45 protein-coding genes (1 of these 45 running past the window's edge) are annotated in these 55,799 nt (G+C 43.9%); 11 read left to right on the forward strand and 34 right to left on the reverse strand.

Going from position 1 to position 55,799, the window contains the following annotated elements; all coding sequences use genetic code 11:
- Positions 1–18, reverse strand: the start of a protein-coding gene (locus tag AC4PM4_RS06075) for an acetoacetate decarboxylase (RefSeq protein ID WP_079693823.1). It extends 726 nt beyond the left edge of the window; 18 of the gene's 744 nt are visible here — the first part of the coding sequence; the start codon lies at positions 16–18; its stop codon lies beyond the left edge, outside the window.
- 161 nt (positions 19–179) lie between these two features.
- Between AC4PM4_RS06075 and AC4PM4_RS06080 the strand changes: the two genes are divergently transcribed.
- Positions 180–1,064, forward strand: coding sequence for a LysR family transcriptional regulator (locus AC4PM4_RS06080; RefSeq protein WP_079693824.1), 885 nt, complete (start codon positions 180–182; stop codon positions 1,062–1,064).
- Positions 1,065–1,123: 59 nt separating this feature from the next.
- Here AC4PM4_RS06080 and AC4PM4_RS06085 read toward each other — a convergent pair whose 3' ends face one another.
- Entirely contained in the window at positions 1,124–1,639 is a 516-nt protein-coding gene (locus AC4PM4_RS06085) for an AAA family ATPase (protein WP_063562675.1), read from the reverse strand.
- Between the two features lie 81 nt (positions 1,640–1,720).
- Positions 1,721–2,632 (reverse strand): helix-turn-helix transcriptional regulator, encoded by a 912-nt coding sequence (locus tag AC4PM4_RS06090; RefSeq protein ID WP_072733185.1) that lies wholly within the window; start codon positions 2,630–2,632, stop codon positions 1,721–1,723.
- Positions 2,633–2,741: 109 nt separating this feature from the next.
- On the opposite strand from AC4PM4_RS06090, the gene AC4PM4_RS06095 reads away from it, so the two are divergent.
- Positions 2,742–3,206 (forward strand): VOC family protein, encoded by a 465-nt coding sequence (locus AC4PM4_RS06095; protein WP_063562677.1) that lies wholly within the window; start codon positions 2,742–2,744, stop codon positions 3,204–3,206.
- Positions 3,196–3,777: a YdeI/OmpD-associated family protein gene (locus tag AC4PM4_RS06100; protein ID WP_491613024.1), complete on the forward strand. Its 582-nt coding sequence runs from the start codon at positions 3,196–3,198 to the stop codon at positions 3,775–3,777. The genes AC4PM4_RS06095 and AC4PM4_RS06100 overlap by 11 nt, the downstream gene beginning before the upstream one ends.
- 26 nt (positions 3,778–3,803) lie before the next feature.
- Here the strand turns inward: AC4PM4_RS06100 and AC4PM4_RS06105 are convergent, their stop codons facing one another.
- Complete coding sequence (locus tag AC4PM4_RS06105; RefSeq protein WP_063562679.1) at positions 3,804–4,787, reverse strand: aldo/keto reductase; 984 nt, start codon at positions 4,785–4,787, stop codon at positions 3,804–3,806.
- Between the two features lie 186 nt (positions 4,788–4,973).
- Between AC4PM4_RS06105 and AC4PM4_RS06110 the strand changes: the two genes are divergently transcribed.
- Positions 4,974–5,855 carry a LysR family transcriptional regulator gene (locus tag AC4PM4_RS06110; RefSeq protein WP_491613025.1) on the forward strand — a complete coding sequence of 294 codons (882 nt, stop codon included), beginning with the start codon at positions 4,974–4,976 and terminating at the stop codon, positions 5,853–5,855.
- Between the two features lie 173 nt (positions 5,856–6,028).
- On the opposite strand, the gene AC4PM4_RS06115 is transcribed toward AC4PM4_RS06110, so the two are convergent.
- The 5 genes from AC4PM4_RS06115 to AC4PM4_RS06135 form a co-directional block, all read right to left on the reverse strand.
- Positions 6,029–6,997 carry a hypothetical protein gene (locus tag AC4PM4_RS06115; RefSeq protein WP_465116902.1) on the reverse strand — a complete coding sequence of 323 codons (969 nt, stop codon included), beginning with the start codon at positions 6,995–6,997 and terminating at the stop codon, positions 6,029–6,031.
- A 49-nt stretch (positions 6,998–7,046) separates the two neighbouring features.
- Complete coding sequence (locus AC4PM4_RS06120) at positions 7,047–7,508, reverse strand: RNA polymerase sigma factor (protein WP_491613027.1); 462 nt, start codon at positions 7,506–7,508, stop codon at positions 7,047–7,049.
- 328 nt (positions 7,509–7,836) lie between these two features.
- Positions 7,837–8,901: a Gfo/Idh/MocA family protein gene (locus tag AC4PM4_RS06125; RefSeq protein WP_064637404.1), complete on the reverse strand. Its 1,065-nt coding sequence runs from the start codon at positions 8,899–8,901 to the stop codon at positions 7,837–7,839.
- A gap of 157 nt (positions 8,902–9,058) precedes the next feature.
- On the reverse strand, positions 9,059–9,949 hold the full coding sequence (locus AC4PM4_RS06130; protein WP_063562684.1) for an AraC family transcriptional regulator: 891 nt from the start codon (positions 9,947–9,949) through the stop codon (positions 9,059–9,061).
- Positions 9,950–10,226: 277 nt separating this feature from the next.
- The gene (locus AC4PM4_RS06135; RefSeq protein ID WP_090806932.1) at positions 10,227–10,907 is read right to left on the reverse strand and encodes a TetR/AcrR family transcriptional regulator; all 681 of its coding nucleotides are present in this window, start codon (positions 10,905–10,907) and stop codon (positions 10,227–10,229) included.
- Positions 10,908–11,078: 171 nt separating this feature from the next.
- On the opposite strand from AC4PM4_RS06135, the gene AC4PM4_RS06140 reads away from it, so the two are divergent.
- Complete coding sequence (locus tag AC4PM4_RS06140) at positions 11,079–12,431, forward strand: MATE family efflux transporter (protein WP_072733192.1); 1,353 nt, start codon at positions 11,079–11,081, stop codon at positions 12,429–12,431.
- Positions 12,432–12,528: 97 nt separating this feature from the next.
- Here the strand turns inward: AC4PM4_RS06140 and AC4PM4_RS06145 are convergent, their stop codons facing one another.
- The 7 genes from AC4PM4_RS06145 to AC4PM4_RS06175 all read right to left on the reverse strand — a co-directional run bounded on the left by AC4PM4_RS06145 (position 12,529) and on the right by AC4PM4_RS06175 (position 20,849).
- Positions 12,529–13,167 (reverse strand): sugar O-acetyltransferase, encoded by a 639-nt coding sequence (locus AC4PM4_RS06145; RefSeq protein WP_063562689.1) that lies wholly within the window; start codon positions 13,165–13,167, stop codon positions 12,529–12,531.
- A gap of 195 nt (positions 13,168–13,362) precedes the next feature.
- The gene (locus AC4PM4_RS06150) at positions 13,363–13,584 is read right to left on the reverse strand and encodes a DUF896 domain-containing protein (protein WP_063562690.1); all 222 of its coding nucleotides are present in this window, start codon (positions 13,582–13,584) and stop codon (positions 13,363–13,365) included.
- Positions 13,585–13,650: 66 nt separating this feature from the next.
- Complete coding sequence (locus tag AC4PM4_RS06155) at positions 13,651–14,601, reverse strand: LLM class oxidoreductase (RefSeq protein ID WP_072733193.1); 951 nt, start codon at positions 14,599–14,601, stop codon at positions 13,651–13,653.
- Positions 14,602–14,771: 170 nt separating this feature from the next.
- Positions 14,772–16,406, reverse strand: coding sequence for a type 2 periplasmic-binding domain-containing protein (locus AC4PM4_RS06160; protein ID WP_072733194.1), 1,635 nt, complete (start codon positions 16,404–16,406; stop codon positions 14,772–14,774).
- Positions 16,407–16,482: 76 nt separating this feature from the next.
- On the reverse strand, positions 16,483–17,379 hold the full coding sequence (locus AC4PM4_RS06165) for a carbohydrate ABC transporter permease (RefSeq protein WP_063562693.1): 897 nt from the start codon (positions 17,377–17,379) through the stop codon (positions 16,483–16,485).
- A 1-nt stretch (position 17,380) separates the two neighbouring features.
- The gene (locus AC4PM4_RS06170; RefSeq protein WP_063562694.1) at positions 17,381–18,274 is read right to left on the reverse strand and encodes an ABC transporter permease; all 894 of its coding nucleotides are present in this window, start codon (positions 18,272–18,274) and stop codon (positions 17,381–17,383) included.
- Between the two features lie 109 nt (positions 18,275–18,383).
- Positions 18,384–20,849, reverse strand: coding sequence for a beta-mannosidase (locus AC4PM4_RS06175; protein ID WP_072733196.1), 2,466 nt, complete (start codon positions 20,847–20,849; stop codon positions 18,384–18,386).
- A 127-nt stretch (positions 20,850–20,976) separates the two neighbouring features.
- Here AC4PM4_RS06175 and AC4PM4_RS06180 point away from each other — a divergent pair, with 127 nt between their 5' ends.
- The gene (locus tag AC4PM4_RS06180) at positions 20,977–21,837 is read left to right on the forward strand and encodes an AraC family transcriptional regulator (protein WP_072733197.1); all 861 of its coding nucleotides are present in this window, start codon (positions 20,977–20,979) and stop codon (positions 21,835–21,837) included.
- 226 nt (positions 21,838–22,063) lie between these two features.
- Here AC4PM4_RS06180 and AC4PM4_RS06185 read toward each other — a convergent pair whose 3' ends face one another.
- Both AC4PM4_RS06185 and AC4PM4_RS06190 read right to left on the reverse strand, forming a co-directional pair.
- The gene (locus tag AC4PM4_RS06185; RefSeq protein ID WP_491613028.1) at positions 22,064–23,527 is read right to left on the reverse strand and encodes a sensor histidine kinase; all 1,464 of its coding nucleotides are present in this window, start codon (positions 23,525–23,527) and stop codon (positions 22,064–22,066) included.
- 1 nt (position 23,528) lies between these two features.
- Positions 23,529–24,245 (reverse strand): response regulator transcription factor, encoded by a 717-nt coding sequence (locus AC4PM4_RS06190; protein WP_491613029.1) that lies wholly within the window; start codon positions 24,243–24,245, stop codon positions 23,529–23,531.
- Positions 24,246–24,406: 161 nt separating this feature from the next.
- Here AC4PM4_RS06190 and AC4PM4_RS06195 point away from each other — a divergent pair, with 161 nt between their 5' ends.
- Positions 24,407–25,117, forward strand: a complete 711-nt coding sequence (locus AC4PM4_RS06195; RefSeq protein WP_491613030.1) for a hypothetical protein — start codon at positions 24,407–24,409, stop codon at positions 25,115–25,117.
- A gap of 202 nt (positions 25,118–25,319) precedes the next feature.
- Here the strand turns inward: AC4PM4_RS06195 and AC4PM4_RS06200 are convergent, their stop codons facing one another.
- From AC4PM4_RS06200 to AC4PM4_RS06245, 10 genes are all read right to left on the reverse strand, one after another.
- A complete protein-coding gene (locus tag AC4PM4_RS06200; RefSeq protein ID WP_491613031.1) occupies positions 25,320–27,836 on the reverse strand; it encodes a glycoside hydrolase family 38 N-terminal domain-containing protein in 2,517 nt (838 codons plus the stop codon).
- Between the two features lie 24 nt (positions 27,837–27,860).
- The gene (locus tag AC4PM4_RS06205; protein WP_090806948.1) at positions 27,861–28,829 is read right to left on the reverse strand and encodes an ROK family protein; all 969 of its coding nucleotides are present in this window, start codon (positions 28,827–28,829) and stop codon (positions 27,861–27,863) included.
- The gene (locus AC4PM4_RS06210; RefSeq protein WP_491613033.1) at positions 28,826–30,730 is read right to left on the reverse strand and encodes a class I mannose-6-phosphate isomerase; all 1,905 of its coding nucleotides are present in this window, start codon (positions 30,728–30,730) and stop codon (positions 28,826–28,828) included. Before AC4PM4_RS06210 ends, AC4PM4_RS06205 begins: the two co-directional genes overlap by 4 nt.
- A gap of 95 nt (positions 30,731–30,825) precedes the next feature.
- The gene (locus tag AC4PM4_RS06215; RefSeq protein WP_063562703.1) at positions 30,826–31,752 is read right to left on the reverse strand and encodes an AraC family transcriptional regulator; all 927 of its coding nucleotides are present in this window, start codon (positions 31,750–31,752) and stop codon (positions 30,826–30,828) included.
- A 98-nt stretch (positions 31,753–31,850) separates the two neighbouring features.
- Complete coding sequence (locus AC4PM4_RS06220) at positions 31,851–39,116, reverse strand: endo-alpha-N-acetylgalactosaminidase family protein (RefSeq protein WP_491613034.1); 7,266 nt, start codon at positions 39,114–39,116, stop codon at positions 31,851–31,853.
- A 34-nt stretch (positions 39,117–39,150) separates the two neighbouring features.
- A complete protein-coding gene (gnpA, locus tag AC4PM4_RS06225) occupies positions 39,151–41,325 on the reverse strand; it encodes a 1,3-beta-galactosyl-N-acetylhexosamine phosphorylase (protein ID WP_090806956.1) in 2,175 nt (724 codons plus the stop codon).
- 14 nt (positions 41,326–41,339) lie between these two features.
- Complete coding sequence (locus AC4PM4_RS06230) at positions 41,340–41,519, reverse strand: DUF6903 family protein (protein WP_064640798.1); 180 nt, start codon at positions 41,517–41,519, stop codon at positions 41,340–41,342.
- A 9-nt stretch (positions 41,520–41,528) separates the two neighbouring features.
- Positions 41,529–42,422, reverse strand: a complete 894-nt coding sequence (locus tag AC4PM4_RS06235; protein ID WP_491613035.1) for a carbohydrate ABC transporter permease — start codon at positions 42,420–42,422, stop codon at positions 41,529–41,531.
- Positions 42,423–42,433: 11 nt separating this feature from the next.
- Entirely contained in the window at positions 42,434–43,327 is an 894-nt protein-coding gene (locus tag AC4PM4_RS06240; protein ID WP_063562707.1) for a carbohydrate ABC transporter permease, read from the reverse strand.
- 93 nt (positions 43,328–43,420) lie between these two features.
- On the reverse strand, positions 43,421–44,779 hold the full coding sequence (locus AC4PM4_RS06245) for a carbohydrate ABC transporter substrate-binding protein (RefSeq protein ID WP_400345409.1): 1,359 nt from the start codon (positions 44,777–44,779) through the stop codon (positions 43,421–43,423).
- Positions 44,780–45,007: 228 nt separating this feature from the next.
- On the opposite strand from AC4PM4_RS06245, the gene AC4PM4_RS06250 reads away from it, so the two are divergent.
- Positions 45,008–45,841: an AraC family transcriptional regulator gene (locus tag AC4PM4_RS06250; RefSeq protein ID WP_465116922.1), complete on the forward strand. Its 834-nt coding sequence runs from the start codon at positions 45,008–45,010 to the stop codon at positions 45,839–45,841.
- A gap of 113 nt (positions 45,842–45,954) precedes the next feature.
- On the opposite strand, the gene AC4PM4_RS06255 is transcribed toward AC4PM4_RS06250, so the two are convergent.
- The 4 genes from AC4PM4_RS06255 to AC4PM4_RS06270 form a co-directional block, all read right to left on the reverse strand.
- Positions 45,955–46,902 (reverse strand): ABC transporter substrate-binding protein, encoded by a 948-nt coding sequence (locus tag AC4PM4_RS06255; protein ID WP_491613037.1) that lies wholly within the window; start codon positions 46,900–46,902, stop codon positions 45,955–45,957.
- 32 nt (positions 46,903–46,934) lie between these two features.
- Positions 46,935–48,242, reverse strand: coding sequence for an NtaA/DmoA family FMN-dependent monooxygenase (locus AC4PM4_RS06260; RefSeq protein WP_400346328.1), 1,308 nt, complete (start codon positions 48,240–48,242; stop codon positions 46,935–46,937).
- Between the two features lie 271 nt (positions 48,243–48,513).
- Entirely contained in the window at positions 48,514–49,485 is a 972-nt protein-coding gene (locus AC4PM4_RS06265) for an alpha/beta hydrolase (protein ID WP_063562712.1), read from the reverse strand.
- Positions 49,486–49,718: 233 nt separating this feature from the next.
- On the reverse strand, positions 49,719–49,988 hold the full coding sequence (locus AC4PM4_RS06270) for a CD3324 family protein (RefSeq protein WP_063562713.1): 270 nt from the start codon (positions 49,986–49,988) through the stop codon (positions 49,719–49,721).
- Positions 49,989–50,660: 672 nt separating this feature from the next.
- On the opposite strand from AC4PM4_RS06270, the gene AC4PM4_RS06275 reads away from it, so the two are divergent.
- Both AC4PM4_RS06275 and AC4PM4_RS06280 read left to right on the forward strand, forming a co-directional pair.
- Positions 50,661–51,773: a helix-turn-helix domain-containing protein gene (locus AC4PM4_RS06275; RefSeq protein ID WP_491613039.1), complete on the forward strand. Its 1,113-nt coding sequence runs from the start codon at positions 50,661–50,663 to the stop codon at positions 51,771–51,773.
- 15 nt (positions 51,774–51,788) lie between these two features.
- Complete coding sequence (locus AC4PM4_RS06280) at positions 51,789–52,712, forward strand: alpha/beta hydrolase family protein (RefSeq protein WP_491613040.1); 924 nt, start codon at positions 51,789–51,791, stop codon at positions 52,710–52,712.
- Positions 52,713–52,729: 17 nt separating this feature from the next.
- Here the strand turns inward: AC4PM4_RS06280 and AC4PM4_RS06285 are convergent, their stop codons facing one another.
- The gene (locus AC4PM4_RS06285; RefSeq protein ID WP_491613042.1) at positions 52,730–53,611 is read right to left on the reverse strand and encodes a phosphotransferase family protein; all 882 of its coding nucleotides are present in this window, start codon (positions 53,609–53,611) and stop codon (positions 52,730–52,732) included.
- Positions 53,612–53,768: 157 nt separating this feature from the next.
- Positions 53,769–54,641, reverse strand: coding sequence for a LysR family transcriptional regulator (locus tag AC4PM4_RS06290; protein ID WP_491613043.1), 873 nt, complete (start codon positions 54,639–54,641; stop codon positions 53,769–53,771).
- Between the two features lie 111 nt (positions 54,642–54,752).
- Here AC4PM4_RS06290 and dapA point away from each other — a divergent pair, with 111 nt between their 5' ends.
- Entirely contained in the window at positions 54,753–55,649 is an 897-nt protein-coding gene (gene dapA / locus AC4PM4_RS06295; protein WP_063562718.1) for a 4-hydroxy-tetrahydrodipicolinate synthase, read from the forward strand.
- The last annotated feature ends 150 nt before the right edge of the window (positions 55,650–55,799 follow it).

Genomic DNA, 55,799 nt, shown 5'->3' on the forward strand with positions numbered 1-55,799 from the left:
TACTTCTTCCTTTCTCATCTGAACGACACCTTCCGATCTCTAATTTCTTCATTCTGTTGTCTGATTTCTCTACCGAAATGATGATTACAAAACCCATTTTACATCTCAATTTACATTTAATCTAATACATGATAATATATAAACTCATTTATTATAATAAATATAAGAGGTGCACTATAGTGGAGCTGCTTCAGTTGAAATACTTTCAGACCGTCGCTTATATAGAACATATATCTAAGGCTGCCGAACAATTAAATATTGCTCAGCCTTCTTTAAGCCTGACGATAAAGAGACTTGAGGATGAATTGGGTACAACCTTATTTGACCGGAAAGGAAGAAATATTCAATTGAATGTATCCGGAAAAATCCTCTTGAAACATGTCAACAGGATTTTCACCGAAATTGAAAATGCAAGAATGGAAATACAAACGCAGGATAACGAAATGGCCCATACCATCAAAATATCGATTTCAAATCCCAGATTCCTATCAGGACTGATCACCAGGTATATTACCCAGTGTCCGGATACCAATATACAACAGGGACTTGGAGCTAGAAATGACATCCTTGCAAGCTTAAAAAAAGGGGATATTGATTTGGGGATCGCAGGTCCACCTATAGCGGACGATGAGATTGAGAGTTGTGTCCTTATTAATGAAGATATCGTGCTGGTTTTACCTTCCACACACAAGTTTGCGACAAAATCTGAAATTTCGTTAAGCAAAGTCGCCGATGAATCTTTTATTTCCCTTGCTAATAATGAGGAATATAGCTTTTTTACAACCGAGCTTTGCAAAAAAGCAGGATTCACTCCCAAGAATATATTCGAGGTGGACTCTCATTTACTCGCGGAGATTATTAAGGTCAATCAGGGTATCTCGTTAATCCCTATCTCGGTCTGTAGAAAGTTGGATTTGAATTACGTCAGAATCGCAGATATTAATCCCACCTATCCAGTGGGGCTATCTTGGGTGAAGGATAGACATTTATCCTCCTCCACCAGAAATTTCCGGGACTTTATTATTGCATATTTTAATGATCATTATGCATTGTACAAAGTTTAAAAAACTACATATTCGGAGCATTCTGTGACTTTTTGCGACTTGAAATTAGTCATTGGTTTTCATCTAAAATGCAGTAAAATATCGTTCACTGATTGTTCAGCGGACTGCTCCGAACTATCCAGCCAAAATCCGATTTGAGGCGTTTCCTTCAAAAAGTCTGAATACAAATTCTCTACCGTGAAGCCAGTGTACCCCACTTTTCCTCTTGATTTTTCACGCTCTTTTACCACTTCTACCTTCGGACACAGCACAACTAACTGAACCGGGTAATCCTTTAACTGCTCCATCATATAGACTAATTCCGCGCCGTAGTAATTATCCTGCAAAACAACAGAAAAACCATTCTCATAATAGGTTTTTGCGGCATTTGCGGCTAACTGATAACGCAAATATAATTGACGGAATGCTTCTTCCGACGGTTCAGCGGACATGTCTTCGCGGCCGGATACAATCATGCGACGGAATATATCACCACGCAGATGCACGGCTTTTCCCAGCTTGGAAGCCAGCAGCTCCGACACTGTTGACTTACCAGAAGCCATTACGCCTGTAATTAAGTAGATCGCTTTTTCCATAACTAAATACCTCCTTCTTATCATAAAAAGAGACCTTCCTATACAAAGAAGAAACATTCAACAGAATTAAGATATGGGTTCTTAGACATATTTATTTATCATGGCATTTAGAAACTCTCGAAATTCTTCAACATATGCTTTAGGTTCTATGATTTCCAAATCCGTTCCAAAGCTAGCTAAAAACCGGAATCCAAAGTGGTTTTGCGGCATATCTATTTCGGCTATAAGCAGTTCGGAATTGTGAGCCTCAATCCTTTTTTGACCGTATCTTTCAATAAATTGATCTTTTATTCGATGTGAGATCAATACTTTAATTGTAATTAGATTCGGTTGATAATATTGCTCTGTTTTCTGTTCAGTCATATAATCTCTAGCAATAAATGTTTTAATATCGATATTCAGATTATCCGTTCTGGACAGTTTAAACGTTCGATACTCCATTCGATCTAAACAAAACCCCTTCAAATACCAACTCATTTCACTAAAATGAAGTTGGTATGGCTCGACCCGTCTCTGTGACTTGACCCCACTTTGATCTATATAATCGAATGTAAGTAACCTTCCTTGCTCTATTGCTTCCTGACAGGTCTTTAAGATTTGGACAATTTCAGGACGACCATCCCAATTATAAAAAGACAGTTGAATTGTACCTCCCGAAATCGTTGAACCTATCATCGATTCAATCTTTTTAAGCGTTGATTCTACTTCGTCACTAAAGAGAATTTTCCCTAATCCGCCCAGTGCAGTTAGTATATTTTCTAAATCATTGCTACTTAGAAGTCGTTTGTCTATTTTGTATTCATCCATAATCCCATATCCACCGTTCACTCCATTTATAGAATAAATGGGAATGTTAGATAATCCAAGTGTTTCCATATCACGTAGAATCGTTCTTTTGGACACATTGAATAATTTTGCAAATTCGGTAGCTGATACGACATTCTTTTGCAGCAAGATCATTATGATCGATATTAATCTTTCAATTTTGTTCATGATAGTCCTCTTTAGGTAAATAAATTTCGAACATAGCTATAATAGGTGACAATTTAGCTGTCACCTATTATAGCTTACACTTCATGTATTACAAGAAGGAGGTTTTATCATGTCAGTTATTGCATATTTAAATTTTGATGGGAACACAGAACAGGTCATCGCGTTTTACTCAGAAGCTTTAAACGCAAGTAAGGTGAAAAAAGTGAAATTCAAGGATTTTTCACAAGATCCAAACTATCCATTGCCAGAAAATGAGTTGAATATGATTATGGAGTCATCGTTAGAATTCGCTGGTGGGAAAATAATGATGTCGGATGTTCTTCCTTCGATGAAGAATGTAACGGGTGAGCTGGTTAAAGGTAACAATGTAATCATTAGTATCATTATTGATGATAAACAGGCAATGAAAAACTACTTTACTAATTTGTCTGAAGGCGGCTATGTGATCATGCCATTATCAGAGATGCCTTGGTCTTCCTGCTTCGGAATGTTGGTTGATAAATTTGGTATCGTTTGGAAGTTTAATAGCGATGCTTACACATTCCTGGATAGCGTAATTTCTAATGCTACTTAATGAACTGCTTCCAGCAAAGTCAAAAAGCGAATTGAGATTTTGGTTTCAAGAACATTGCCTGACTGAAAATTCTTGCTGGGTCGTGGTGAGTATGAAATCAACACCAGGTACGTTGCTATATCTGGATGCTGTTGAAGAAGCCTTGTGTTTTGGATGGATTGATGGACAAAAAAAGAAAATTTCCGAGACTCAATTAGCTCAAAGACTATCTCCGAGAAGCAAAAAAAGTTCGTGGACTGAATTGAATAAAGAACGAGCCCGTCGCCTTGAATCGTTGGGATTAATGACAGATGAAGGTCGAAAGGCTCTCCCTGATCTCAGTTACGAATCATTTAAAATTGACCCTATTATTGAGCAGAGGTTGAAAGAGGACACGGATGTATATCAGAATTTTGCGGCATTCCCAGATCTTTATAAAAGAATTCGAATCGACACCATCCAAAGCTATAAAACTCAACCTGCGTTATTTAACAAAAGATTAGATAAGTTTATAGCAAACACCAAACAAAATAAAATGTATAGCAATTGGAATGACAATGGGCGCCTATACAACCAAAACACCTCACCTTGAATATTCAAGGTGAGGTGTTTAACCTGTTAAATGCCTGTCTTTTTCTTCTCAGATTCGGGATAGCGGTCACCCACAATTTGGATCTTGCTAATCTCATCATTAATTGTCATCAATTCCTGCTCGGTGAAGACAATATCAGATGCTGCAACATTTTCTGAGATTCTACTGACATTTGTTGTGCCTGGGATAGGTACAATAGAGGGTTTCTGAGCAAGAATCCATGCTAGTGCAATTTGCGCTGTGGTTACATTTTTCTTCTCAGCAAGCTTGTTCAGATACTGAACAACCACCTGATTTGCTTCCATCGCTTCCTTTGTAAACCGCGGAAGCTCGCCCCTGTTGTCGTTCTCCGTGAATGAAGCATTCTTGTCTAATTTCCCGGTAAGAAATCCACGACCCAAGGGACTATAGGCTACCAAACCGATCCCCAATTCATCGAGTACGGGAAAAATGTCTCTTTCCAGCTCTCGCCACCACATCGAGTATTCACTTTCCACTGCCGTCAGTGGTTCAACGTTATGCGCACGACGAATCGTTGTAGCGCTCGCCTCTGACAAACCCCAGTGGAGAATCTTACCTTCTTTTTTCAGCTTTTGCATCGTCAACGCCACATCTTCAATTGGAACCTTTGGATCAACACGGTGGATGTAGTATAAATCGATATAATCTGTTTTTAATCTTTTTAATGATCCTTCAACCGAACGAATAATGGATTCTGGACGGCTGTCCAGTTCATTTGTTGTGCTAGCAATTTTATGGCCTCCTTTCGTTGCAATCTGTACCTTATGCCGACGCCCTGTGAGCGCCTCACCAACAAGCTCCTCATTGGTGTAAGGCCCATAAACCTCCGCTGTATCAAACATCGTGATGCCAGCATGAATAGCTGAGTGTACAACGGATATCATTTCACCCCGGTCTTTTGCCGGTCCCCGATGGTAGTTCAGCCCCATACATCCAAATCCAACTTCAGAGGTTTCCAAACCGTTGACTCCCAAAATTCTTTTCTTCATCATCGTTTCCTTTCTTAACCGTATTTTTTATCAGGCTTATAAATTTGTTTAAGAGTATCTACTCCTATGGTAATTTCCAATGTGAAAGATTTCTAATACCTATGATGAATGTTTTATCATGCCTAATATGTATCGTATAATAATCTGTAAGTTATCCATTAGTGGACTTATGGAAGGATGATTAGAATGGATATTCGTGTTTTGAAGTATTTTTTAACTGTGGCTAACGTAGGCAATATAACAAAAGCAGCAGAAATCCTTCACATTACACAACCAACACTAAGCCGACAGCTTATGGATCTTGAAGAAGAGCTGGGTACTCGTTTGTTTATACGGGGCAAGAGGCAAATTACGCTGACCGATAGCGGGCTACTTTTTCAACAACGGGTAAAAGAAATTATTTCCCTTCTAGATAAGACAGAAAGAGATCTGGCAGAACAAAAAGATTTGATTGGTGGCGTTGTTTCTATTGGATGTGTTGAGTCCACCGTTTCTAGAGCGTTGCCAGAATTATTAGAGGAATTCTCCAATCGGCACCCTAGGGTACAATATGAATTGTACAGCGCAGATGGAGATGACATTAGAGAGAAACTTGATCGAGGGAATATCGATATCGGTATATTTTTGGAACCAATTGAAGCTGCAAAGTATGAATATATTCGATTACCTTATGAGGAAAAGTGGGGGATTCTGATGAGACGTGATGATCCTCTTGCTCAGAAAAAATTTATTGGTATTGAAGATATTCTTGCTTTACCCTTAATTCCGCCCCGACGTACAATTGTACAAAATGAGATTGCAAGCTGGCTTGGTGTAGAGAATGATAGCCTGTCAATTTTTGCATCACATAATTTACTGACGAATGCTATGCTGTTGGTAGAACGGAAACTTGGATATGCCATTTGTGTGAGTGGATCTTATACGATCCGGGAAAGTAGTCGTACTTGTTTTGTTCCATTTGAACCTGAACGGACCAGTAGTCATGTACTCGCTTGGAAAAAGAATAAAATATTCAGTTCAGCTACTGCACACTTTATTCAGTTTATAAAAGATACCTATCAAACTTAATCTCCATGATTATTAAAATAACCCAAAGCCCACGTACTGCTCCAACTTGAGCAATACGTGGGCTTTTACGATCTTAATTCATCTGAACAGTTAGGTGACCTTCTCCGGTATTTTTGGATTCAGCATGAAGTCATCTCCCTAATCCTAAATGTTCATCAATCGCTAGCTTCGCCTTACTCGCCCAGGCTGTTCCAGAACGCTTGGAAGGCACCTTTCTCGATTTCGAAGAATACCGGTACATTGCCGTAACGCACCAGACCTTCCCCAAACAGAACTAATTGGACCTGCGTCTTATCTTCGAGCGTCAGGTAGATGATCTTGCGATTTTCCTGCCCGTAAAGGCGCTCCTCCAGTTGAGTGCTTGTTGCTATCGGTTTAGCCGCGTAAAGCGCTGAGATAAAGCTGTTAAGCGATTTGTCCGCTGCGAGCGGCTGCAGCTGCTGCAAGCCGTTGTTCCAGCTGGCGAAGGTCTCCCACTGCGCCGAAGTGACGTTGCCTTCGAGATGAAGCTTGCCGATAAGGTCTTCGCCGCTGCCGATAGTGATGCCGTTGCTCTGGTCAAACAGTTGGGCATATACCTGACCATCGATCTCGGTGTAAGACATGATACGGAAATTCGTGTCGTAGCCGTTGACCGCATAGATGTCCGCTTCTCCAATGTTGGAGGCCAGCTCCGTGTACTCACCCTTGTCGCTCAGCTCATGAATGCCCCCTGTTGTAGTACCGAGCTTCTCGCCTCGCAGGGCAAGCGCATCCGTACCCTCAAGCGATGTAGCAGACTGTGTATAGACGTTGCCCTGATAAACCACCAGTTGAAGCATATCGGCCTTCACGCCGTTCTTTGAATCCGGCAGCTCTGTCTTTGGAATCACCACAGGGTCGAATGATGCGCCCGGAGTGACCTGTGCCACCTGCGTCGCTGGCGCGGCCGGTCCGCTCACTTGCTGCCATATGCTTGGCGCCGCGAGTCCAACACTGGCAGCAATGACGACGCTCGCTGCAATATATAGAGGTTTTCGCTGGCGCTTTTGTTCATGGCGTTGTGTGTTCAAGGTTTGCTCTATCCGTTTTTTCATTTGGTCATTTGTTTTCATATGGTCCACCGCTTTCTTATAATTTCGTTTGAATTGTTCCTCGTTCATTGGGGTTCTTCTCCTTCCAGCTCCAGTTTTAACAGCTGTCTTCCCCGCTTCAATCGCATCTTCCCCGCTTCAATCGCATCTTCACTGCAGACTCGCTGATCTGCAGAATCTCGCCGATTTCCCGGATCGGATAATCTTCGTAATAGTACAAATGAACCACCGATCTATACTTGACGGGCAGTGACAACACGAGTTCGATCAGTGCCTGATCTTCGGGGTCGTCTGTCGTAAGGGGGTTTGCTCCCTCCAACTTGACCTCCCGTTTGCGCCAGCCTCTGCCTAATAAGGATTTACAATGATTGGTGATGACCCGGATCAACCATGCTTTCTGATGCTCTGCATCGTTGAATGTAGGGGCTTTTTCCATTAACTTGATGAAGGTATCCTGAGTGGCTTCCTCCGCGTCCTCTCTCCTGCCGAGGTGCACCATGGCAATCCGGAACAGCGTATCCGCGTAAGTCTCATAGACTTTCATCATATGATCTCCCCGTTGGGGCATTGATCGCTGCATGGTTGTTCTGCCCTCCTTTATATCTCTAACACTCTCAAGGACGGCATTTGGTCACATTTTGTTGTAAATTTAATATTTAGATATTTTTCAAACGAGTGACCAGATCAACCTCTTGTTCTCAAGGACGGATATAGATTTATAAGATAAAACAATAAAAAGCCGCTAAAATAGCGACTTTGAAGATTAAAATCCAATTGGGATTCATCATATAGCGAGCCTTTTGGCCACAATTAAACTTACGGAAATTTAGACAGACAAAAAGCCGTCATTATGACGGCTTACACGATTTAACGCATCTATGGTAGTTACAGCAATAACAGAAAGCGTGTTAAATACTTCTATGGATTACACTTTTGGTCTCTGCTGCCTCAAAAATGGTCTCAATCAGTACAAGTACTCTGTGAACTTCATCATTCTTAATTGCAATTTCAGATTTCCCTTCGAGTACAGAGACGAAATTTTCATAGAAGCTTTGCTCCTCCAAATCCGGCTTTTCAATCGCAAACTTTAGTGTGGACTGTTCGGACGGCGGTGCCATCGTTTTGGTCAATCCCTGCCCCGCTTTGATAGGTTTCGGTTCTATATGAGCAACATCCGGATTTCGAGTGATAATCTCTCCACTTAAATCCCAGTCCCTAATCACTGCTGTACCTTCCGTTCCTTTGAGATACCATCTCGGTAACTTCACATAATTGGTCGTTCCCACTTCAATAAGTGCCGTAAGGCCATCTTTAAATGTTATATAACTCGTAAAGCCATCATCCACTTCGGTTCCCAAAATATAACTTAAATTAGCCGCTACACTTTCGATTTGGCTATCTGTAATCCGTAGCAGTTGGTCCAGCAAATGCACGCCCCAATCCAGCAGCATACCTCCACCGTAATCCTTCAGTTGGCGCCAGTCGCCAGGAATGCCATTGGCTCCTTGAACCCGAGATTCCAAATGGAACAGCTCGCCCAATGTCTTTTTATCGATGATGTCCTTGGCAGTCCGGAAATCTTCATCCCAGCGACGATTTTGATGAACCGTGAATACACGTTTCTCCTCGTTCGCTACCTTGACAATATCATTAAAATCCTTGCTGGTTATTGTAACCGGTTTTTCGCAAATTACATGTTTACCAGCCTGCAGAGCTTGAATTGCTATATCTTTGTGAACATCATTAGGTGTAGCAATCAAAACGATATCCACCAGCTCATCTGTCAGAACAGCATCCAGACTTGCGTATGTTTTATAGCCGGCTTCCTTTCCCAATTCCATCCGATATTCAACAGTATCGTATACCCCGATTACGGAAATCTGTGATACAGGCTCAATTAACTGGCAATGATAGCTGCCCATCCCCCCAAAGCCAACAATTGCTATATTATAAATTCGGTTATTCATCTTCATCGTCCTTTCCCTTTTTGAATATGCCTACATGTTAGATTTCTCACAGCAAACTTTATGTAAAAAAGATGAGTGGCTGCGACCTTGATTTATGCAAGATGTATAGCACCTCAACTTGTTTAATACCCTTATCATACAAGTCTCATAAAAGACTATCTTCCTATTTTCTTGCTGTTTTATTCCCGGATATTGTCATGCGATACTTTAAAGGCGATGTCCCCGTCGCTTCCTTGAAGAAGTGATGAAATGTCTTAACGCTATTGAATCCGGCTTGCTCTGCTATTTCGGTAATCGAATAGTTTTCATTCAGCAAAATCCATTTCGCTTTATTAAGTCGATATTCATTTAGAAAAGTTACAAAGGTCATTCCTGTATTTTTCTTAAAAAACTTAGTGAAATAATAAGGGCTGAACCCTATATAGTCGGCAACGTCTTTTAGTATGATTGATTCCTGGTAATGGCTTTCTACATATTCAAAAATCCGTTCCAGCTTTAATAGCATTTCTTTGGTCGGAGTCAGGATATTTTCCGAGATTTGGGGTCGATGTTTCTCACTCCCCCTTGGTACTTCTCTTAGAATAAAAGTCAACATTTCATAAAGTTTGGCCTTGATCATATATGCATAGCCCTCTTTGCGCTCGTAATCTTCTGTGCTTATGTTTTGCAGAAGAGGAAGAAGCTTGGTTGCCGTTTCATGAGGCCAGTTTCTGCTGGATTGCTCTATTTGAGTAAAAATGTCACGAAGCGACCGATCATCGTAAATTAGTGTGGATACGTCTTGGAACAGGCTCAGATCAAATTGAATAACAATTCGCTCACTATCAGGGGATGACAAAAAAAAGTGGACGTCACCGCCATTAATGAATTGGACTTCCCCCTGCTTCAGACGGATTACCTTGTCATTCAACCCCAAATCCAGGCTTCCCTGGGTAACATAAATAATTTCAATTTCCTTATGCCAGTGAGGATAACAGAGCACATCTCCTTTATGAATAAAGCTTCGAAATGGGAGTCTTTTGTCGAGTTCCGGGATTTCTAGATATAAACTCATGTACGCTAGCAGTCCTCCTTATATGTGTTGCATTCAATAATATATCTTGTAATCGTTTTCATAAAAACTTCCTGTGCAAATTCCTTCTGTTCATTCTCTGTAGATCCTAATAATAATTCAAAAGGATATGTTTATAAATGTTTTTCTCATAAGAATTGTTGCTGAGTAGCCCTGCGTCATCAAGTCGATTTTGAAGGTAACGGTGCATTATAAGATTAACAATAAGCCTTATCAAAAACCGCACATCCGATATCCTGATGTACGGTTTTTTTGCATTCTAATTTTCTTGTTCCTTTATCACCTGCTCAATTCCCGACAAAATCAGCTTCAAGCCGAACTCAAACGCTCCGTCGCTCCCCATCATCTCAAACAACCCGCCCTTGTGCATTCGCCGGAACAGTCCTGCTTCCGTCTCGCTCATGGAGTCCAGTAGCTGGATCATCTCCCCGCCCGGAAGCTCTCCCTGGTTCTTAATCATTACGGAGACCGTGCGCTGGTGCTCATAATTATCCAGAACAAAGAAGAAAACATAGTTCACAAGCGTAAGAACGGCTTGCAATTTCTGCTCTTGCTCAAGTGGCGTAGATTCCATACAGAGCAGCATACGGTTGGTGAAGCGAATCATGTCCGGCTCATGGGGCAGCGTCTGCATCATAAGCTGCGTGGAGCAGGGATACCGGCGGAGTACACTCCGTATCGATATCGCAAGACCCTCCATTTGCACCTTCCAGTCCCCGTCGGATTGGAATTCATTCAGGATCATTTTCGATATCTGGTTGGCCAGATGCTGGTAGAGATGCTGCTTGCTCTTAAAGTACCAGTACAGAGAAGGAGCCTGAATACCCAGCCGATCGGCCAATCGCCTCATACTGAATTTCTCAATGCCTTCATCCCCAAGAAGCTCCCAAGAAGCTTCCAAAATCTTATCCTCCGAAATCTGAGGCTGTTGTTTTTTCATCCATATCCGCCCTTTTATCTAACAGTGTAAGATTATGCTTTACAGGTTCATAAGTTCATGATAACATCTAACACTGTAAGGCACAAACTAACACTGTTAGATTGAAAATTGGAATATCGTTCGAATTTCAAATCATTTCAAAAAATAAATGAAGAAAGTAGTGACTCACACATGGATGCAGAAAACCTCCATTATTTTGAAAAAGCTCCGATTGCAAAAGCCGTAGCTCACTTCGCTGTACCGATGATGTTAGGCACGTCGATGAGTGTCATCTACTCTATCCTGAACGCCTATTTCCTTGGTACATTAGGCAATACTGCCATGTTAACCGCACTCGCCCTAACCTTACCGTTATTCGCGGTGATTATGGCCCTCGGCAACTTGATTGGTATGGGTAGCGGTACATTTATCTCCCGTTTGTTAGGAGAAAAAAGATATGATGACCTAAAACATGTTTCCTCATTCGCCTTTTACAGCAGTTTAGTTCTTGGTCTTATCGTAATAGCCATCGGCCTCCCGCTGATCGATCCAATCGTTCATAGCTTGGGAGCAACGGCTGAATCCTTCGGATTTACAAAAGACTATGTCACGATTATGCTTATCGGTTCACCATTCGTCATATTATTCTTCACGCTCGAGAACATCGTGCGCTCGGAGGGTGCAGCAATCACATCCATGATCGGTATGATTCTTAGCGTGGTTGTAAATATTATTCTTGATGCAATTGTCATCTTCATCTTCCATTGGGGTGTAATCGGCGTTGCTTCTGCAACGGTCATTTCTAACTTGGTTGCCAGTGTTTTTTACGCATACCATATGGGATATAAAAGCCAATTTTTGACTGTCTCCGTAAAATGGTTTAAGGCTTCCAAGGAAATTATGAGTAATGTGTTCAAAATCGGAGTTCCCGTCTTTATCATGAGTATCTTCTTGGGTGCAATGTCGCTCATTTTGAACCATTTTCTTGTCGAATATGGAGATCAGGCCATAGCGGGGTACGGAATTTCATCACGTTTGTTGCAATTTCCTGAGTTTATTCTGATGGGCTTATGCGAGGGAGTTGTGCCGTTGATTGCCTTCTCTTTTACAGCAAATAAATTACGCATGAAGCATACCATTGGATTTACGATCAAAACGATTGTTGCGTTAGCTGTTGTGTTCGGCGTTGTCGTCTATTTGATTTCCGATCACTTAATTGGTTTATTTACGAATGACCCGCAATTAATTGAAATGGGTAGCTACATTCTACATGTGACGTTCCTATCCTTGTTCATTACAGGAATGACCTCGTTGTTTGTGGGGATCTTCCAAGCAACAGCGCAAGGAACCGCCGCGTTTGTTATGTCAGTCATTCAAGGAATTACTTTGATTCCTGTACTCTATATCGCCAACCGATTGAATGGCTTCCATGGGGTTGTATGGTCACTCGTCATTGCGGATCTCGTCGCGTTCCTTGTTGGAGCTATCATGCTGTATATTCTGCGCAACAAATTGCAGCCAGATTTAGAGAATCTAGTACATTAGAAAACAGTTAATAAGCTTTCCACCTAATCAACGAAATACTAATCAAAATAAGAAAACCGTTCCTCTTGTCTAGGAACGGTTTTCTTTTTTATGTGTTTTATTCAATTACGCTGCAATCAGCCAGAACTTCCGGTTTATAACGCATGCTGTCCGATTCTGTGATGGGACGAATGACTCTGCAGGGTACACCCGCTGCAAAAGAGCCTTCAGGGATATCTTGGGTTACTACACTTCCAGCACCAATGACGCATCCGTCGCCAATGGTAACACCGCCGCATACGGTGACGTTAGCCGAAATCCAAACATCATTTCCGATGGTGACAGGTTTAGCATAACAGAGCGACTTAGGTTCCCCGTTTTGGTCCAGCATTTGTCGACGTTCTGAAGCAATGAATGGGTGAACCGGTGTAACAATAGTCACATTAGGTCCAAAGCTGACGTGATCACCAATGGTAACCTTAGCATCATCCTGGACGGTCAGATTGTAGTTCGCAAAAAAATGGTTACCGATTTCTGTGTGAACGCCATAATGAAAGAAAATGGGGCCTTGTATAAAACAACGCTCTCCTTTTCGACCCAGAATCTGCATGAGTAATGCTTCACGTTCCTCCGTTTGATCCTCAAAAGTACGACTGTATTGACTACTTAGATTGTGAGAGCGAAGCTTAATAGCCTTAAGGTCTGGATGGCCGGGACTAAATAAGATCCCATTAAAAATTCGTTCTTCTTCAGTCATGTTATCAACTCCTGTTATAAATACTTCGATACATGAATCAACCTAACACTTTATACAATACCTTTATAATTAATATTTATAAAGTGTATAAAAAGCATCCTACGAAATCAACTACAAAACAAGTGTATTTATCCACACCATTTCTGTCAATGAATACTCGGAGGCTTTTCGTTCTTCCCAAAAAGTTTATTTTCCCTACAAACTGATTCCCTTTTCATTTCGTACTTTGTCCGGTGTTACATCATTTCCATCTGCATCAAGTATGGTAAGCACTGAAAAAGTGTTTAGAACTTGCCCACGAATTTCCCGTAAATAGTCTTCTCGTAATACTTGTTGTTCAACTCGTTCCGCATTGGTCAAACCTTCTTCACGCTCTTTTTTCGCCAATTCATTAATGCGACCTAAATGTTTAATCATCCTTTTCCTCTCCTTCTTTACAATTAATCTTACTGGTAGTCTAGCACCGAAATGCATACATTGCACCTATTTATTAGATAACGCCGGGAAGTATGGAACCACTTCCTCCCCTAATTCTTGAATCACCTCGTCAACCGGACGTGTTCCATATTTCAAGTTGAATGCAAGATGATTCACACCGATTCCTTTTAAAGCATTGAGGTATTCAATTAAAAATTTATATCCGCTCCTAAACCCTAAGTGAATAGGAGTTGGATCTTCATCTGGATTTTCTGATAAATCGATATATAAAGACTGATTAAAAGGCTTAAATTCATCCGTTAATGTACGCCATTGTTGAATAAGTGATGCTTGATCAATGATATTTCGTGGGTAATACAGCCAGCCATCACTGTGTTTTGCTATCCATTCCGGTGTCTGTGAAGAATGGCCTGTTACTAAAATAGGAATATCCTTTAATTCCGGTTTGGGTAACAAATCGCCACCCTGAAGGTTAAGGCTTGGTGAATGAATTACCGGGAATTCCTCATTCCAGACTTCTCTCATGACATGCAAAGATTCTTGAAATAATTCACCACGTTTTTCTCGGTCCACTGAAAACGCTGAAAACTCACTAGGTCGATCCCCTGTAGCAATGCCCAGCACAAGTCGTTTTCCGGAAATTCGATCAACAGAAGCTGCTGCTTTTGCTACATGCAACGGATGGCGTAGTGTGGTGATCATACTTCCGGTACCCAATGAAATCTTTTTCGTATGAGCAGCTAAGAATCCAAGAAAAACCCATGGATCATATATTTGTCCCACATCCCCAAAGCTTGGAACATTTAAAGGAACATCTCTAACGAATAAGGAAGCAAAGCGCGCTTCTTCTGCCTTTTTCGCCAATTGCATTTGTTGCTCTAACTGCATCTCTGGGATACTACCCTTATAAGACTCTATTGGAAAATATATCCCGAGCGTAAGTTGGTCTTCTTTAAACATGTTTGTATAGCCCAGATGTGATTCAAATTTATTCATTTCCTGACCTCCGCATAAATATCCAATATTCATTTGCAAAGGCAATGATAAACCATATAACCTTCAGAAAATAGTACGCACAATTTTGTTCTATAGGATAAAATTTGTGATATTGTATACTTTTTTATACCAAACGGGAACTGTCACGTTCGACAGTCCCCGTCTCCTATTTACTGCTTGCCTTGAAGCTCCTCATGCCATTCCTGTTTGAGCTCACTCCAATGTGCTCGTTTTTCCAGTGCAGCCTGGAAATCACTCCAAGCCTGTTCAAATTGTGAGTCATCCTTAGCCATAATCAGCTTGGCTTTATACTCTTTTCGCACATTATCAAGTTCAGGTAAATATTTCTCCCATAAGCCACCGGGTTTGGCCTTCACCATATCGTAGTTTTCAGCAACCCGGGTCCCACCCATTTTGCCAATCTTTTCGGTGAATTCGATCGTTTTGAATCTTCCTTTCGGATCAGTAACCCCATAATTCCACCATGGGTACCAGTCATTACTATAGGAAGATGCCGCATAAAGCTCTGGCGTCGTGCTTGCCTTCTTCGCTTGATCTCCAGAGTCATGCAACGCTTTATATTTCTCGTCCGTGTACACCCATTTTCCTAATGGTTTATCCACCCAATCCCAGAACACTCCTGGCGGACCTTCGTTCACAACCTGCTGCTGTTCGGGCTTGGACTGTAGTGTGTAATCGAAGAAATCAAGAATGGAATCGAGATTTTTAGTATTTTTATTGATAAATACGTCATTGGCAGGATAAGGATTGATAATCTGATTAGCGCCAATCTCACTCACGCCATCCACTTTCGGATAGGGAATGACATCATAGTACCATGCGGGATCGGTTGGTCCATCGAGAACCTCCCATAACTGGGCGTCCATATTAAAGAACCCACCTGCATTCATGGCTACACGTCCAGATTTGTTTTTCTCTTTGTAACGCTCCTTCTTGTCTGTAATCGCTTCGTGATCCAGAAGCCCTTCCCTGAACATGTGGTTCATCCATTGGTAAGCCGCTTTATAATGTGGATTGTCATAGATAAACTGAAAGTCATTACCTTGCTTCTCTACTGGAATGACGCCACCCGCTGTGCTGACCGTAACGCCAAATGTACTTAGGATGACATTTTCATCGCTTGCGTCAGAGAGAAAACTAAGGGGAATCAACGGTTTCCCGTTTTCATCTTTCTGTTTAGCCGACAATCTCAAATACTTCTCTATACCGTCCAACGATTTCAGATCATCCATCGTCATGCCGGTTTTCTCCAGTACATCTGTACGGACAAACCAGCCGTAGGAAGCCCAACCGGGCCAAGGATCATCGGGATTTTGATCAAACCATGTCGGAATGGAATAGATATGTCCGTCCGAAGCTTTCATCTGATCCAGATAGATTTTCGGAATGGAGGCCAATCCAGGATATTTATCCGGCATATCGAAGTATTGCTCCAGCGGAAGAACGCTGCCCGAACGCGTCATCGCAGTGGTCACGACATCACTACGTGAGAACAGAGCTGCATCATCAAAACCACCAGTATTCAATTTCAGGTTCAGCTCTGTCATTACATCGCCCTGCGTAGCCTCCAGCCGAACGTCTATGCCCGGCTCCTTTTCTTTCCAATACATTTGGACCATACTTTGGTTATTAATTGTTGCATTCCATCCCAGCCATAGCTTAAAGGAATTTGCAGAACTGCTGCCACTCTCCGTACTACTGCTTGAGCATGCCGTTATCCCAAACATCAGTAGAGCCAAGGATAATAGCGCCAGCTTTCTTCCCTTTTGTTGACGTAAACTCATCACATGCGTCCCCCTTGGTTATTTTGAAATTGTATAGGATTAGAAAACCCATTCTGTTGCTTCATTTTTCATTGGGTTATCCTTTTACTGAGCCGATAAGCACACCTTTTACAAAATACTTTTGCAGGAATGGGTACACACACAAGATCGGAAGCGCGCTTACCATGACTGTCGCCATTTTGATGGACATGAGTGTAACGTTAGAGAGCATGGTGCCCCGGGCAAGCGCTTCCTGATTATTGTTGGATCCGAGGACAGTCGAGATATCCTGGGCAGACAGCAGTTGTTGCAAAAACGTTTGAACCGGAATCAGATTCTGATCTGAAACATAAAATGCGCCAGAAAACCAGTCATTCCAGTGCCCCACTGCAGTAAAAAGGCCAATGGCTGCAAGCATGGGTTTCGAAAGCGGCATAATAATAACGAAGAGAATGCGGACAGGATTGGCGCCATCAATCTCAGCCGATTCGATCAGTGCTTCCGGAATCCCCTGGATGAATTTCATCATCACAAACATATTCCACGCCGAGAATGCGGACGGAATGATATACACCCAGAATGAGTTTAATAATGACAAGTGATTAAGCTGGATATACAAAGGGATTAATCCGCCACTAAACAGCATCGTAATCAGCACGTATCCCAGGAGGGATTTCCTGAAAGGAAGCTGCCGATAGGACAAGCCATAAGCCGCCAGTAGTGTGATGAGTAAGCCGACAAAAGTGCCTACGATCGTTCGGGATATCGTAATTAAGTAAGCATGTTGAATAACCGAATTCCCAAGCACAACCTCATAATTGTACAAAGTAAACTCCCTAGGCCACAGATAGACACCGCCTTTTGCCGCATCGCTGCCAACGTTTAAGGAAACGGCAAGCATATACGTGAATGGATAGATTACCGAGATACAGAGAAGTGCCAATAGAAACACAATAATTGTCTGACCCACCCGTTCCCTCATAGAAGTTCTCATATTACCAAAGCCCCTCTCCGTTGAACTTTCGCGCCATCTGATTGGTGCATAGTACCAACACCAGACTGATGACCGAAGAAAGGAGACCCACTGCAGTGGCCATTCCAAAATAACCTTGCTGCAAGCCATTTCGTAAAATATATGTGTCTAGCACATCTGCGACTGGCTGATTGGCCGGATTCATCAGAGGATAGATTTGATCCATGCCTACTGCTATCAGTCCAGGCATACTGAGAATCAACACGATAGAGATGGTCGGCATTATACCCGGCAGGGTAATGTTGCGAATTTGTGCGAGCCGTCCTGCTCCTTCCACCCTAGCTGCTTCATAGAGCTGCGGGTCAATCGTTGTAATTGCCGCCAGATACAAGATCGTATTCCAGCCTACCTCCTTCCATAGACCGCTCACTACGATCATGGGCCGGAACCACTCCGTGGATCCCAAGAAAAAGACTGAATCTCCCCCGAGCTTCTCTATCAACTGATTGACCAATCCGCCGTCCAACGTCAGCAGGGATTGCAGAATGTAAGCCACCACGATCCACGAAAAGAAATGCGGAAGATAACTTACGGATTGGACAAACCGCTTGTATTTGTTGTTTTTCACCTCATTGATGAGCAATGCCAAAATAATAGGAGCTGGAAATCCGAACACAAACTTGAGAATCGCGATGTAAATTGTATTCTTCACCACAATCCAGAACTGTTCATCTTGCAAGAATGAGAAGTTTTCCAAACCAACCCATGCACTACTCCACATCGTGCTGCCGATGTGAAAATCCTTGAATGCCACCTGGATGCCCACCATCGGAATGTAGCTGAAGAGAAGCAGTAGGATTGCACCAGGTAGAATCATTACATATTGCCAACGGTATTTTGCCAGTCGTTCAATCATTTAACCACCTCTGCCATCAGTATAGAGATCAATTGAAAGCGGTAACATATAATAACGATCGGATATCTATCGATTGGATTGGCAATATCAGAAAAGGCGAAGTAACAACTTACAAATCAAATACACTGCGTACGATTAGCTGTGATTGCAGTTCTTCAAGGGATGCCGGTTTGTTGAGATCATCTTTCTTCAGAGAAATGGTCTTTCTTTCACCAGCTGACAAGTCAAAATAATTGTTACTGAAAATACCGTCTATTTCACTGAAATCCAGCTCCACAAACCGTGCAAAAGCTTTCGAATCAACCGTTATAACAAAATGATCCTCTTCTTCTGTCATCGTGGTCTCAATCGCAGGATCAATAAAACCAAAATGCTTTGGCTTCACAAATAACACTGTACCTTCGCTGACAACTTCACCATCCACCACAAAGGAAAACTGTAAATACGTATTCCGTTTCTTAGCAGTTGTATCGAGCATCTCAGTGAAATCAAGCTGTTCGAATAATGAGGTTGATAACGCTTTCAAATCAATTACTTTTGAAGAAGCTACGATTTCATTGGATTGCGAATCCATGAGCCTCCATTTCAATTCTCCTTTTACAGCACTCCTACTCTCATTCGACACGTGAATTTCTACCTTCGAACCATCTTCCCGAGCCGATACAAGAACAGGCGCGAAAAAGCGTTTGGCTGCATAATGCAGTGCTTTCCAGCGACCAAAGTAATCGATACTGGACCAGGAAGCAACAGGCCAGCAATCATTCAACTGCCAGTACAGTGCTCCCATACAGCGTCCACGATGTCTGCGCCAGTGCTCAACCCCACATGAGATTCCTTCAGCCTGAATGAGCTGTGAAGCGTATAACAGGGAATTGAAATCTTGTGGCAAGCGATACGTCTCCCCGATGTAATACAGAATTTTCTCATTGCCCGTACCATTCTTCTGATGAGATTCCATGACCGGTGAGAAGATATTGCGGTCTTCGGGCAACGTAAATGTCTCTATGGTCTTGTGATTCGGAAAGGATTGCAATCCGAATTCGGACATGTAGCGCGGGAACAATGTGCGGAATTCGGTAAAAGGTTTCTTGCCATGCCACACATCCCAGTAATGCATGTCTCCGTAATTTTCATCGTTTGGATTGTCAAAGCTGCCTTTGGATGAAGGTGAAGCTAACCAGTAGAACGTGTTCGGATCATATTCCTTCGCAATAGCTGGGAGTAATACCTCGTATTGCTTAATGTAGTCTGCTTGTAACTGTAAGGATGTTTTCTTCGCCCAGTCCCATTCGACCCAAGCCATCTCCTGCTCATTGTTTCCACACCAGATTCCTAATGAGGCATGATGACGCAAGCGTTTCATGTTATCGATGGTCTCTTTTGTAATCGATTGCTTGAATTCCTCAGTCAGTTCATATACCCCGCAGGCATACATCAAGTCCTGCCATACAATCAAGCCGTATTCGTCGCACAAATCATAGAAGTAATTCTCCGGATAATGTCCGCCACCCCAGACACGAATTGTATTGAAATGGGCTTGCGCACAGCTCTTGATCAATCGTTCTGTCCGATCCGGGTTACAGCGCGGCAAGATGTTATCTTCCGGAATATAGTCAGCACCCATCGAGAAAAAAGATACACCGTTCACTTCGAATTCGAAGGACTCACCCCACTGATCCTGCTCTTGCTTCACAGTTAATGTTCTCAGTCCAATGCGCTTATCATCACGATCCAGCTCCACGCCTTGTTCTATAAGCGCAACGCTCAGCTGATACAATGGCTGTTTGCCCAGACCATTCGGCCACCATAACTCGGGATGGTCCACTTCAATCCAGATATGATGATCCCCAGCATTCACGACAGACGTGCATCCTTTCAATGTCTCCCCGGAAGGTGTATCTAATGTGACCATGATCTCCCGCTCTGCTTGGACCCAACCAGATGCCCTTACGCGAACATCTAAGGTTACCTTACCTTCGCTATGCATCTGTGTAATGTAGACATCTTCCAAACGGGCATGATCATAGCCTTGAATGGAGATATTCCGCCAGATTCCCAAATCAGGTAATTGTGGACCCCAATCCCAACCGAACATGGAGTGTGCTTTACGCAAATGGGAGATTCCTTCTACTGCATCACTGCAGTTAATCAACGGGCGCTCGGCTTGTTTACGCAGTACATACTCCACAGGGGAACGAAGAATAATGTGTATGGTATTTTCACCTTGTTTAATAAAGGATGTAATATCGATTTCATAAGTACAGTGCATATTACTTACATTCGCGATATTCATTCTATTCAGAAACAATTCGCCAATCGTATCCAACCCTTCACATAACAGGATGATCCGGTCATGCTTGAGATCCGCTACGCTTACTTCAAAAGAGTGTTTGTATTCATAATCATAATTGCACAGTTCAAGTGCCACCTGCTCTTGCTCGCGGTAGTAAGGGTCTTCCATTTGTCCAGCTTGTAGCAAATCATTAAAGACCGAACCTGGGACCGTCGCCGGAAGCCATTCGGCATGATCCACTCTCTTCATTTGCCACCTGCCATTGAGATCGATAAGCAACATTTGTGATACCTCCTGATGTCTTTGTAATCTATTTCATTCTATCAAGAGGCCTCCATTCTTTCTTATGTTGTGTTCACGGAATTCGTGTGCTATTTTGATATTAACAATAATTGGAGAGGTTAGAGCCATGATCAAATACACAGCATCTACTCACATCCATCCCGACCTGCTCGTAGATCCGTTCTGGGTCGATTCCTTATCGAAAGTATCACCCGAGCATACCCATGACTTTTACGAGTTCTTCATTCTAAGTGAAGGGCAGTGCCAACATATCGTCAATGGAACAACCCAGCATTTAAGGCCGGGCTGCCTTGTCTTTATTCGACCGCATGATATTCACCGTTATGAGCCGGAAGGCACTCAGGACTGCCGTTTTCTGAATAGCCCGTGTCGATCCGCAGTAATAGAAGAAGCTTTGGCCTACTTGAATGAACAGAAGTATGCGCAAGGACTCTTGCAGGCTCCCGTTCCCCAGATTGCCATGTTATCTCAGTTAGAAATGACAGAGATGGTTCGAAGCTTTGAACGGATTATGATGCTCTCCACAGTGGATAAGAAGAAGGCTCGCGTATACGCAAAAGGGCTGATTATTCAGATTTTTACGCAGCATTTCTTTGAGTTGGATACCATTGAACAACCCATTCTCCCGCTATGGCTTGAGCATGCTATCTCCAAAATGCAGCTGAAAGAAAACATGATTCGTGGTCTTCATGCGCTCTATGAATTGTCAGGTCGAAGCGTTGGTCATGTGAACCGTGCCTTTCGTCAATATCTGAATCAGACACCAACAGAGTATATTAATCAGCTTCGGCTGAATGTAGCCAAAAACTTGCTGCTCACGACTGAGCTTCGCGTGCTTGAGATTGCACTAGAAGCGGGATTTGAGAACGTCAGCCACTTCTACCATCAGTTCAAAAAATACTATAATCAAGCTCCGCTAGATTTCCGTAAAAACGCGACAATGAATAAGGAATCGCTGCTGACATAAGGATCCAAAGCATCCATATGGTGATATCTGCAGCATGCCATCATATCCGTACCCAAAACACAAAAAAGCTCTCCCTATATGCAGGGAGAGCAGAGTAAACACAAAGCAAATTAAGCGGAGTATTTATATTGGCGATTGGCGACACGAACCCCTTCGAGCATCTCCTCTATTTCTCTCACTTTGAGGTTTGGTGCAGCTAGAAGGATATAGTTGTCGTCTTTTTCTTTCAGACACGCTGGGCCGCAGGGAAGCCGAACGAAATTACAGCTCCTCCCTCCTTATGGTTGGTGGCCTGAATCAGCCCGCCGCAGCGTTCCACAATGGCCCGGGCAATCGCCAGACCCAGTCCGGACTCACCGTCTTTTCCTTTGACAAAACGGTGGAATAAGGTGGGCAGCAGCTCCTGCGGAAAGCCGGGACCGTCATCCGAAACGGATAGCGCGATCTTCCCTTTTTCCAAGTTCGCAGTGATGTGAATTTCTTCTTTGGCGTATCTTGCGGCATTCGTCACGACGTTGAGCAGTGCCTGCAGCAGTTTATCCTGATCAGCCATGACGAACAGCTCTTTATTCTCTGGGCAGGCGATATGGAGTGTAAGTCCTTTCTTTACAAGCAGCGGATTGACACGTTCGGATGTTTCCGTCAACAATTCATTCAGACTGACCTTGGAAGGTTTGAAGATATCCTCTTCACTATCCAGCTTCGCAAGCAGCGTCATTTCGGTCACAATCTTGCCTAATCTACCGCTCTCCCCCAGGATCACGTCCAGTCCTTTACGAACGTTCTCACCTTCAAAGATTCCATCTCGAATGCCCTCCGCATAGCCTGCAATGGACATCAGAGGGGTCTTCAGCTCATGAGAAGCATTCTGGAAAAACTGCTTCTGCACCTCATTGAACCTGTTCAGTTCGCCAGCCATCTCGTATACCGTCTGTGCCACAGCTCCAATCTCACCGCCAGCCTTGACCAGCTGCACATCCGTGAAATGACGTTGTTTGACCTTCTTAAGTTCCTGCTTCAGATTCATCAATGGCTGAATCAGCCTTTTCGTAATAAACAAACTGAGCAGGAACATAATGGCTCCAACGATACAGATCACCAGGATGAGACGACCCAGAAGCGCCTGTTCGATTGCTTTAATCTTGCTCATGGGCGTCAACAGAGTCAGGGTTCCTTGGGGGATGGGACTGACATCCATCACATAACGCCCATCCGTTCCCTTCCACAGGTCCTTGATGCTGGATGAAGTGACCGCTGTGTATTTCGACAAGTTTGCTGGTACAGCTTCAGTCAATGTGTTACTGCTCGCTATTCCGGTTGTACCACTCACAGACAAAGTCCCTGACAGTACATTTCCGTTAAAATCAGTGACAAAGGCTTCAACATCCGCAGGAATGAGTGTTGAAGGAGCACTCGTAACTTCTCCCGTTACCAACTGGACGGACTGCATACCCGTTATATTCGAATTAGACATCGTGACCGCAGCTCCAGTAGAAAGTACAGGACTCATTGTGATATCCCCTGCTTTCGTTATAGAAGCGGACATCGCTGCGCTTAACGTCTTGAGATCATTCTTCTCTGTTCCAATGAAATGATCCAGCAGCACATAATGAAGTAAAACGGCCGTGACGGAGAGGATCAGAACCAGTGACAATCCGAACGCAAGGTTAATTTGATGAACAAGTTTCATATTAAACTTCACTCCGATCTGTACGCATACGATACCCGTGTCCCCACACCGACTCGACGGGAAGTTCCTCAATTTTTTTGCGAATCCGCTTAATTAAATGATCCACGGCACGGTCACTGCCAAAATAATCTTCTCCCCAGACAAAACTGAGCAGCTCGTCCCTCGTAAACGCACGATTCGGATGTTCAGCCAGTACCTTGAGCATGGTGAACTCTTTGCTGGTCAGGTCCACTTCTTCCCCTCTCCATATGGCCCGCCTCTCTTCCAACATTAATTGAAGATCACCGGTATCGATTCTTGGCGTCGCAGCTTCGCTTACAACAGCTCTTTCTTCCCCACCGGTAAGTCTAATCCAACGTTCCAGCTGCCGCTTGATGCGGGCTACCAGCTCACGGGGGCTGAAAGGCTTCACTAGATAATCGTCACTGCCTAGCTCAAGGCCAAGTATTTTGTCCACCTCATTATCCTTCGCCGAGATCATAATAATGGGTACCTCTCCTTCATTACGGATGCGTTTGCACAATTCATAGCCATCCATTCCGGGCAGCATAATATCCATCACCCACATGCTCGGCGGACTTATTCTATATAAAGACCAGGCATCCTCGGCATTAGCAAGGCCTATCGTTCGATAGTTCTCTTTGTGCAAATAAGCTTGAATCAATGTGCGTATATTTTCGTCATCGTCTACAACCGCGATGAGGTAATCGTTATTCATGAACGGTGCCTCCTGTACTTTTCTCTATAGTGAGTATACCAAAGGTATATATATGGAAAGAGCTTTGCCATTGTTTTTCCACAATTACACCAATATTGTGCCACACTCCTTCGGTAAATTGATAACTGTAAGACAAACCAAACCATAAGGAGTGTTACGAAATGAACTACAGTTTTAAATTCAGAAATGTTGCCCTGTCCGCCCTGCTGCTCACTGCGATCTCCGCACCGATTGTCGCGAATGCCGACAGCGCCGCTAACGCAAATGCTGTTACAAATGGAACTGCTACCTTGAAAGAAGCTAAATCCGCCATTGCGACCTTTACATTGGCTAATCCAGTGGAGCAGGCCAAAAAGTACGCGCCAGAAACAGTAAGCGAATGGGAAAAAACGCTAGCCCGTTACAATAAACTGCTTTCACAAAACTATACATCCCAAGTAATGGCCACTTTGGTTGCTGTTGATGTAGACTCTGACGAATGGAAGAAAGTTTCCGGGAACGCCAAACCAGGTGAGAGTGTAAAAGCCGAAAAATTACCTAATTCCGAAAATAAGAACACCTTGTCTTTCTCCATTACCACAAGCAGTTCGGATCTGAAAGGATTAGTTAAGAATGCAGAATCTGGAGTGGCAATTGCCGTCAGCCCTCTGAATCTTGACGAAAAATCAACCGGAACAACAAGCGCGGTTATAGCAAATGCTGAAAGTCTTCAATTTAGCGGTACTACAGCTGCCAGTGCATTCTTCTTAGCACAAAGTAATTTGAATAATGCTGTAACAGCTAAGGACGAAGCGGCAATCAAGACTTCCCTTGCCGACCTTCTGAAGCAATACAAAGCGCAAATTACTGAGCTAGAGGCAGCTCAAGAGTAGGTTTAAATACATTTCAGCTTTAACTACATCATTAAGCAAAAACGCCAAATCTTACACGAACTAAAAGACCGAACGCCAACAACCAGCAAGCCTCCACATGGAAGCTTGCTGGTTGTTGTTTTGTTGGCTATAAGCTATATCTGCTACGTATTATCTAATGCCTGCCCTGATCTTAAATGAGTCAGGGCTTTTGCTCTTCGGTTTATTTTTCGTTAACCCGGGTAACTACAAATGGCTCGTTCAACGCCTGCAGAGCTGCGGCCATATCTTCAGCTGAAAGTCTGCTGCCAGCCGAAATATGATATTGAAACTCATAGAAGCCGCCCAAGGTCGCTTTGAAATTCGTTTCCCAATAATTCGTCATCAGCCAGGCATAGGCTTCAGGTTGAGCGTCAGGCGCTTGCTGGGTGTGGACCTTTCTGGTCCCGTAATCCAGCGTTCCCCATTGTACGAGAGGTGTGTCCGGGACAGCAAGCAGCAGACTGCGGTCATGATCCTGCCAGGCAATGCCCGACTGTACAGCGGAATAATCCAGGCAAGTTCCCGGAATCTGATCCTTCCAGGGGCGAACGAGGCCTCCTGGCTTGTCGGCAAACAGGGTAACCGGCCCAGTGCCTCCCGGGTTGAACGGCAGGGCCAGATAAACGTTCTCCGGATTCCAGATGCTCTCTTTATGGAACCGCGCCGAAATATCCATCCGGTTTTGACGGGTATAGATCCGCAAGTGTAGTGAAAAATAGGCGATACCCTTGAGCTGATAACCAAGCTCAACGGTAGCATACAGCGGTCCATTATCCACCGCTCGCACGGAGATAAGCTGACCAACCGAACGCTCCACGTTCAAGCCTTTACGGTTGCGTCCCATTTTGGAACGGACGCTCCATACCTGAGATGCATCCGCAGGGTTCGCCGGGTTGGTCACCTCATAGATGGGTGTAAATGCCCCATACAGATCATCCGCTTTCAGCAGTTCGCGTCCTGTCTCCTTTTCGATCCACGACACAATGCCGCGCTCTTTCGACCAAGTCAAGCGTACAAAAGGGGACTCCAGCCCAGTTTGGCAAACGGAGATCGGCGCTTGCTGTCCGCCTGTCGTTAAGGAATACATATCCTCCATATCGTACACCTGGTCAGCGCCGATCAGCTTCGAATTGGAGGTTGACGTTAAGGAAGAAAGACCCTTCTGCGCTGCCAGGAGTGGGCGCAGAATCAGTATGCAGCTCTCCATGCCTTGGAGTTTAAGCTCCGCAATAATCGTCTGCGGGTGGCTTGACTGCTGGATCAGCACCTGTCCCGTGTCCTCCCGGATTACTTCTGCTCCGTTCAATAGCTCATCCGGTTCCCATCCTTCAAGCTTCAACTGAACCAACTCGGTTACCTCCTGCTCCGAGAGATTCGTTACCTTGAAGCGATAAGGACGCCCCGGGTACAACGTGGCGGCATTATCGGCAAGCAGCACCTGATCTAGCGCGCGGTAAGCAAGCTTGCTTGCCTCTGCAGCGTGAGCTGTCTTGCGAACCTCAAGCATCTGCACATTTTTGTGCCACGGTTCATAAACAGAGGAGTGATACCCCCAAGTGTGTTCGGCATAAAGAGTAAGCGCCTGCTCTACAGCCTCGATTTCCTGGAGACTAACACTTTTCTGTTCAGGGTCGAGCTTTTCCACCTTGCGAAGTGTCCGCTGTGCGTCACGGTAAATCTGAGTGTGCATCGGTGTGGAGCTTACACCGTCCGACCACCAGTCAGGCCAATCCCCTTTATGCACAGGCAGACCATCCGTGCCTTCCTCCTTCAAGCGGGCAAAAAAGCCACTCAACGTACTCATCTCCACGGAGATTCCCTCGCCGTTTTGACGGTTCCATGCATCGATCCATTCCATGATTGCGCTATTGGGCGATCCGTTGTCTGTGGGCAATCCGGACAGCATCATCGGCACGAAATCGTATGGATACTGCTCCGCCTCAAGCTGGGCCAAGTACCGGTGGATGCGAATATTGGCGATTTGATTATGAATGTTCGCTGGTTCCACAAGTCTGTGGCCGAATTCATCACGAATCATGTATTTGCCAAGCGCACCAGGACAGAAACCAAGCTCGTTGCCAAGCATGTAGTGGTCTCCATTCCAGACCAGCAGGCGTTCCCCACTTGGAGCTTCCCACCAGAAAGGGGACTGCTTGCGGCCCAGAGCATACATGCCGTGATGAGTATGTATACAGCTGAATAAATGTCCGATTCCGTTATTTAGCAGGCTATCGGCATATCCCCAGCTGTAGCCATTGATATCCGCCGTCATCGCACTGTCTATTGGGTGACCGATAGATTTGGCATATGTCTGAGCTTTGCTGTGTATTTTGTTCAACAACTGTAGGTCGGGCAGCTCGGTCATATTCAAATACGTGCCGGAGAGCTCGATATCGCCGCGCCGCACGGCATCAGCAAATGCAACTTTTTCCTCGTCTCGAGCCTGTTTCAGGAATTGCTCCACAGCCCAGAACGTCTCACAGGTCCAACGGAACCCTTTCCACTCGGGGTTTACACCGTTATGGGCATCATTAACAATACGCAGCGCCTGACGGATAAAATCGATATGATATTGTTCAATCTTCTCCTGCCGGTCAGTATAACCAATGTCAGTATGGGAATGGTGAATGACATATATTTTCCATTTCCGTTTAAGCGTCGGGATGGCGGCCTGTTTGATTTGTTGTTCGAGTGTCATCTTTTTTTCTCCTTTATTGGTGGATTAGGTACCTTTTACGAGTTGGAAAATCCCGTGGAACACATGCTCTTGCATTTGTTTCTCATTATGCTGAGAAATCTTCTCGGGCAAGAGCGCTTCCGAAAGCGCGCCGCCAAATAGATCATGGGTTTCGGCAATTTGTCCGCCCAGGATCAGACGAGCGGGGCGAAACTCTGCCACGTACGGACGCAACATTTCCCCAAGCCGCTGGCCGTAAAGCTGCCATACACGGATGGCGGAGGAATTCCCCTGTCTGGCCGCTATGGCCAGATGGTACACGTCCTCTCCCTGCCTTCGAGCATCATGGCTATCTGCCAAGTCCAAAATCCCTCGGCTTCCGAACAGATCATCCACGGTTCCTCCGTTGTATTGCTCGGCATACAACATGCCAGAGTCGGGAATTCCCCATTTCCCGCTGACAATGGACTGGTTCTCAACAAAAGCGGAGCCGAGGCCCGTTCCCAATGTAAGGCAAAGCAATCTGTCCTGTGGAAAAAGCCTGCTGACCCCCAGAGCGAACAGGGCAGCATCATTGCCAAAACGAATATCTGCGGCGGCAAGCTGGGTCATCCATGTAGCAGCAGTGGGCTCCGCTGCAAGCGCCGTTAATTCACACCGCAGCAGTGTTTTTAGATTGAATTCATAAAGCTGCTCGTATTTATTCAATCCCTGGATACGGGAAACGCCTGTGTCGTATTCAAAAGGTCCGGGGAAAGCAAAACCGATGTGAAAATTGGCAAAAGTGCCCCGGGTCCCTTTATCGGTACTTAGCCTCTCCATGTAGGCGACGTATGCAGCGGCAAGCTCCTGGATCACGCCAGCCAGATTGGAGGCGATTTCATACGCGCTACTGTCGGAGTGCGATGACCTTTTGACATAAAGTTGTGGCAGAAGATTCCCGTCACTCAGTACGACGGCACCCTTCAAAAAGGTCCCCCCGGCATCAATGGCAATCGTGACGTCAGGGTTCATAAGCGCTCACCAGATTTCCAGTGATGCGGAAGCAAAGGCATGTTCCAGTCTGGCGAAACCTGTGCCCGGATCAGAGTGCACGATCGGTCACCCAGAGACTCGAGACGGAAACCTCCGACGGAGGCAGGAACGATATACGCTTCCGCGTACCCCCACTCCACAGCCGCTGCCTCATCATCCAGCGGAGTCAGCCGCACACGATCGCCTTCTACGAGGTTGAACATAACAAACTCTCCAGCCGTGTCGTCGATCCACTCTCCGTCCAGTTTTAATCTTTTGATCTGAAAAAGCAGATCCTCCCGTTCGCCCAGCAGCTCTTCTTTGCTGTCTCCCTGTACCCGGCTTTCCTTTGGAACCGCTATCAACTGCTTCTGAACGTATTCCGTGTCAAACTGTTCCTGCATGTTGGCTCTGGCATGATCGCCGTTGATCGGACGCGGCCGCCCGTCTCTGTCTAGCCGCAAATGGTCGTATATTTTGAAGGTAAACCACCAGGTTGTCGAAGAGATCTCCAGCACCAGATTGTTTTTGCCCGAAAAATGTACGGCTCCCGGCGGGATCAGAAACAGGTCACCCTTATTCGCATCCCAAATGTTCACATACTCTGGGATCTTCAGTGGTTGTCCCAAGGTGTGGGCCGATTCAACCGCCTGAAGCAGCTCCTCCCCGGTTGTACCCTCTGTGAAACCCAGTCCCACAAAAGGTTTGGTGCCTTCCTTCTGTTCCATAATGTAATAGGATTCCTGCTGCGTCATCGTTTCGTTGAAGGTCTGCTCGATGTAAGCCTGCTGGGGGTGGACCTGCAAAGACAGATGATCCCCGTCGATCGTATCGAGATAATCAAACCGGATCGGAAAATAGTCGCCAAACAGTTGCACATTGCGCTCGCCCATAATTGCTTCTGGATGAGCAGACAGTAATAGCGGGAAAGGAAGCTCCACTATAAAATCCCGATAACCGATTAATATCGTGTTTTCCGGTGCGATAGGTTCAAACCCCCATGCGCAGTTATTCCAATCCTTAGGTAGGTCGCATAGTTCTTTTAAATACTGTCCGCCCCAAATCCCCGGTGCAAAAAACGGCTTTACTCGAAAAGGCTGCTGTGCTGTTGAAGCCAAAAGTCGGCGCAGCATAGGAACGGTGACCAAAATGGGTCGTTCCCGGTTGTTCGTATCCACGTAGTAGTCAAAGTCATACAAGTGGCGTTTGCGATATTCCTCCCAGACGGGCCACTCCAGAAACAAGGCCTGTTTATAGGTTTCGACCGTATCCAGGCAAGGACCTAACCCCAGAGACCCCATCCCCTGCTGATGCAGTTTCTGCTGTGCTTCTCTCGATAAGTCGCAAAATAGAGAAACGTTCGTTAAACCTGATGCTGTAGAAAGGAAACCAGAGCCAGGCCCAAAGGTCACAACGATGGGGGCTAACTGATCTACGTTCGGCGACTGGGCCTCTGCATGTTCAGCGGAATGATAAAGCCGAAGTTGATCGTCTACATCACTGAGCCAGACCGACTGTGCACGTGGTCGGAAATAATCCTTAACGCTGACGTCCGAGGCTACAACGCCAAAAGCACGGTTATCCGTCAGATAAGGGTGAAACTGCTGAAGCAAATCTGCAGAAGACTTTAAATAATCAGCGCTGTCAATCTCAATTAAAACCCTGCTCTCTAGGTGGCAGCGCGACCGAAGTATTTCCAGACATTCGCTGAATGCGGCACCATGCGTACCGTCAATGACCATATAAAAAGGAAGCAAATCATTCTGTACACATTCGGGCCAAATTAGATCAAGCCATTCTTCATACGCATTCCAGATCCCCGGTTCTGCCTCTTGGTCGGGCTGAAGCTGAATGAAATTAATTGGGTTGGTTTGAAAGGCCAAAGGGGCTATTCGGGGCATGTTTAAAACCTCCAACTCTATATCGATTTATGTTCATCATTGTATAGGGAGTTGGAGGTGCTGTCTTTAAACGATCAAGCTGTGTTTTTGTACAATCAGGACATTCGGGGTGGGTAATGCATTTTGCCAGAGCGGCCTTCGGCAAACTGATTGCGTCGGAATTTGGCCGGGGAAACACCAAGCTCGCGGGTGAATATCCGGGTAAAATAATGCACGGATTGGAACCCGCACTGGATGGCGATATCTTTAATTGGTGTCTGTTCATTTAACAACAGCCCAGCGGCTTGCCGCACGCGCCGTTCCTGAATGTAATGAACGAAGGACTGCCCCAGATTTTCCTGAAACAATCGGGTCAGGTGACGGGATGAAATGTGGAGGTGCCTTGACACCGTCATAAGCGTAAGCTCATTGATCAGATTATCATCAATGTACCGTTTGGCCTGTCGGAACAACGTATTTGGTTCCACGGGCTGCTCTCCCGTGTCAGCCGAGTCTGTTCGAGTCGGAACGTGCAAATCTGCTATCGATAACAACAGAGAAGCGGAAATTTGCTTTACAGCAAGAGGAAGGGTTGCCCCAGGCTGGTCGAAAGAAGTAATGAGCGCTTGCCATAAATGGCCAGTTGGCGTAAGGTCCGCTTGCTGGGCTACGCTTTGTCCAAGCTCGGCAAGGCGACGGAAGGATTCAGTATAATAAGCATCTGTGTGGGTCTCATCCAGTTCGAAAGCCACATAAGAAAGCGTCAATCCGGTCTGGCTGCGGATTTGATGCCATACGCCCGGAAGAGATAGAAATGCTGTTCCTTTATTTAAAGCATAATGCTGGTTTTGTTCTATGTAGCTTCCTTCACCGTCTACCACATAACAAGCCTCAAAAAAGGAATGCCGGTGGAAGGCATTGTCGAAATGATCGGGCATGAATCCCCAATACAAAATGGACAATGAAAGCCCTGTTTGCTCCACTTTTGTAATATAACGATTGCATATTTGATTGGCCCGGCGGAAGCTGGCTTCGATGGTCATGGCGTTCCTCTCCCTTCAAGCTCTCATTATACGTTTGCATGGCAAAAAGGCAAACCGGAAGTCGGTCTGCCTCTTTGAATATTTTTCAACTAGGTAAATCAGATGATGCCCTTTTCACAATACGTTAATAATCTGCTAAATAAAACTGCTGCCTCAGCCCGGGTCAGATTACGTTTCGGATTAAGCTTGTGATCTGGTGTTCCTTGAATGAGATCAAGCTCAATGCAAATCGCTAATGCTTCCCTGGACCAGATTCCAGCCTTATCCGCATCTTTGTATTTAGACAGTACCATTTGCGTTGTATCGGAGACTTCTGGCAACCTCCCTTTCATCTCAAGGGTTCTTACTATAATAACGGCCATCTCTTCACGGCTTAAGGGTTTCATAGGTTCAAATAAATTACCCGCATACCCCTTAAACAAACCTGCATCCGCCACAGCACGAACATCATCCTTATACCACTTATCTTCGGTTACATCTTTAAATGATGATGACCCTTCAGCCTTAAGACCAAATGCTCGGGTTAACATCGCTGCAATTTCAGAACGGTTTATCGTCAGATCTGGAGCAAATTTCTGATTATTCATGCCCTTGATAATCCCTTTGCTCACAAGAGCTTCAATTTCCTTGCTTGCCCAGTGTCCAACCGTATCGAGAAATGCTTTGGGTTTGGTGTTACCCGTATCCGGCTTAGCTCCAGTTTGGTTATCCTGATCAGACCCATTATTTGTTCCTGTACCAGGATTAGGCTTGGTATCGGGTTTCGTACCAGTGCTTGGATTTGATCCGGTGCTTGGATTTGATCCAGTGTCTGGGTTTGATCCTGTTCCTGGATTTGTACCCGGATTGCTGTTGTCTTTCGCCTTTACTTTGACAGTCGCAATCGCTTTAATGTCCGTCCCATTGACCGCGCCTTTCATCTGAAAAGTACCTGCCTGTGCGTAAAGGGAAGGATCAATCGTTTCCCATACAACGGTGGCCTTCTCAGTCGTATCGTTACTCAAGGATACAGTCACTTGCGAAGGCAATATCGGTATAGAGCCAGCTTCCGTTTCAACCTGTACACTCTCAATAGATACGATGTTAACTGCTAATTTTTCTTTAATGTAGAAATCATCCAGAATGAAGGCGTAATCAGAAGTAGGGCCTCCAGCGCCTTTGGATACCATTTTGAAAATAACTTGGTAATCATTTTGATCACCTGTCGTGAATTTTTTCTGGAAGCGAATATAACCCCCATCTTCACCCTCTTTATTACCCGGATTAGGTAGTGTGCTCAGTGTTTCCTTCAGCACAATTTCACCAGTGGAGCGTGATTGTACAGAAACCTCATAACCAGCATACTTTTCTAAGGTGTAAATAAAGCCTAAGTCATATTCTGTGTTTGGTTCCATTTTCACGCTGGATTCATTCGTTTTTATTAATTTACCAACATCGGTTTCATTCACTTTCAACGAATTCTCACCATCCAGAACCCAGGTCATTACAGGACCAACCTTGTTCTCAGATGCGGATACAACAGGGTTGTCATCCTGTTTATTACTTTGATCGGTTGCAATATGAATTTGCCTATCCCCACCACCATACTCAAAAGGCCCCCAGCCTTCGTACACATTTTCAAAATCCTCATATACAACGTAGCTCTTATTCGTAGGGTCCTTCTCTACAGTTGTATGCTTCCAAATTCGCACATCATCAAATTGAACAGTACCCGCTCCCGGATCAGCTACAAGCTTAACTGTCGCGGAATTAATGCCTGCTGGAACCTTGAATTCAACATTCATTCTTTGCCATTTGGTGTCCACGTACTTGAAGGATGATTTATGGATGCCATCCTGACCTGTCACATGATTGGAATAGGTTTGACCATTAACCGTGACCTGAAGCGAGGATTCCCTCCCCTTTTCAGTCTGTGTCCACACTCCGACGGTGTAATCCTGACCAGGCTGCAATCCGGTAATCTCCTGTGAGATTACACCTGAATTACTACCGACCTCTGCGTATCTGTTCCAATTCGATTTGTTCATTTCTTTAGTGATATCGTATTCTGTATCCCCTTGAACAGTCTTGATTGTAATGTTTGCTGGATCATCGACTGTCCATGAACCTGGAACATTGAACTTCTCTGAATTGAAGGCAAAATCCTTGATCAAACTGCCTTCTCCCCAATTCCCTGCATTAGGCACCAAAGTCAGGGCATCAGCAGTTGCTGGATACAATACATAAGGCGTATTTTTCTTTGCCTTCGTAATCGTAAGAGATTCATTCCGAGCGACCAGCGTATCCACCAGAACTTTACCTTGTTGGGTCAATTCGTACATATTAAACTGTTTCACATCTTTAAATTCATCCGTCAACTGCCAAGTGGTAGAGTTACCTGTTGTGTTCCAATGGTACAGCTTCGCACCATCGTTAACACCCAAGATTTGATTAGCTTTGATATCCCAAACCCATGGAATTAACGAGTTAGCCTCACCTGTATGGCGCACTGATTCATCGGTAGTCGTTCCGGTATCTTTCCAAGCAGAGATCAGCTTGCCATTCTTGGTAAGCTCAATCATACCAGTGGATTTATTTCTCTTAGAGACGACATTATTATCAAAAGTTACTTGGTCCTCTTCATATTTCAGTACACCGAAATGCTGTATATACTTCGTCGGCAATACTTCATTGAAGAATACTGTTACACCCTGCTGTACGTCTGGCTTAGAATCGCCCCAAGTGGTCACACCAGGGATTTTTTGTCCTTTAAATAAAGCATTCCCTACAAAAATATCGAGATTGTTCTTCACCATTCTAGAAAGGATACTCTTGTTCCCTTTATTGGGATATCCTAAATCCGGACCCCAGTGAACGAAATCCACACCTGGTTCAATCGGACCTGAAAATTCTGTTCCTACTTTGACTCCAAGACCATTGGCATATTGCAACAATTTATAGGCATTGTAGTCATTGCCGGTATACACGTCTACATAATAGAAATCTAACGCAGGATCATTAGGGTCGTTGGCGTCCTTCGTGAGATTATATAGATTGGTTAACCGTGATTTCAGTTCACCACTCAGGACATCCTTCGTTTGATCTACATAATAAGCCGTATCGATCCAATCCCAACCTTTGGAGAGCTTATCTGTCTTCGGTCCATTAGCTGTAGCCCCAGTTAAATTGGAGTAATCCAGTTCGTTGGCATCGAGATGATATTCGGTTGCATTCAAATGTACGCCGACGTGAAGGTTGTACTTATCCCCCTCATCGATCAAATAATTGAAATCATCCAATCCACCTTGTCGTACACCAATATTAGAGTAGGAAGGAATATCATCATCATGCCCTTCCGCCTGATACCCCTTATGCAGAATCATCTGTCCAAAACCGTCTGTAAAATTGTACAGAACTTTCCCCGTATCCAAACTGTTCAAGAACGGATCATTGGCTTGACTCGCAAAGTTGAAAGCAATGTACATCATATTGTTCTTCATATCCTGTGCGCCAAATGGCTCATTGTAAATTTCCGTTCGGTAAGCAACAGCCGCATCTTGCCAATCTGTCTTTTCGTCGTTATTGCGTTCCCCAGTGACGACCACTTCATACCATGGCAACTCTTCAGTCTCACTACTTTGAAGATGTCGATACGTCCAACTGCCTGGCTTCACCGTTATTTTATTGACAAGCGGTTTTTTCTCTGTGGTGATTATCAATTTATTGCCACCACTCATGACGTTGTCCTCTGCCGATGCTGCCAAGCCATCTCCACTCACCATAACCATCGTTACACCGGTCGTACCGCTTTGCTTCATAAGAGACATATCGTCAACCAGTTCCTCTGAGACTCCGTGCCACTCCCCGTTTGACTTACTCCATGCATACGATGCATCTTTCATTGAACTATTCACATGGATCAGAGCGTTGTTCATTTGAATCGAACGCACTAAGAAATCCGGGCCGTCGGAAATTTTATCAATTTCAAATCGCACTACATTGTTCGCCTTTGCCTCGAGATGCCCATCAATCACAACGCCGATCTCATCAAAAGTCATCGTGTACTGATATGTGCTAGCACTCTCTTTCTTCGACACTGTACGTGGTACATAATCCTTATTATTAATCTTGACACTATTCGTTTGCTCCACGTCAGCCTGCAGCTTGTGATGATCCACTTGATACTCTACAATGCCTGGAAAATCTTTATATACACTAACGGTCATACCATCATTCTCAATCGTATCTGTCTCTTGCGCCAGCTTCAGCTTAGGTAGCGACTCAAGTTCGACCATTTTGAGGTTACTCACCGTCATTTGTTTGGTTCCATACCATGAACGAAGACCAAACCAACCCGGCACAACAGCCATCGATTCTTCAATTATCGAACCCATATCTGTAGCTACGCCATCAGGACCCGTAATGTTGAGACTAACCGTTGTTCCCACCAAACGAAGCTCAATATGATAATTTGTATTGGCCTGCATCTGATACGTATTGGGAAAGGATATCTCATTCCCGTTACTTGTTGTGACCTTCCATTTCCCATTAATATCATGAACGACACCTACATATTTGTCAGCTGCCGAACCTCTCACGATAAAACCATAACGGCCACCATCTGATCCTGCGGAAACATTCGTGTTAAAATCAAAAGTGAGTAGCTGATCAGCGAATTTTGGGCTATCCTTATCCACGGCTAATGAAACCCCTGGCATGTTCAATCGGATTTGGCTATTTCCATTCGCAAGAACCTCTGGTTTACTGTTATCAAGAGGACCCCAGTTCTGCGCCTTATAATCTGGTGTATACACGCGAACCTCTTCTGCAGTGATCGCGTCTATCTTGACTTGAATCGCATGGGTCACAGAATTGTAGATGCCAAATGAACCTGATGTGTATCCAGTTATATTCACACTGCCAACCCTAATTCCATTGACGTAAAGGCCTAGCTCATTCTCGATCATTTCTACACGTAGCGTGTAATCTTTGCCAGAAGCAAGTGCAGTAGTAGCGCCAATCACAAAGGCATCATTACTGCCTTCCATCTTGTATTTCCAATTCCCCGGACTTTCTTCGTAAATTACGATATTTCCAAGGGTAATCCCCGCAGCTCCATCCGACTGCATTTTCACTTGATATATGCCGTTGGCTACTGGAGTTACATCCTTATTGACAGCAGCCGTTCCAGCATCCAACATCCCTTGCAAATATCCACTAGAAACTTGCGGCGTATCCTTGAAGCCTTCCCAATTTACGATTGAATCACCTTCATAGTACTCTTCATATCTCAGCTTGCCAACATGGGATGAAGACGTATTCATATCCAGGAATTCTTCAGTAAAAACAACATTATCAATATAAATGTAATTCTGCGCAACTACCCCAAAAGGCCCTTCCCCGAATTGCTGCCCTGTCGGTAAGTTTGCTTGCAATGTAGCACCATTAATACTTAAGATCACAGAATGATCGGCGTATTGAAGTCCAACTTTGTTCCAAGCATAAGGTAAAGGACTGCAATCCATAACATCAGAAACAACAAAATCGTTGCTGGTTCCGTCCTTATTCAATAACACCCATTTCGTACCTTCATATTTCACAATAGCACCATCGCCTATAACAAATCCGATATCCGTTGTTGCTGGCTTCACATCCAACATATATGTGGCGCTTTGCAAGGACGGTGCATCCAAGTTCATTACATTGTCTTTGATATTGGAAAGTCTCAATACCCGATTACTACCTTCTGTAATAATTGTAGAATCAGCACCAGTCCAAGTACCTTTAATTCCATCCTCAAAATCATTACTGTATTGTGCAATTTGTTTGGGTTCAATGATCTCATTCGTATATTGTACATTGTCGATTTGAAGCTCTACAGTGCTTCTAATGCGAAGTCCGAAACGCCCAGCTGCTTCAGAATACTGTTCAAACGTAATGTCGCCAATCCGCTTTTTATTCAAAAAAACCGTTATTTTCTTACCATTAAAATTAAACATGAGATTGTTCCAACGCCCTTGAATCGGATAAGGAATCTCTTGCTTATCTCCCCAGCCCGTATTGGACTCCGGTATCCAACTGCTCGGATCAACCCCGAGTTCATTGAAAATACTTGCTGAATCATTCATTCTGAAACCAAAAGCAAATCCTTGTCCGCTAACCAATTTGTCCGGATTTACCAGTTTGAAATCTAATGAAAGAGTTCCTTGTTGAATTTGTGGCGAATCCAGATCCACACCTCGTTCGCTAGATCCTTTTTTAAGTGAGAGAACTTTATTGCCCGTAATATCCGTCACGACCGTTGCTTTCAGCCCCGACCAATGGGGTGTATAATTGGAGTCTTCATAATCTTGAACATAATTAACAATGTTTGAAGGCTTCTCCCTCGTGCCCACACCTTCAATTCTCACACTCTTGATGGCAATCTCTCCTGTAGCATAGCGCTTATACAGCCCGACTTGACCTAATCCAGACAACGAACTCAATAAATCAGTATTCTTATTGTAATAAGTCACGTCGTCTACAATGATCAGAAGCTTCATACCATTAAAGCCGATCTGAATGTGATAATCTGTGTCCATTTTTAGTTCTGGTCCGTCAAATGTTTCCCACTTACTTGTACCATCCGGACTCTGAATAACCCAGGTTGTGCCGGCATCATAACGAATAGCTATACCTTGGTTACTATCATTAGATCCTAGAACAAATCCAATATTGCTTTGGTTTGTGCTGGTATACCGCATCGTTGTATCTATGATTCCTCCGGAGAGCCAAGGAGCCTTATCCCATGTTGCTATAGCTCCACTGCCACCCAGATTGTTAATTGTTACTGTCAATCCATTGTTTACTGAAGTAGTTCCATTTCCTTTGACGAAAGTCATGGTTTCCGGTTCCATAGACTGATAGTTATTCATATAAGAAACAACCTCTTGATTACTTGGAACATTATTTTTGACTTCTTCTAGGAAAGCACCTATATCTACATTCCCTGTTGTTTCCATATCCTTTTCAAGAACCGTGATTGCAGCTTCAGCTTTAATACTCGTTCCCTCTACAGATCCCTTTACGGTAAATGTCCCTACCTGCGCATAGTCAGAAGATTCGATTGGATCCCAGCTCACCATGACTTCTGCGGTAGTGCTGTCACTGTATACTGCTTGTATTACCGATGGAATAGCTGGCTGCTCATCAACGTATGTTTCAACCTTAATCGGGGGGATGCTCTCGATCGTTTTTTCCTGTGGCTCAATTGGCAAATCACCAAATTCTCCTGAAGTAGCATAAACAGTATTGCTAGGGAGTACCATCAACTGACTTGAAGCAACCAATAAAACCATCATCCAAATCCATAATTTGAATATCATTTTATTATTTTTTTTCCGCATCAAATCGTTCCTCCTACAATAGAATGCTAGATTTTTATATTTCGTACCACTTGATCTCATTTGCATCCAGCTTCAGTGAGAAGCTGGAGCCATCACCGCGATAAACGACGGTTTCCTGTGGCTCATACGTATTATTCACCACGCAGAATTTGCCCTTTTCCACATAAGCATGAACCTCAACATTATAGTTCTCACTGAACCAGCTGTTCAGCTCCTGATCGCTGTGGGCGCTCCAAAGAATCGCACGATACAGCAAGCGGCTGTTCTCGAAGCTGTATGGTAAACCGCTTATATATACGCTTCGCCCGTCGCCGAATTCGTTCACCGCGAGTTGAACTTCCTTGTCCGTTTGACGAAGAATCGTAGTTCCTTCTAGGGCAAAAATATTTTTCTTTCCTTCGCCAAAGTTGATTTCCTTGCTTCCATCCGGATTGGTTTTACAATCTGCCGAAATGAAATGTTCATGCTCATCCCAGTTATATTTATCATAACCCAGCGTAAAGCCACGTTCTTCCTCTACACCGAGGATGTTGGCCAGTTGGAAAAAGCGCCCATTCGCCTGATGCGCTGTGGGTTCGCCAACACCGATAAATCCACCGCCTTCATAAACAAACCTTTTTATGGCCGTAACGATATCCGTATCCAGCCACCATTCTCCGCCCGTATAGGCTGTATCTGCATCCCCAACGTTTAATATGACGTCAATATCATCTAAGACGGACGGATTTTCTTTGATATCGTCGAAGCTGATGAATTTCACTTCGAAAGGTGCACCAGAGAGAGCTTCAATAATACCGGCATAACTATAATTTTGCTTGTAATAAAGTGCATGATGCACCATATGGTTCCCCCAGGCCCGCATTTTGCCCCAACAGTTGAGCACGGCTACCGACTTGACACAATACGGCAAGCTTCCCTGTACATTGTCATAGAGCGTACGGAACTCATCCGTAACGCTTTCTACATATTCAATAAACTCGGGAAAATCAAGGGCTAGCTTAAGATATCCGCCGTAGCCGATTCGATCGATCGGTTTGCGGAGAATCGCGCGTCGTGCGGTGACCCAATTTTCTTTGGCTTCCTTTACGGGGTCCCCGCCTGTATGAAAGGTATCCGGGAAAAAGTAAGGTAAGAAACGACCTTCCGTATATTGCACTCCTGGGATGTCGCTGATCAGTCTTAGTGTTGAACCGTTACCTACACTTCCGACTACGGCATCCAGACCGATCGATGCAAATTCCTCCATGAATGGTTCTGTGCCGATCCAATGATCACCCAGGAACATCATGGCCTCCTTACCGCATTCGTGAGTAATATCGACCATTTCTTTGGCAAGCCTCGCCACTTCACGACGTTGGAATGCTTGAAAATCACGGAACTCCTTCGTAGGTATTCGATAGGTGTTATTGTAGTAACCTTGGTCGATAATAAATTCAGGTCTGAACCTGTACCCGATCTCTTCCTCAAACTGTTCGAGGATATAAGGGCTAACTGAGGCAGAATAGCCGTACCAGTCCACATATTTTTCACGAGCGAGCTCATCAAAAACCAAGGTGAATTGGTGAAAGAAGGTTGTATAGCGAATCACATTGACATAAGGATGATCTTCGATAAACTTGCGAATTCGCTCCATCGTATACTCACGAGTCTTCGGTTGACGAACATCAAAGGTAATCTGATGCTCGACATCTTTCCATTCATTGGTGACCGCATTGTACATATGAACTGGATCCCACATAATATAAGCCAAAAAACTAACGGTATAGTCATGGAACGGCTGGGTTGTGATGGTGACATCGCCGATTTTGTCGTCATAGCTCCATTGTTCGGTCGGAACGACCTCTCCGGTTGTACGATCGATGACTTCCCACCAGCGCTGAATATCGTCGCGACAATTCACTTTGAGCATGTCGGGATAAATCCCCTTCATAAGGGAAATGGAAATGCTTTCGCCTTCAGCCGTATGAATGGGAGTCATCAAATACATTTGTTGAATCTCTTCAGGGTTGGCATTAGCCCATACGTTATCCTTACGGGTTGTATAATAAGTGGAATAGACCTTGGCATCAATATCCCGCAGCTCAGCGGGAAAGTCAGTTCCATCACAGTCACGCACAGCGTCGGCTCCCCAGCGTTTCATGATCTCCAGGGTTTGCGGAATAACGTCTAAATCAGTAGGGATCGTTACACGTCCTCTTTTTGTACTCATGGTTGAAAACTCCTCTATTTATATTTTCGGTTATATAGCCATAGCAGACCGATCAGCATAGCGAGCCCAAGCAACATGAGACCCAGTCCAGGGGCTCCAATGTTCTTTTGGCCGACAATGACCAATCCGATACCGACGATAAAAACAATCAGCATCAACAAATTACGCAAATAATTCTTTGTAAAGTCTTCCATCATCGCACCTTATCCTTTCAGCCCGCCCATCGTCATACCTTGGGTTAGCTTTTTTTGTACCAGAATATATATAATCAAGGTTGGAAGCATGACCAGCACCAGACCTGCATACATCTGACCATACTGAACTGCGGATTTTTGCGCTGCCATCAGGTTCATTAAGCCGACAGGTAATGTCTTCAGGGTCGGTTTGGTTAGGAGCGTCATAGAGATAATATATTCGTTCCAGTAGGACAGGAAATTGAACAGAATAACCGTTACGATACTGGGTTTGGCCATAGGCATAATGACTTGCACCATAGTACGGAAATAGCCAGCACCGTCCACCGAGGCCGCTTCCTCAAATTCTTTGGGCAGCGATTTAAAATATCCCGACATGAGATAGATCGTGAAGGGCAGTGCCATCGCAGCATAAACCACCGCAAGAATAAACAGGTTGTTCAGCAATACAGGGTGCCCCAGAATGCCGCGGAGCATCTTGTCGCCGTTATTAAGCATCAGAAATATAGGAACAATGATATAGTTTACATTAATAAACAAACCCGCCATAAACATCATATTCCAGAATCCGTTCCCTCTAAATTTAAAACGAGAAAGTACATAGGACGCAGGCAATGCCACCATAAGCAGAAGCACCAGTGCGATTACCGTCACCAATACGGAATTGAGCATAAAAGAACCCATTTTTGCCTTGAGCCATGCATCAGCAAAGTTCTGTAGATGCACCCCAGCGGGAAGTGCCCAGGGACTGCCGTAAAACTCACTGTCTTGTTTGATGGAGGCCATGAATGCCCATAGAACAGGGATGAGGATGAGGATGGCTAAAGCGATCAGTATAACGTAAATGAAGCCTTTGTATAATTTGTCGCTAACACCTCTCCGTGAGCGGTTGTTTGTATTCATCTTATTCCCTCCTAAAATTCCAAATGCTCTCGTCTGGTAACTGCGTTTAGTATCCCAGCAAGCGCAAACGAGAACAGGAACACAATTACACCGATGGCCATCCCATAGCCATAAGAGGAATTAGTATAAGCTTCTTTATACATATAACTGAGGAACACTTCGGTGGCACCGTCTGGACCGCCGCTTGTCATCGTCATCACGAACAAGAAACTCATGTTAATCGTACTGATGATGAAAAAGGTGAGCGTCGTCCGTATGTTCGTCCAGATTAAAGGAATGGTTATCTGGAAAAACTGAGCCATTCGCCCTGCTCCTTCAAGCCCTGCGGATTCATATAAGCTCTCTGGAATGTTGGCCATACTAGCCATGTACATTACCATGTAATAGCCGATCGCCTGCCAGATCATCGCGCCTGCAAGACTGAAAATAACCACTTTCTGATCCCCTAGCCATAGAATGGGCTCTGCTTGTAATCCGCGAAACAGCTTTAGCAATGAGTTCATAAGCCCGCTATTCGGATCGTAAATCGCTGAGAAGATCGCACTGATGACAACCACAGACAGAATGTTAGGAATATAGAAGATTACGCGTAAAACATTTTGCCCTTTGAGTTTTTCACGTGTGAGCATCGATGCAAACAGAAGTGCCAGAGCAAAGGTCACGATTGTAACCAGAACAATGAGCAGAACACTATTTTGAAAGGTCTGATAAAACTTATCGCTATGAAACAGCTTATTGAAATTCTGCAAACCTACGAAGGTTTTGTTATCGGTATAGCCGCCCCACTTGTACAATGACATCCGAAAGACATCGATCGTAGGAATAATTAAGAAAATTGCAAAAAGGAGGACGGCGGGTGCTAGACAGAAGAAGATAAAACGTCCTCTTCCTTTTTTCATATCCATGGCTTTCTCTCTCCTCCCAAAGGTCAGATCATGGTGGTCAGCTCAGGTCGCCCACCATGATCCTGTTACATTCTCAAGGCCCAGGCCTCTTTATTATTTCAATGCTCCCCGCAAGGCGTCGCTTGCTTTAATGATTCCCTCAACCCACTGTTGCTGTGTTTTAGCACCTGTTACAAGGGAGTCAATGGACGCAAACACTGCATCCGATATATTCACCCCTTCAACTGGGTCAGTTGTTGCAAATGCACCCATAGCAGCCTTTGCCCCATTGTCATAGATGCTGTAGAAAAGCTTGTTGTCTCCATCCAATTTGTCGGACATACCTTTGATCGGTTGAATCGCGCCAACCTTTGCAAAAATGGCTGCTGCCTCATCGGAATAAAGATAAGCAATAAATTGTTTTGCCAGATCTGCGTTTTCCGCTTTGGCAGGAATCCAAATTTGTTCGAAGAAAGTATACGAATAACGGTCGCCACCGTCTTTTATTGCCGGAAGAGCTGTGAAGCCCCATTTGAAGCCTTCTGCTCGCGGAGCTTTGCTCATTTCGCCAACGACCCAAGTACCGTTAGGCATGAAGAGTGCTTTATTGTCCAGAATCAGTTGTTGGTTTTTGGTAAAGTTATCTTTGTTGGCATTTGCGGGAACCGTTTTTTCGGTGTAAGTAGCCAGTTTACCGATCAGTTCAACCGTTTGTTGAGCTTCTGGGGTTTGCCAAATGCCTTCGTTGTAATGCGTCACTTTAGTGAAGAAATCCGCGCTGCCCACCTCGTTGAGCAAAGCATAGAAGAAAGAGTCAAAGTAACCTGACGTCGGATAAGCAAATAGTGAAATACCCTCGGCTTTAGCTTGATCACCTAGAGCCCACATTTCTTCCCAAGTCGTAGGAACTTTCCAACCTTTTTGTTCAAACAAACCCTCGTTATAAAACAAACCGGTAGGGCTGTAGAACATAGGCATCAGATAGGTCTTTCCATCGTTATACGGATTCGTGATCGTTGTATCAGTGAAGCCTGGAATCAGCTTATCCTTGACGGTTACACTTTCGCCGGGTATGGTCATGGACAGCACATCTGAAAGGTCAGTTAGGTTATTATCCTTTACAAAGGTTTCAGTCAAGCCCTTCGGCTGACCCGTTGCCAAATGGATAACATCAGGAAACTCACCAGATTTCATACCGGGTCCAATGACATCTTCAATATTTTTGTCAATCGTCGTTTCGACTTTCACGCCAGGGTTGGCGCTTTCGAAGGCAGCCGTAATTTCTTTCCATACATCAGCCCCGTAAGCGGTTTCCAAAGCAGCTAGCTTAAGAGTACGTTGTTCCGTAGATGTTGCCGAGTTCGTGTTGGATGAATCCTTTTTTGAATTAGAGCCATTTTCAGAAGAGCTGCCGCAGGCTGCCAAGCTAAGAGTCAATGCTGCCGTGATCGCAAGGCTAAGAATTTTTTTCATAAATCCATTCCCCCTATATTTAGTGATCATACGTAACCGCTTACATTCTTTCTCGCCCTTTTAATTTATCTTAACGGCCTCTTTATATCTACATACATGTTGTCGTTGATTTTATATATCTTGCTAATATAATAAATTTATAAATTAACAATTTTTTCACAACATAAAACGTTGAAATTGGTTTAACTGTAGTTCACTAAATGAGATTGAGGAAAGGACGGACTGCAGATGGGAAATGTACGCTATTGGCTTCCCGGAAAGGGACGTGGAGAGATTCCCGCAAAGCTAATCTATGTTAGCTCTTCCATTTATGAAGGAGATTGGTTCAGCATTCGTCATTCTCATAACTTCGCGGAGCTGTTTTATGTCCGAAGTGGACGAGGGAATTTCATCGTAGAGGATGAGATTTTTTCGGTGCAGCAGGACGATCTTGTCATCGTGAACCCGAACGTAGAGCATACCGAAGTATCCATTGGGAGTGACCCTTTGGAGTATGTAGTGCTTGGGGTTGAGGGGATGAGTTTTGATTTTGGAAAGCAAAGTGGAACCCGTAATCATGAAATTATCAATTATTCAAAACAGAGGAATGAACTCTTGTTGTATTTCAACGCTATGCTCTCGGAAACCGAAAACAAGAGTGAGAACTATGAGGACGTCTGTCAAAACTTACTTGAGATTGTAATCATTAGTTTAATGCGAAGATCTGGTCATCCCTTCTCTGTTGTAACCACGCAAAGGGCTGACAAGATATGCAGCCGGATTAAGCGACATATTGACTCGAACTATGCGGAGGAAATCTCGCTCCACTCTCTGGCAGAAAAGGCGCATATCAGCAAATATTATCTGGCACATACTTTTGCTAAATATTACGGCATGTCACCTATTAATTATCTCAATGAGGTCAGGATTCGTGCGAGCAAGGAGCTACTAGAAACCACAGATCTTTCCATTGCTCAAGTTGCGGAATCCACTGGTTTTTCCTCTCAAAGCTACTTCTCACAAAATTTTCGCCGGTGTTGTGGCCTAACTCCAAGCGGTTATCGTCTTCAGACAAAAAAATGAGCTCAAATTAATCGCCAACTAGGTAACTTCTAATGCAACTATATGCTTGTCTCCCTAGAGCAAAAAAGTCCGATTGCGCTCAGTATCAGCAATCGGACTTCTTGTATTATGAATTATTGTTCAGCTAATTTCAGGAAATACTCTGAAGCCAAACGAACAGCCAGAATACTCGCACTATTGAGGGAATTATCAAAGATAACAACATGGTTATTTTTTACTGCCTCCAGTGAGTTCCACACCTTCGAAGTTTCCTTTTCCTTAACGGCTGCCTTTGCGACATCAATATCATGCTGGACAATAATATAATCGGGATTCATGTCGTATAGTCCCTCCAGCGTAAGCGCCTCGCCACCCTCAGGATATCCCTTCGGTGCCAATAATCCAAAGCCTGCAGTTTGATTGTAGTACATTGTATTTTTAGATCCTTGAGCAATAAAATTAGCTTTTCCATTAACCCGTAACAAGGCAAAGGTCTTATCCTCAAGAGTACCTAAATGTTCTTTCGTTTGTGCTATCATTTCTTGGGTTTCCTTAATCAATTGTTCTGCATGCTCTTCTTTTCCAACAACCTCAGCGAGAAGCATCGTTGTTTTTTCCCAGGTATCGGTGTAGTCGATTAAGATGACTGGAGCAATCTTGTTCAACTCATCATAAATGGTATCCACAGACCCCTTAAAGGTTACAATCACATCAGGCTGCGCCTCAATAATCTTTTCCAAATTCGCTGAGTCGCTACCCAAATCAATAATATCAGTAGACCCGGCGTAAGGCTGTAAAGTTGCAAACTTCTCCATCGCTTCCGAAGCGCTTATTGATGCGATTGGAGGTGTATCCAGAGCAAAAAAGTAATCTAAGTATAATGGATGCAGCACCGCTATACGCTCTGGTCGTTTCTCAAGCATCACCCCATTATCGCTGGCATCCTCAATGGTTCTTGGCCATCCTTCACCCTCGATCTTGCTGACCTCAGGAGTAACTGCCACGGGCGTTTCGGAGCATCCAGCCAGTATCCCTCCTGCAAGTATAATTACAGTTAAAATCAATCCAGTTAGTCTTTTCATATGTTCTCCCCAATTCCTGTGTATACAGTGTTTTATGAATTTCCTAAATGATCTCGCAACGTTTCCCCGGTATATTCACTTCTGAACAGACCTCTTTCAACTAACTTTGGAATCAGCTTTTCAAAAAATATTTCCATCGATTTTTCTGAACCGCCTGGCAGGGCGATGAATCCATCAATAGCACCAGCCTCAACCCGCTCAATAATATCATTCATTACGGTCTCGACTGTTCCCACAGATACCCAATGGGCAGATCCGACAACCTCAGGCCGATTCAGGATATCTTTTACTGTAGGCTGATATTTTGTAATATAACGGCGCAACAGCTCAGCATGTGTGCGACTGCGAACAGCCTGATCAGGATCAGGCAGCATATCCTCGGTTACGCGTTGATCTAAGGGGAAACTGCTTAAATCAAGACCCATCAACGATTTCAAAGATCCGTGTCTGCGCTCAAGACTTAAATGGGCATGAGCAGCCTTATGTAATTCAAGCGCTTCTTCGTGCGTATCGGCCAGGAAAAAAAATAACCCCGGCAAAACTTTAATCGTGTTCGGATCGCGCCCATGTTCTACAGCTCTTTTTCTCAAATCACTTCGCAATTCCACGCCCGATTCAAGATCCGGCATTGCCGCAAAAATAGCATCCGCTACGGAAGAAGCAAAATTCCGTCCAATATCCGAAGCACCAGCTTGAAACAGAGGAATGGTTCCCGATGGATGAGAAGGTAAAGTGAGTGGCCCTTTAACATTGAAAAATTCACCGGAATGATGAATAGCAGTCACTTTTTCCTTATCAGAAAACATGCCTGACTCACGGTCAATAACAATAGCCTCATTCGGAAAACTATCCCAAAGCTTGCATACCACTTCCGTAAATTCTATTGCCTTTGCATACCGTTCTTCCGGTGATGGCATTGGCGAATTCCCGAAATTATCGGCGCCTTCAATAGAAGTGACAATATTCCACCCGGCACGCCCATTACTTAGCCAGTTTAAGGACTGAAGCTGCCGGGCAACAACATAAGGCGGATTAAACGTGGTAGAAATGGTCGTAACGAGTCCGATGCGGTTGGTTTCACGAGCTATTGCTGCAAAAAACAAAGTAGGATCTGGGCTGCCGAAATTAGAAGAATCGCCTAACATCTGCGGGCTAATATACAGATAATCAGCTCTGAAAAGAAAATCAAGCTTAGAGTTCTCCGCCATTTTTGCCCAATGAATATAATAGTCAATGGTTCCTGTCTGCTCTACTCCGCTATCCGGGTGCCGCCAACCGTCACCTTTATTCCATGTTGCATTTAAGGACAATCCAATACATAGTTGTCTGTTTGAAGTCATTTCTACCAACCTTTCTTAGTTCTTATCATTGTTTTGCTCCAGAAAGCCCTAGCAAGGATTCAAGCAAATTTAAATACACAACTTACAAATTCGATATGCACAATTATCTAAACTATGGTTGGACGGCAAAAGGTCTGGTTCTTGCCCCACGACAAAACAAAAAAAGCCGCATTAATGCGACTTTTATCTTTCAACACTCTAACTTGTGTCATTTGTACTGCTTCCACCCTATTGTCTCGGTTCCGATTCGACCTCTAAATTAGTCTTATAATCAAAGTAACTCCAGAGCTTTCAACAAGGCATACTCACTAGAGGTGGCACCTATTTGAGAAAAATGTGCATTCGGAAACATTGGCGCCAAATGATGATATCCAGGAAGTACTTGCAATTCGATCAAAACACCGTCAAAGGCAAGTTGTTTGGCAAATAATAAGGTTTCATCTATGAACAAATCAATGCTGCCTATGCTCATATAAGTGGGTGGTAAACCGGCAAGAGATTTTGCACGCGCTGGCACGTAATATTCACTTGTTTCCTCTTGTCCGGGTTCGTGACCTAAGACAGATTTCCAGCCGAAATAATTGCTTTTTTTGGTCCAAACAAACTCGCCGGCATAAGGATGGTCTGGCAAAATACTTGTACGGTCATCGAGCATGGGGCTGCGCAGTCTTAGATGATGGATGTCGAATTCCTTCTGGTCGCGAATGTACAGGGCTAACCCCGCTGCTAATCCACTACCGGCGCTGCTGCCTGCAAGAGCGACTTTCTCGGTATCTATCCCTAATTCCTCGGCATGCTCGATGCACCATTTCAGGCCGGAATAACAATCCTGTAATTGACTTGGCTGAATATGTTCTGGCGCTAGCCGATAGTAAACAGATACACAGCAAAAACCATGTTGCACAGCCAGTGCCGCATTGCTTTGGCGTTCACCGACCGGACTGCCCATAACCATTCCCCCACCATGAATCGAATAATATAACGGCATCTTACTGTTCTTTGGTTGGAGGGGTTTAATAATTTCGATACGAATATCAGGACCACCAAAATAACTTGGAACCGCCCTTTCTTCGAATGTGACTGGAAACAGCTGCGTTACATCGATTTGCTGCATCATTTTTGTTTGACTTTTCCGTGCTTCCATTAGTGTGGCAGCGGAAAGATCGGTGGCTGGTATTAAATCAATTGCACTTATTATCTCCTGATCGATCAGATGTCTGCTTCTGCTTTTTGGTTCATTCATATTTACTGTTTCCTCGCTCTCTTAATTATGTCCAATGAAGTACTGCTCTCTCCAATGGTCCAGTATTCCCGATTTGAATCCAGATCAAAAGTTACATTTTCTCTCACTGTATCGACTCCTCTTCTGCCTAATCCTATTGTAAAGAGTGCAATAAGCTATTTAAATGAAAACAATAAGTTAGAATCGTTTTTGACATAAAAAACACTGATGAATTTCTTCATCAGTGCCGTGTACTACTTATTTTTGGAATAAACAATTTTCTTAATGGTTTCGATAGAGAGAAAGTAGTCCTTAGCAAGCTGCTCAACGCTGCTATTATTCTTAAAGGCTTGTCTAATAGTGGCATTTCGGTGATCTAACCATTGTCTTCCGCCACTCAAACTTCCCCAATGATTATATTCCTTTTCCTGTTTTGGGATGTAAATCGTCTCTCCCTGGACATACTCTTGAATCATTATTATTAACTTTTCGGGCAATATTTTTTTAGCGTTTGTATATTTCACTCTGCTTCACTCCTTATTTTTGAAAATAAGGTGCAAAGCCAAAATATTAGAAAAGCTTATTTAGCGTTAGAAAAGATTTAACCCCATGCAAAGTAACGCTTCTCCAATACTGGCTTTGCACAAGTGAAGCAAGTCACAGACAATCTTAACAGATTCTCCATCAGTAAAGCACCTCCCTTTTACGTTGCCAGTATAGCATATTTCTAAATACTTCGGACCATCTCATGAACAATAGTTAGTCGCTCCTATGGATATATTTGATTAACTTAACCTTACGTGTATCGATGTCGAATGTAATAAACTCCTTCGCATTTGGAGGATTGTGTGGACTAAACCATAACTTGGTTGCGGCTTCTGAATTTTTTGATAATACTGAGTAATCGCCATTTGTATGGATGGATTAAGTAACGTCAAAGATAAAGGTTTAAACTCCTCCTCATTCACTGTGTTAGGCTCTGCATTGACTAAAGCGCTTAGATTTAGCGTTAGAATACAAATAACAGTACAACTAACAAAGATGTTCAATACTTTCCTCATTTGTTCTGCTCCTTAGCGAGATTTTACCCTTACCTATCAAGTTTCCCAATGGTTGATTTTTTTAACACAAGTCAACGACAAGTCGCTTGGGAGTTTATTTTATAAACCGTATAATCATAAGCAGAGGTGACGTTGATGAACGAAATTAATTTAGCATCGATCCTTGTAGCAAAACGCAGAGAAAAAGGATTAACACAGGATGCGGTTGCTGCATTTATCGGTGTTTCCAAAGCGTCTGTTTCCAAGTGGGAAACGGGACAAAGCTATCCTGACATCACATTTCTGCCACGGCTTGCGGCCTATTTTAACATTAGCATTGATGAATTGATGGGTTATTCCCCGCAAATGGAGCAGTCGGACATCGCAAAGCTTTACACCCGACTGGCCAATGATTTTGCTGCCCTTCCTTTTGATGTGGTAATCGCTGAATGTACGGCGATCATCAAAAAATATTACGCCTGCTTTCCGCTTTTATTGCAAATGGTTAAGCTGTACACCAATCACTTCACGCTGGCGAGAACACAAGAGCAAAAAGAGACTCTTCTTAACGAAAGCGTGACCCTGTGTGAACGGATTCAGGGCGAAAGTGGCGATATGCACCTTTCCAACGATGCGATTTTGTATCAATCGGTTTGTTGTTTGGCGTTAAGGAGCCCGCAGCGGGTCTTCGATTTACTTGGGGAGACTGTCCGGCCCATGATGCCAAAGGGCGTGTTAATTTCACAGGCATATCAGCTTATGGGCAACATCGGCAAAGCCAAAGAAACCTTGCAGGTTGAACTGTATCAGCACGTAATGGCAGTCTTTCAAGGGCTACTGAACGTCCTACAACTAAATATTAATAATATCGAAAAAGCCGAAGCAGCTTTTATGAGAGCGTCCGATTTTGCACGGATTTTTGATATGAAACGGCTAAATCCAAACAATGTCATTCTGCTTTACGCTCTAGGCGCTCATCTATATTGCGTGAACAAATCACCCGAAAAATCGATTGAACTACTTGAAAAATATGTGGAAACCTGCGTGGAAGGATTCTTTCCTTTTGAGCTCCGTGGAGATTCCTTTTTTGATCTGATTGATCCGTGGCTGAAAGATTTCGACGTCGCCGCTCCCCGCAGCGAGCAGGTTATAAAGAATAGCATGATGAGGGATGTGCTGATGAATCCAGCATTCGATTCTTTACGTGAAGTTCCCGAATATCAACGACTAGTTCAGAAAATGAATCATTTTTTAGAAGAAACATGTTAATTGGAGGTTATGGGAATGAACGAAAAACTAATCATTGGCAAAGAAACGAATTATCCTCTAAATGGAATTTTGTCACTGCCGGAGGATTGCTCATCAAAAGTTCCGGCAGTGGTACTAGTACATGGCTCTGGCCCTGCAGATATGGATGAAAAGGTGGGGAATAACTTCCCTTTTAAAGACCTCGCCGAAGGGTTGTCAGACAAAGGAATCGCCGTGCTGCGATATGACAAAAGAACATTCGTCTATGGAAAAGAAATGAAAAACGATACCGGCTTATCCGTTAAAGAAGAAACGATTGAAGATGCTATCCTCGCAGCAGATTTATTGCGCAAAGATCCACGTATTGATACCAACCAAATATTCATTATAGGTCATAGTTTAGGCGGGATGTTAGCTCCACGAATTGATGCAGAAGGTGGACATTTTGCTGGGGTAATTATTATGGGTGGGTCTCCACGCAAGTTAGAAGAGATTCTAATGGATCAAAACAACGATGTTTTAGACTCATTAAATAAGTTTTTGAAAATGATTGCGAAGAAACAAATAGCAGCACTATCAGCTAAGTTTGATAAAATTTATAAATTAAGTGATGAAGAAGCGAAATCAACTGTGGTTTTGGGGAAATATTCTAGAGCCTTCTACTTCAAAGAGATGGGAGAACATCCCTCCATTAATTACCTTAACGTATTAGATAAACCCGTACTCATTTTGCAAGGAGATCAAGATTTCCATGTATCCGTAGACAAAGATTTTAAGGTTTACAAAGACCTATTGGGTGAAAAACCAAACGTAACGTTTAAACTTTATCCCAACTTAAATCATTTATTTATGCCAGCTGTTTATGGAGAAATATTAAAAATGAAAAAAGAGTACAAAGTTGCACAACATGTAGATAAGAACGTGATCAATGACATTTCCGAATGGATTCATTCAATTTAGGAAAAAGCCATCAATAATCAGTAACTGACTGATTTCTTCAATACTTCTATACTTTCCTGAAGGAACGATTGATTTCTTTCAACTCCTCTGTTTTTACACCAAACAACGGCACTGAAAGCATCATAGAAATTATAAAACGGCAATACGATTTCGAGATTTAACATGTTCCGAATGGTTTGATAACCTTCGAAGTACGGGGACTTCGTTCTCGGGTTTACTTCCCAAATATATCTATTGATTTTAGTAAAGTCTATTTCAGAGGAGCCACCCCGAGCACTCTCAAAATCAATAATGCCAGTAACCTTGTTACCATTCACCAATATATTGCCAGGTCGAAAATCCATATGTACAAAACAGGGTCCGTCAGGATCAGGTAAAGCAGAGAACACGCCATCAAAATGAAGAATACATCGTTCATACAATGCTGGTTCGAGGAGCTCTTTGCAGGGCTCTTTCCACTTTTCAAAATTATTTTTGATATGTAGTCTCCAATTATTTTGGTCAAGAATATTAAATCCATCGGTTGAATGGTATCCATATCCTGGAGTTTTTACCTCATGGAGCATTGCATGATATACACCCATTTGAAAAGATAGCTTTTCATCCATATTTTCTGTACAAGGCACCCCTTGAATTGCAGAGAGAAGCAATGCTCCAGTATTACTTTCATCCCCATACCAAATGTCAAATACCTTAGGAACAGGTATGACGTCCTTCAATATTTCAAGCATCTGAAATTCGCGAAATAGCTTATCCTTGTTATATGGAATCTTAACATATACGTCTTCTCCACTAAGAAGAGTAAGTTTATATACATCCGAACTAAATGATTCCGGAACATTTTCAATATTCAAGACATTCAATTTCAGCTTTTCTATAACGTTTAGAATGGAACTCATGTGGCACCTCCTTTATTTGCGTTCAATATAAATCAGCGAGCCCTTTTGATGTGGCTCGCTGATTTTATGGGCTCTTATATTAACATATTTATCCTGGAGTTGGCTAAAGAAATTACAGAAAAAGCGGATATAATGCTGCTAAACAGCGATCAATTCTTTACTTTTTCAAGCTTTCCATGAAATCGTGCAGTGCGTTGGATACCCACTTCTTCGGATGAAAAACGAGCTGAATTTCGAGTTGAAGCTCTGCATGTTCAAGGGGTAACACTTTCAGCTCCCCCCGCTCGATTTCTTCCATTACAGCCATTTGCGGCAGAATCGAAATACCCTCACCTGACTTAATACTTCTTTTGATCGCTTCCGGATTGCCAAGTTCCAGACCGATCCGATAAGGGATTGAATTTGCGCGAAGCACTCTTTCAAGCAGCTGCCTGTAATTACAGGTATCTTCAGGCATGATCCATTCCATATCCTTTAGATCATTCAATTCAATCTGCGTTTTGGCGATCAGCGGATGCTGCGGATGGACGATCAGCAAAAGCGGTTCTTGGCGAATGGTAATCCACTGCAAAGCCGGATCGCTCGAATCATCTGCGAGAATAAGTCCAATATCGGCTTCACCTTCCCTGACCTGATGCAAAATTAACCCCTCACGATTCGTATGCAGTCGTATGTTCAGATCCGGGTATTCCTTACGGGTGGCTTGCATATATGGAGGTAAAAAGTAAGAAGCGATAGAGTCCATCGTACCGATCGTTAAGGAGCCACCACCCTGCTTCGCCATTTTTTCCTTGGACTGCTCAAACAATTCCAACATCTGTCCGGCAAGCTTGAACAGCTCTTCCCCGGCAGAAGTCAGACGAATCTTGTTATTGCTATAGCGTTCAAACAGTTTGACTTGATATGCTTTTTCCAGCTTCTGAATTTGCGTAGTAACACTGGATTGTGCATAACCCAGCACCTCTGCAGCTCTGGTGAAGCTCTCGCGAATTGCGACTTCTCTAAACGTCTGAAGATAGATTAAATCCAACTTGCTCACCTCATCGAAAATATTGATGACAACTATCATTTGTTATAGGTAACTGTGATGCTGGTTCCTATGTTACATTAGTTTCAATATAACGGGAAGAGGTAGTTGATTATGATGAACGAACAACATGTTCAAGGAATTTATATACCGGTAATTGCCCCTTTTACGGATGACCACAAACTCGACATTGAATCGTATCGCAAATATGTTACCCATCTTGCCAAACACGACATTCAGGGATTGGTCGTAAACGGCACGACAGGAGAATCTCCGACTGTCTCCTGGGATGAAGTAAAGCAGATGGTGGAAGTAACGAAAGAGATTTTGATAAGTCTGAACAAAACCATTCCCCTCGTCGTGGGAACAGGAACCAATGATACCTATTCGACGGTTCATCGGACCGAAATGGCCGCTGAATTAGGAGCAGATGCTGCTCTGGTGGTCACTCCTTATTACAACAGACCGACGCAAGAAGGAATTCTTGAGCATTTTTCCAACGCGTCCCGGACAGGATTGCCGATTCTAGTCTATGAGATTCCGGCTCGAACCGGTAGTCGCATGACCTTGGATACAATGAGAAAAGTCATGGATCTGGATGGGGTTATTGGCCTGAAGGACAGCACTGGCGGTTTGGATCTGCTGCTGGCGCTAACCCAATATGAGACGAAGCCTGTACTTTGCGGCGAGGATGCGTATTTCCATGCGATGCTATGTCAAGGTGCCGCAGGCGGGATGGTGGCCTCTGCCAATATTCATACCCAACGGTATGTGGACGTGTATCAACGCTTTGTATCTGGTGACGTGAATGCATCAAGAGACAGCTTTAAGCAACTGCAACCGCTGATTAGTGACGTGTTTGCAGAGCCTGCTCCAGCCTCGATCAAATGGTGGCTGGCTCAGCAACAGCTGATTGCTTCTGCAAAACTGCGTCTGCCGCTGACTGCCGCATCGGAAAAAGCAAAACAAAGGTTGTCGGATACACTCGCAGAGATGGTCGTACCTTCTTAAACAAGCGCATATCTTGCTACGATTTATGTATATATCTAGTCTGATTTATTGAGACATCATGGAATGAAAATCAAAAAACAACCAGTATGGATAACGGAACTGACCCCATAACGAGAGACAAATTAAAACACCTTCAAGTGAATGAAACCT

This window comes from Paenibacillus sp. MDV22-iso6, assembly GCF_058408365.1.

What these genes read in the sequence shown, in the direction of transcription:
- AC4PM4_RS06085 (WP_063562675.1), bottom strand. Translation starts at nt 1,639, where the DNA reads ATGGAAAAAGCGATCTACTTAATTACAGGCGTAATGGCTTCTGGTAAG.
- AC4PM4_RS06090 (WP_072733185.1), bottom strand. Translation starts at nt 2,632, where the DNA reads ATGAACAAAATTGAAAGATTAATATCGATCATAATGATCTTGCTGCAA.
- AC4PM4_RS06095 (WP_063562677.1), top strand. Translation starts at nt 2,742, where the DNA reads ATGTCAGTTATTGCATATTTAAATTTTGATGGGAACACAGAACAGGTC.
- AC4PM4_RS06100 (WP_491613024.1), top strand. Translation starts at nt 3,196, where the DNA reads ATGCTACTTAATGAACTGCTTCCAGCAAAGTCAAAAAGCGAATTGAGA.
- AC4PM4_RS06105 (WP_063562679.1), bottom strand. Translation starts at nt 4,787, where the DNA reads ATGAAGAAAAGAATTTTGGGAGTCAACGGTTTGGAAACCTCTGAAGTT.
- AC4PM4_RS06110 (WP_491613025.1), top strand. Translation starts at nt 4,974, where the DNA reads ATGGATATTCGTGTTTTGAAGTATTTTTTAACTGTGGCTAACGTAGGC.
- AC4PM4_RS06115 (WP_465116902.1), bottom strand. Translation starts at nt 6,997, where the DNA reads ATGAACGAGGAACAATTCAAACGAAATTATAAGAAAGCGGTGGACCAT.
- AC4PM4_RS06120 (WP_491613027.1), bottom strand. Translation starts at nt 7,508, where the DNA reads ATGCAGCGATCAATGCCCCAACGGGGAGATCATATGATGAAAGTCTAT.
- AC4PM4_RS06125 (WP_064637404.1), bottom strand. Translation starts at nt 8,901, where the DNA reads ATGAAGATGAATAACCGAATTTATAATATAGCAATTGTTGGCTTTGGG.
- AC4PM4_RS06130 (WP_063562684.1), bottom strand. Translation starts at nt 9,949, where the DNA reads ATGAGTTTATATCTAGAAATCCCGGAACTCGACAAAAGACTCCCATTT.
- AC4PM4_RS06135 (WP_090806932.1), bottom strand. Translation starts at nt 10,907, where the DNA reads ATGAAAAAACAACAGCCTCAGATTTCGGAGGATAAGATTTTGGAAGCT.
- AC4PM4_RS06140 (WP_072733192.1), top strand. Translation starts at nt 11,079, where the DNA reads ATGGATGCAGAAAACCTCCATTATTTTGAAAAAGCTCCGATTGCAAAA.
- AC4PM4_RS06145 (WP_063562689.1), bottom strand. Translation starts at nt 13,167, where the DNA reads ATGACTGAAGAAGAACGAATTTTTAATGGGATCTTATTTAGTCCCGGC.
- AC4PM4_RS06150 (WP_063562690.1), bottom strand. Translation starts at nt 13,584, where the DNA reads ATGATTAAACATTTAGGTCGCATTAATGAATTGGCGAAAAAAGAGCGT.
- AC4PM4_RS06155 (WP_072733193.1), bottom strand. Translation starts at nt 14,601, where the DNA reads ATGAATAAATTTGAATCACATCTGGGCTATACAAACATGTTTAAAGAA.
- AC4PM4_RS06160 (WP_072733194.1), bottom strand. Translation starts at nt 16,406, where the DNA reads ATGAGTTTACGTCAACAAAAGGGAAGAAAGCTGGCGCTATTATCCTTG.
- AC4PM4_RS06165 (WP_063562693.1), bottom strand. Translation starts at nt 17,379, where the DNA reads ATGAGAACTTCTATGAGGGAACGGGTGGGTCAGACAATTATTGTGTTT.
- AC4PM4_RS06170 (WP_063562694.1), bottom strand. Translation starts at nt 18,274, where the DNA reads ATGATTGAACGACTGGCAAAATACCGTTGGCAATATGTAATGATTCTA.
- AC4PM4_RS06175 (WP_072733196.1), bottom strand. Translation starts at nt 20,849, where the DNA reads ATGTTGCTTATCGATCTCAATGGCAGGTGGCAAATGAAGAGAGTGGAT.
- AC4PM4_RS06180 (WP_072733197.1), top strand. Translation starts at nt 20,977, where the DNA reads ATGATCAAATACACAGCATCTACTCACATCCATCCCGACCTGCTCGTA.
- AC4PM4_RS06185 (WP_491613028.1), bottom strand. Translation starts at nt 23,527, where the DNA reads ATGAAACTTGTTCATCAAATTAACCTTGCGTTCGGATTGTCACTGGTT.
- AC4PM4_RS06190 (WP_491613029.1), bottom strand. Translation starts at nt 24,245, where the DNA reads ATGAATAACGATTACCTCATCGCGGTTGTAGACGATGACGAAAATATA.
- AC4PM4_RS06195 (WP_491613030.1), top strand. Translation starts at nt 24,407, where the DNA reads ATGAACTACAGTTTTAAATTCAGAAATGTTGCCCTGTCCGCCCTGCTG.
- AC4PM4_RS06200 (WP_491613031.1), bottom strand. Translation starts at nt 27,836, where the DNA reads ATGACACTCGAACAACAAATCAAACAGGCCGCCATCCCGACGCTTAAA.
- AC4PM4_RS06205 (WP_090806948.1), bottom strand. Translation starts at nt 28,829, where the DNA reads ATGAACCCTGACGTCACGATTGCCATTGATGCCGGGGGGACCTTTTTG.
- AC4PM4_RS06210 (WP_491613033.1), bottom strand. Translation starts at nt 30,730, where the DNA reads ATGCCCCGAATAGCCCCTTTGGCCTTTCAAACCAACCCAATTAATTTC.
- AC4PM4_RS06215 (WP_063562703.1), bottom strand. Translation starts at nt 31,752, where the DNA reads ATGACCATCGAAGCCAGCTTCCGCCGGGCCAATCAAATATGCAATCGT.
- AC4PM4_RS06220 (WP_491613034.1), bottom strand. Translation starts at nt 39,116, where the DNA reads ATGCGGAAAAAAAATAATAAAATGATATTCAAATTATGGATTTGGATG.
- gnpA (WP_090806956.1), bottom strand. Translation starts at nt 41,325, where the DNA reads ATGAGTACAAAAAGAGGACGTGTAACGATCCCTACTGATTTAGACGTT.
- AC4PM4_RS06230 (WP_064640798.1), bottom strand. Translation starts at nt 41,519, where the DNA reads ATGGAAGACTTTACAAAGAATTATTTGCGTAATTTGTTGATGCTGATT.
- AC4PM4_RS06235 (WP_491613035.1), bottom strand. Translation starts at nt 42,422, where the DNA reads ATGAATACAAACAACCGCTCACGGAGAGGTGTTAGCGACAAATTATAC.
- AC4PM4_RS06240 (WP_063562707.1), bottom strand. Translation starts at nt 43,327, where the DNA reads ATGGATATGAAAAAAGGAAGAGGACGTTTTATCTTCTTCTGTCTAGCA.
- AC4PM4_RS06245 (WP_400345409.1), bottom strand. Translation starts at nt 44,779, where the DNA reads ATGAAAAAAATTCTTAGCCTTGCGATCACGGCAGCATTGACTCTTAGC.
- AC4PM4_RS06250 (WP_465116922.1), top strand. Translation starts at nt 45,008, where the DNA reads ATGGGAAATGTACGCTATTGGCTTCCCGGAAAGGGACGTGGAGAGATT.
- AC4PM4_RS06255 (WP_491613037.1), bottom strand. Translation starts at nt 46,902, where the DNA reads ATGAAAAGACTAACTGGATTGATTTTAACTGTAATTATACTTGCAGGA.
- AC4PM4_RS06260 (WP_400346328.1), bottom strand. Translation starts at nt 48,242, where the DNA reads ATGACTTCAAACAGACAACTATGTATTGGATTGTCCTTAAATGCAACA.
- AC4PM4_RS06265 (WP_063562712.1), bottom strand. Translation starts at nt 49,485, where the DNA reads ATGAATGAACCAAAAAGCAGAAGCAGACATCTGATCGATCAGGAGATA.
- AC4PM4_RS06275 (WP_491613039.1), top strand. Translation starts at nt 50,661, where the DNA reads ATGAACGAAATTAATTTAGCATCGATCCTTGTAGCAAAACGCAGAGAA.
- AC4PM4_RS06280 (WP_491613040.1), top strand. Translation starts at nt 51,789, where the DNA reads ATGAACGAAAAACTAATCATTGGCAAAGAAACGAATTATCCTCTAAAT.
- AC4PM4_RS06285 (WP_491613042.1), bottom strand. Translation starts at nt 53,611, where the DNA reads ATGAGTTCCATTCTAAACGTTATAGAAAAGCTGAAATTGAATGTCTTG.
- dapA (WP_063562718.1), top strand. Translation starts at nt 54,753, where the DNA reads ATGATGAACGAACAACATGTTCAAGGAATTTATATACCGGTAATTGCC.